The 41,017-nt window shown below is 63.8% G+C and carries 40 protein-coding genes (1 of these 40 running past the window's edge); 15 read left to right on the top strand and 25 right to left on the bottom strand.

What is annotated here, in order from left to right; all coding sequences use genetic code 11:
- Positions 1–161: 161 nt before the first annotated feature.
- The 9 genes from LPA36_RS28500 to LPA36_RS28460 form a co-directional block, all read right to left on the bottom strand.
- On the bottom strand, positions 162–842 hold the full coding sequence (locus tag LPA36_RS28500) for a hypothetical protein (protein WP_228883850.1): 681 nt from the start codon (positions 840–842) through the stop codon (positions 162–164).
- Complete coding sequence (locus LPA36_RS28495; protein ID WP_228883849.1) at positions 839–2,233, bottom strand: selenium-binding family protein; 1,395 nt, start codon at positions 2,231–2,233, stop codon at positions 839–841. Before LPA36_RS28495 ends, LPA36_RS28500 begins: the two co-directional genes overlap by 4 nt.
- A gap of 276 nt (positions 2,234–2,509) precedes the next feature.
- The gene (locus tag LPA36_RS28490; RefSeq protein ID WP_228883848.1) at positions 2,510–2,767 is read right to left on the bottom strand and encodes a GlsB/YeaQ/YmgE family stress response membrane protein; all 258 of its coding nucleotides are present in this window, start codon (positions 2,765–2,767) and stop codon (positions 2,510–2,512) included.
- Between the two features lie 137 nt (positions 2,768–2,904).
- The gene (locus tag LPA36_RS28485) at positions 2,905–3,612 is read right to left on the bottom strand and encodes an MgtC/SapB family protein (RefSeq protein WP_228883859.1); all 708 of its coding nucleotides are present in this window, start codon (positions 3,610–3,612) and stop codon (positions 2,905–2,907) included.
- Positions 3,613–4,050: 438 nt separating this feature from the next.
- Positions 4,051–5,118, bottom strand: a complete 1,068-nt coding sequence (locus LPA36_RS28480) for an AI-2E family transporter (protein ID WP_228883847.1) — start codon at positions 5,116–5,118, stop codon at positions 4,051–4,053.
- Between the two features lie 125 nt (positions 5,119–5,243).
- On the bottom strand, positions 5,244–5,714 hold the full coding sequence (locus LPA36_RS28475) for a TspO/MBR family protein (RefSeq protein ID WP_228883846.1): 471 nt from the start codon (positions 5,712–5,714) through the stop codon (positions 5,244–5,246).
- Positions 5,711–7,924, bottom strand: coding sequence for a glycogen debranching protein GlgX (gene glgX / locus LPA36_RS28470; protein WP_228883845.1), 2,214 nt, complete (start codon positions 7,922–7,924; stop codon positions 5,711–5,713). Before glgX ends, LPA36_RS28475 begins: the two co-directional genes overlap by 4 nt.
- A gap of 223 nt (positions 7,925–8,147) precedes the next feature.
- Positions 8,148–8,318, bottom strand: coding sequence for a hypothetical protein (locus tag LPA36_RS28465; protein ID WP_228883844.1), 171 nt, complete (start codon positions 8,316–8,318; stop codon positions 8,148–8,150).
- 136 nt (positions 8,319–8,454) lie between these two features.
- Entirely contained in the window at positions 8,455–9,621 is a 1,167-nt protein-coding gene (locus tag LPA36_RS28460) for a metallophosphoesterase (RefSeq protein WP_228883843.1), read from the bottom strand.
- A 419-nt stretch (positions 9,622–10,040) separates the two neighbouring features.
- Here LPA36_RS28460 and LPA36_RS28455 point away from each other — a divergent pair, with 419 nt between their 5' ends.
- Positions 10,041–10,388, top strand: coding sequence for a hypothetical protein (locus tag LPA36_RS28455; protein ID WP_407674355.1), 348 nt, complete (start codon positions 10,041–10,043; stop codon positions 10,386–10,388).
- Positions 10,389–10,446: 58 nt separating this feature from the next.
- Here the strand turns inward: LPA36_RS28455 and LPA36_RS28450 are convergent, their stop codons facing one another.
- A complete protein-coding gene (locus tag LPA36_RS28450) occupies positions 10,447–11,031 on the bottom strand; it encodes a malonic semialdehyde reductase (protein ID WP_228883842.1) in 585 nt (194 codons plus the stop codon).
- A 132-nt stretch (positions 11,032–11,163) separates the two neighbouring features.
- On the opposite strand from LPA36_RS28450, the gene LPA36_RS28445 reads away from it, so the two are divergent.
- The 5 genes from LPA36_RS28445 (at position 11,164) to yjfF (ending at position 16,804) form a co-directional block, all read left to right on the top strand.
- The gene (locus LPA36_RS28445) at positions 11,164–11,754 is read left to right on the top strand and encodes an alpha-ketoglutarate-dependent dioxygenase AlkB family protein (protein WP_228883841.1); all 591 of its coding nucleotides are present in this window, start codon (positions 11,164–11,166) and stop codon (positions 11,752–11,754) included.
- A 214-nt stretch (positions 11,755–11,968) separates the two neighbouring features.
- Positions 11,969–12,946 carry an ABC transporter substrate-binding protein gene (locus LPA36_RS28440; protein ID WP_228883840.1) on the top strand — a complete coding sequence of 326 codons (978 nt, stop codon included), beginning with the start codon at positions 11,969–11,971 and terminating at the stop codon, positions 12,944–12,946.
- A gap of 104 nt (positions 12,947–13,050) precedes the next feature.
- Positions 13,051–14,637, top strand: a complete 1,587-nt coding sequence (locus tag LPA36_RS28435) for a sugar ABC transporter ATP-binding protein (RefSeq protein WP_228883839.1) — start codon at positions 13,051–13,053, stop codon at positions 14,635–14,637.
- Positions 14,634–15,674, top strand: a complete 1,041-nt coding sequence (locus LPA36_RS28430; protein WP_228883838.1) for an ABC transporter permease — start codon at positions 14,634–14,636, stop codon at positions 15,672–15,674. Before LPA36_RS28435 ends, LPA36_RS28430 begins: the two co-directional genes overlap by 4 nt.
- On the top strand, positions 15,671–16,804 hold the full coding sequence (gene yjfF / locus LPA36_RS28425) for a galactofuranose ABC transporter, permease protein YjfF (protein WP_228883837.1): 1,134 nt from the start codon (positions 15,671–15,673) through the stop codon (positions 16,802–16,804). Before LPA36_RS28430 ends, yjfF begins: the two co-directional genes overlap by 4 nt.
- Positions 16,805–16,858: 54 nt before the next feature.
- Here the strand turns inward: yjfF and mdcH are convergent, their stop codons facing one another.
- From mdcH to LPA36_RS28385, 8 genes are read right to left on the bottom strand one after another with little or no spacing between them, the layout of a single operon-like run.
- On the bottom strand, positions 16,859–17,797 hold the full coding sequence (mdcH, locus tag LPA36_RS28420; RefSeq protein WP_228883836.1) for a malonate decarboxylase subunit epsilon: 939 nt from the start codon (positions 17,795–17,797) through the stop codon (positions 16,859–16,861).
- Entirely contained in the window at positions 17,797–18,507 is a 711-nt protein-coding gene (locus LPA36_RS28415; protein WP_228883835.1) for a malonate decarboxylase holo-ACP synthase, read from the bottom strand. The genes mdcH and LPA36_RS28415 overlap by 1 nt, the downstream gene beginning before the upstream one ends.
- A complete protein-coding gene (gene mdcE / locus LPA36_RS28410; protein ID WP_228883834.1) occupies positions 18,507–19,319 on the bottom strand; it encodes a biotin-independent malonate decarboxylase subunit gamma in 813 nt (270 codons plus the stop codon). The genes LPA36_RS28415 and mdcE overlap by 1 nt, the downstream gene beginning before the upstream one ends.
- Positions 19,316–20,200 carry a biotin-independent malonate decarboxylase subunit beta gene (locus tag LPA36_RS28405; protein WP_228883833.1) on the bottom strand — a complete coding sequence of 295 codons (885 nt, stop codon included), beginning with the start codon at positions 20,198–20,200 and terminating at the stop codon, positions 19,316–19,318. Before LPA36_RS28405 ends, mdcE begins: the two co-directional genes overlap by 4 nt.
- Complete coding sequence (locus LPA36_RS28400) at positions 20,197–20,502, bottom strand: malonate decarboxylase subunit delta (protein WP_228883832.1); 306 nt, start codon at positions 20,500–20,502, stop codon at positions 20,197–20,199. The genes LPA36_RS28405 and LPA36_RS28400 overlap by 4 nt, the downstream gene beginning before the upstream one ends.
- Positions 20,490–21,446, bottom strand: a complete 957-nt coding sequence (locus LPA36_RS28395) for a triphosphoribosyl-dephospho-CoA synthase (RefSeq protein WP_228883831.1) — start codon at positions 21,444–21,446, stop codon at positions 20,490–20,492. Before LPA36_RS28395 ends, LPA36_RS28400 begins: the two co-directional genes overlap by 13 nt.
- A gap of 4 nt (positions 21,447–21,450) precedes the next feature.
- The gene (gene mdcA / locus LPA36_RS28390; RefSeq protein WP_228883830.1) at positions 21,451–23,139 is read right to left on the bottom strand and encodes a malonate decarboxylase subunit alpha; all 1,689 of its coding nucleotides are present in this window, start codon (positions 23,137–23,139) and stop codon (positions 21,451–21,453) included.
- A gap of 20 nt (positions 23,140–23,159) precedes the next feature.
- Positions 23,160–23,924: a GntR family transcriptional regulator gene (locus LPA36_RS28385; RefSeq protein WP_228883829.1), complete on the bottom strand. Its 765-nt coding sequence runs from the start codon at positions 23,922–23,924 to the stop codon at positions 23,160–23,162.
- A 237-nt stretch (positions 23,925–24,161) separates the two neighbouring features.
- Here LPA36_RS28385 and LPA36_RS28380 point away from each other — a divergent pair, with 237 nt between their 5' ends.
- The 3 genes from LPA36_RS28380 (at position 24,162) to LPA36_RS28370 (ending at position 26,325) form a co-directional block, all read left to right on the top strand.
- Entirely contained in the window at positions 24,162–25,460 is a 1,299-nt protein-coding gene (locus tag LPA36_RS28380) for an MFS transporter (protein ID WP_228883857.1), read from the top strand.
- A 312-nt stretch (positions 25,461–25,772) separates the two neighbouring features.
- Complete coding sequence (locus LPA36_RS28375) at positions 25,773–26,066, top strand: type II toxin-antitoxin system Phd/YefM family antitoxin (protein ID WP_228883856.1); 294 nt, start codon at positions 25,773–25,775, stop codon at positions 26,064–26,066.
- A complete protein-coding gene (locus tag LPA36_RS28370) occupies positions 26,023–26,325 on the top strand; it encodes a Txe/YoeB family addiction module toxin (protein WP_228883828.1) in 303 nt (100 codons plus the stop codon). Before LPA36_RS28375 ends, LPA36_RS28370 begins: the two co-directional genes overlap by 44 nt.
- A 73-nt stretch (positions 26,326–26,398) precedes the next feature.
- Here LPA36_RS28370 and LPA36_RS28365 read toward each other — a convergent pair whose 3' ends face one another.
- On the bottom strand, positions 26,399–27,322 hold the full coding sequence (locus LPA36_RS28365; RefSeq protein ID WP_228883827.1) for a DMT family transporter: 924 nt from the start codon (positions 27,320–27,322) through the stop codon (positions 26,399–26,401).
- Positions 27,323–27,427: 105 nt separating this feature from the next.
- Here LPA36_RS28365 and LPA36_RS28360 point away from each other — a divergent pair, with 105 nt between their 5' ends.
- Positions 27,428–28,300, top strand: a complete 873-nt coding sequence (locus LPA36_RS28360; RefSeq protein ID WP_228883826.1) for a LysR substrate-binding domain-containing protein — start codon at positions 27,428–27,430, stop codon at positions 28,298–28,300.
- Here the strand turns inward: LPA36_RS28360 and LPA36_RS28355 are convergent.
- The 6 genes from LPA36_RS28355 to LPA36_RS28330 form a co-directional block, all read right to left on the bottom strand.
- Positions 28,285–29,376, bottom strand: coding sequence for an ABC transporter ATP-binding protein (locus tag LPA36_RS28355; protein WP_228883825.1), 1,092 nt, complete (start codon positions 29,374–29,376; stop codon positions 28,285–28,287). The two genes, LPA36_RS28360 and LPA36_RS28355, sit on opposite strands and share 16 nt — an antisense overlap.
- Before the next feature lie 81 nt (positions 29,377–29,457).
- Entirely contained in the window at positions 29,458–31,140 is a 1,683-nt protein-coding gene (locus LPA36_RS28350; protein WP_228883824.1) for an ABC transporter permease, read from the bottom strand.
- A 10-nt stretch (positions 31,141–31,150) separates the two neighbouring features.
- Positions 31,151–32,173, bottom strand: a complete 1,023-nt coding sequence (locus tag LPA36_RS28345) for an iron ABC transporter substrate-binding protein (RefSeq protein WP_228883823.1) — start codon at positions 32,171–32,173, stop codon at positions 31,151–31,153.
- 114 nt (positions 32,174–32,287) lie between these two features.
- Positions 32,288–33,586: an iron uptake transporter deferrochelatase/peroxidase subunit gene (gene efeB, locus LPA36_RS28340; protein WP_228883822.1), complete on the bottom strand. Its 1,299-nt coding sequence runs from the start codon at positions 33,584–33,586 to the stop codon at positions 32,288–32,290.
- Positions 33,587–33,591: 5 nt separating this feature from the next.
- Positions 33,592–34,752: an NHL repeat-containing protein gene (locus tag LPA36_RS28335; protein ID WP_228883821.1), complete on the bottom strand. Its 1,161-nt coding sequence runs from the start codon at positions 34,750–34,752 to the stop codon at positions 33,592–33,594.
- Positions 34,753–34,830: 78 nt separating this feature from the next.
- Complete coding sequence (locus LPA36_RS28330) at positions 34,831–36,273, bottom strand: carbohydrate porin (RefSeq protein ID WP_228883820.1); 1,443 nt, start codon at positions 36,271–36,273, stop codon at positions 34,831–34,833.
- A 606-nt stretch (positions 36,274–36,879) separates the two neighbouring features.
- Here LPA36_RS28330 and LPA36_RS28325 point away from each other — a divergent pair.
- From LPA36_RS28325 to LPA36_RS28305, 5 genes are all read left to right on the top strand, one after another.
- On the top strand, positions 36,880–37,554 hold the full coding sequence (locus LPA36_RS28325) for a hypothetical protein (protein WP_228883819.1): 675 nt from the start codon (positions 36,880–36,882) through the stop codon (positions 37,552–37,554).
- A gap of 165 nt (positions 37,555–37,719) precedes the next feature.
- Complete coding sequence (locus tag LPA36_RS28320; RefSeq protein ID WP_228883818.1) at positions 37,720–38,550, top strand: arylamine N-acetyltransferase family protein; 831 nt, start codon at positions 37,720–37,722, stop codon at positions 38,548–38,550.
- 12 nt (positions 38,551–38,562) lie between these two features.
- Entirely contained in the window at positions 38,563–39,240 is a 678-nt protein-coding gene (locus LPA36_RS28315) for a methyltransferase family protein (RefSeq protein WP_228883817.1), read from the top strand.
- Between the two features lie 332 nt (positions 39,241–39,572).
- Positions 39,573–40,433, top strand: coding sequence for a transporter substrate-binding domain-containing protein (locus LPA36_RS28310; RefSeq protein WP_228883816.1), 861 nt, complete (start codon positions 39,573–39,575; stop codon positions 40,431–40,433).
- Between the two features lie 149 nt (positions 40,434–40,582).
- Positions 40,583–41,017 carry the 5' portion of an ABC transporter permease gene (locus LPA36_RS28305; protein WP_228883815.1) on the top strand. Its footprint extends 288 nt past the window's final position, so 435 of the gene's 723 nt are visible here — the first part of the coding sequence; it begins with the start codon at positions 40,583–40,585; the stop codon falls past the right edge of the window.

Raw genomic sequence — 41,017 nt, 5'->3', positions numbered from 1 at the left:
ACCCCAAAAGTGGGGTTTCGGCGTTTACGGCGCGAAAAGCTACCGCTCAGAGACGCCCTTCGGTGTCCCTCCGTCGGGCATGCGATCCGGCAATCCCGGAGGTGAAGCCGGTCCCCGCACCACGCCCCCCAGTGCGCAATCCATTCTTGACGTCAATTGGTTCACATTCCCAGTTGTACGATCCCGCATCCAGCGAGCGAGGCGGTCCACAGCAGGTCCACGTTGACCCATTTCGTCCGCAGAAACGCCAGGCCGAACCTGTCGAACACCAGCAGCGACACGATTCCCGTCGTGAGAAGCATTGCGACCGTATGGATCATTAAAGCCGTAACTGCGACGGTAACAACAGGCCCCACGCCCGTCAGCAATCCACTGGCGCTCGATGGCAGTGTCGACGAGTCGCCCGCAAGACCGTCGCAAACCGGCAGCAGGGCGGGAATCAGCATCAGCCCCGCGCCGTGTACGCTCGACATTACAAACGACCAGGCCGTCAGCCCTGCAAATTTCACCTGCATGCCCACTCGTGAACGCACTCGATGTCCGCGCAGTGCGTGCCACGCGGCCCAACCGATCAGAATCACGCCACATATCCGGTTCAACGCGTGATGATCGATCGACATACTCAATGAAAGACCCGCAGCCAGCACGCACGCGGCTGCCATCGCGTGACCCAGCGCGATCGGAACCAGGGAGAGCAGCACGACGCGCCGGCTTCGCTGGTAAAGGCCGAGCGCGACCGCGAAGAGCCAGCCCATCGCCGGGTTGAGTCCATGAAATGTGCCGAGTCCGGCAACGACGACCCACGTCCAACCCGGCGACGTCGAAAGATCGAGCGGCGTCACGGGTAGCAGTAGGAATCAGACGAGCAGTCGCCGCCCTGCAGCCGGATCTGGTGGGGACGATGTCCGGCTGGCCATTCGAGAAAGAATTTCGGGTCAAACGTGAGGCCGCCGTCGACGCCGGCGTCAAGTTTCACCATCCAGCCATCGATGCCCTCTGGATAAAATTGCGGATCGACGGCGCCGTACAGGGAATTGGTGAAATAGACCCGCTTTCCATCGCGACTGATCTCCACCATTTGCGGGCCGCCATTCAGCGCGTCGTCTGGTGCGGCTGGATGCGCAGCGCGCGAAACAATGCCGCCAATCCGTACCTTGCCCGTCAGCTTTGGCGCAAATGGATCGGATACGTCGTATTGCAGCAGGTCGCCTGTGCCCCAGCACGAAACGTAGAGAAAACGGTCGTCCATCGAAAGATCAATGTCCGTCACGAGAGGCGGGACGGCCCCGAACGACTGCAAAACGGGCGGCAGGACTTCTGCACTGGCTGGTTCCGCGGGAATATCGATAATCTTGCGCACCGCCCACACGTCGCCGTCGCGATACCAGACCCATATCGATGACGACAGATCCTTCAGACTGATCACGCAGTTGACGAAGCCATACGCCTTGGTCGGATCGTGTGCGGGCCGCAGTTCGAAGACGAGTTGATACTCGGGACCAAAGTCGATTTCCTGCAGATGTTTGCGCCGCGTGAGATCCCAGAAATGCAGCTTGCGGCCGTAACGTGCGCCAAGCAGCACTTCAGGAATCAGGCCGTTTTCGAATGTATCAGGCGTTCCCCATTCGCTTGTGACGAGCGTGTCGTAGCCGAGATGCCACCAGCCGTCGTAAGCGAGCTGCTGGGGGCCGCGATCGACTTCCCAGCGCCCAAGCGGCTCGAAACTTTGTTGATCGAGCAGAAAAATTCCGCCGGGTGCGCCGCCGTCGGCATTTCCCAGCGCTGTCACGTAGATGCCGCCTGGACCACAATGCACCGTATGCGGGCGCGAATAGCCGGTGCGGCTCGCGATCGTTTCGGGCTCGATGATCTTGGCGATGACCGGTTTGCGCGGATCGGCCTTTGTATCGATGATGTAAATGCGCGACGAACGCAACCCGGGCACGACGAGGTAGCGTCGCTCGGTGTGCGGATGCGGCGCATTCGGGCACAGACACGACGAGCACGCGTTCCAGCCGAAATGATGCAACTCGTCGCCGGTATTCGGCATCGGCAGGGTGCCGACGATGCTGGCGTAGTTCGGGGAACCGGGATCGACATCGACGATTTCGATGGCGTCCGGCAGGTTGCGATCGGGATCGAACGCCGCGACGTACGCGAGCGTTTCGGGCGGTGCTTGCGCGGCAAGTCGGGGTGACGGATAAAAGCTCGGATCCGGCTTCCAGATGCTCATGGCGTTCCTCCCGGTGACGATTACTCAGCACGATGGATTGGCACACCACAACTGTAGCCGCTGCAGGCACTCCGTAAAGCTCAATGTTGAACAAGCAAATTCATGGCTCGCACGATATCCATAGTTTTCCCGTGAATCCAGCGCAACGGAACGACATACGCTGCGCCGCAGCACATCGCATGAGCCGGCGTGCAGCGCTCGCGGTGCAAGCGCCAGCAGTCAGGCGATCCTGAGGGTCGCCTGACTTCGTCCGGTCAGCGAGATAGCCACGGGTGGCTAGCGGCAAAGCCCTTTGACCAGCCGGATGACGACGAGCAGAACGACTGCCCCGATCACCGCCGTGACGATCGAAGCGATCCATCCACCACCCGTCGCTATGCCGAGCGCACCCACCAGCCAGCCGCCGATAAACGCGCCGACGATACCGACAACCACGTCGGCGAGCAGCCCAAAGCCGCCACCCTTCACGAGCAGGCCGGCAAGCCAGCCCGCGACTGCACCAATGATCAACCAGGCAACGATGCCATGTTCCATACGTTGTACTCCTATGTTTTGAGCGTGAACGGTCACGCCGGCGGAGCTTAGTCGACGGGTCAGGGCGCGTCCATTGTCGAGGGTAAAAATTTACAATCTGCGGGACAGGTACGTCGATCCCGCAAAGACGGCGTACTTCATTCTGGCGTCGGCTCGGCTTCTTTTGCGACCCAGCTCACGCTCGACACACTTTTTTCCATGCTGATACGGCTTGCCATCTGCTCGAGTTTTGGCTGGTCTTTCGGATGGAGCTTGAGCGTTGCTGTCACGCGAATACGTCCGGCCTCGCCGTCGACATCCTCGCTGAGGAGACTCTGGAAGGACAGCGGCGTCGAATACATCGAATTCGACAGCACGGTACGGATGTGGATTTCGTTGTCTTCGCGGCAGACGACCGCCAACGCGTATTCGCGCACGAGATCCGCGTTCGACACGGGCGTCGAGTTGATCATGCGGCTGACTTCGCGCAACAGGGTATTCGTCAGCAGCACGATGGCGGTGCCGGCGAGCGCCGGCCCGTAGTGGCCCGCGCCGCACAAGACGCCCACCGCTGCTGAACACCACAGCGTCGCAGCCGTGTTGATGCCCTGAATCGAGCCTTTGTCGCGCATGATCACACCGCCGCCGAGGAAACCGACGCCCGATACGACATAGGCTGCGATCTGCGTGACACCTGCGGTGCCATTGCCGGTCAGCACACCGAGGAGGACGAAGAGGCACGCGCCGCTCGCGACGAGCGTAATGGTGCGCAGGCCGGCGTTGCGCTGACGCATCTGCCGTTCGAGGCCGATTGCGACGCCGCAGACGAAAGCGGCCACGAGCCGCAGGACAAGATCGAGTGTCATGATTGGGGTACGACTGTTCATGCCCGCCTGCGGGCGATTCATACGATGCGTCGGGGCGATCGGGAACACGCAGGCAAAACTTGCAGGTTGAACGAAACACGTGACAGTTGCGCGAAAATCCGTGCGCGTCATCAGGCGTTGCGATGCTTGCAGGCAGGCGCCTGCGAAACAAAAGGGCGAGCGCGACCGCACCGCAGCGGGATGCGGAACTCAGAAACAGTGCACGGGAGAGAATTTGACGCGCACCGTCTGCCGGAGGGCAAGACGGCGGCAATGAAGCGATGTCGCGGAAGTCTTGCCGTCAGGTGGCCGGCTGGATCGAAGATCGACTACTGTCCACGATGGCTTCCTGTTGAAAAAAGAATGGCGCGATTTTAGGCCCTCACGCAGAGGCGGGTCAACCTGCACGGTGTCGGCGAGGCCAATTCGCGCCGCCTTTCATTTTCCGGTCGAAGCGTCGTGCTTGTCGCGCGTGAAAAGGTCCCAGCAACTCATGAACAGTGCTGCGACGAGCGGCCCGATCACGAAGCCGTTGATGCCCAGCAGCGCCATGCCGCCCAGGGTCGAGATCAGCACGACCCAGTCGGGCATTTTCGTGTCCTTGCCGACGAGTATCGGGCGAAGCACGTTGTCCACGGTGCCGATCACGATCGCGCAGAACGCGATCAGTCCGAGCCCCTTGGCGAGCGCCCCCGTCAGCAGAAAATAGATCGCGACGGGCCCCCAGATCAGCGCTGCGCCGATCGCTGGCAGCAGTGAAAGAAACGCCATCATCACGCCCCAGAGCAGCGCGCCCTGAATGCCGATGACCCAGAACGCGATACCGCCGAGGCCGCCCTGCACGAGCGCCACGGCGACGTTGCCCTTCACGGTCGCGCGTACGACAGTTGCGAACTTGCGCAGGAGATGCTGCTTGTGGTTTTCGTCGAGGGGAATCGCCTCGCGGATCAGGCGCGAGATTTCGCGTCCGTCGCGCACGAGAAAAAACAGCAGATACAGCATGACGCCGAAGCTGATCAGAAACTGCAGCGTGTTCTGCCCGATACTCAACGCCTGGCCCGCGAGAAACTGGCTGATCTGCGCCGCGCCTGCCGTGAGCTTCTGCTGCAGGTCGGAAATGTCGTTGAGTCCGATCTGATCGAGTATGTGCTGCGCGGAGAGTGGCAACGCATGCAGGACGTGATCGAAGTAATTGCCGAAGTTCAGGTCGCCCGACTTCATCTGGTCGTACACGAGCGTGCCCTGTTGCACGAGCGTGCCGGCGACCAGCGTCAAAGGCAGGATCACGATCACGATACACAGCAGCAGCGTGGTGAACGCCGCCAGGTTGCGGCGGCGGCCGAAGCGCACCAGTAGCCGGCGTTGCACGGGCTGAAAGATCAAGGCAAGAATGCTGCCCCAGAAAATCGTGTTGAAAAACGGCGCAAGGATGAAGCACAGCGCAACGGAGACCGCGAGTAGCAGCAGATAAAACGATGTTTGATGCAGCGATTTGTTGCCATCCATAGTGCGGTTCGTGTCCTTTCGATGCAGTGTCAGCCTGCGTTTTACCACGGCGCGGGGCGCGCCGGGTGTCAAGACGCTTGAACAGCATGAACGGGATTCAGCGATGAGGGCGATGCGGCGGCACACTACGAAAGACCGGGTCGTTCGCGATTCAGTTTCCACAGCGAGAAATTGAGCGCGGTTGCGAATGCAACCCACAGCAGATACGGCACCATCAGGATGCCCGCCCACCGGTCGAAGTGGAAGAATTCAGCCGTGGTCGCAACGATGAACACGAGGAGCATGACGATGTCGAGAAGCGCGATGTCCGCGCGATGACGTCCAAAGAACAGCCACGACCACGCGGTGTTCAGCACCAGTTGCACGACCCACAGCACGATCGCGGGCGTAAAGCCCGCTACGCGCCAGACGCGCCACGCTGCGATCGCCATCAGCACGTACAGGATCGTCCACACGGGCGCGAACACGCTGTTCGGCGGGTTGAACGGTGGCTTGCGCAAGCCGCCATACCAGCCATCCGGCCTGAATCGGCTTCCCGCAGCCGCGGCCGCGAACGTCAGTACAAAAAACACAACCAGCGATGCAATGGCATTCATCGTTTCGTCCCGTTCTGGTTACTTCCCGCTGCAGGATCTTCGACCAGGTTTTCCGCAAGACGGTCGAACACGTGTTGCGTGCTGCCGCGCGCGTGCAGCGCGAACAGCACGAGCGAGCGGCCCGTGATCTGGTAGATATCGCCCGAGTCGTATTCCGGCAGTTCGTCGCGCACGGGCATGTTGGTGTCGATGAGGCAGGTCCACTGCTGGCTACCGGCGATTTCCGGCAGCTTCACGTCGACCACGTCGTGGTAAGCATTCATCGCGATCAGCAGCGTCGCGTCGGCGGCTGGGCGGCGGATGCCGGTTGCCTGTGCGCGGCCGTCGATCAGCATGCAGAAGCACCGCATCGACGGATCGTCCCATTGTTCGTTCGACAGTTCATCGCCCGACGGGCTCATCCATTTGACGTCGGTGACATCGAGCGCCTCGTTGTACTGGCCAACCAGAAACCGGCCGCGTCGCAGGACGGGCAGCGCATGTCGCAGCGTGGTCAGCTTGTTGACGAAGTCGGTCAGCGCGTGGCCGTCGGCGTCGATGCCTTCCCAGTCCACCCAGCTCACGTCGTTATCCTGACAATATGCGTTGTTGTTGCCGCGCTGCGTGCGCCCGAATTCGTCGCCTGCCAGCAGCATGGGCGTGCCCTGGGAGAGCAGGAGCGTCGCGAGCAGGTTGCGCTTCTGCCGCTCGCGCAGCGTGCGGATCTCCTCGTCGTCTGTCGGACCTTCCTCGCCGCAATTCCACGAAAGGTTATCGGAGTGGCCGTCCTTGTTGTCTTCGCCGTTTGCCTCGTTGTGCTTGTCGTTGTACGAGACCAGATCGTTCAGCGTATAGCCATCGTGTGCGGTAACGAAGTTGACGCTCGACCACGGTCGCCGGCCACGCCGGTTGAACTTGTCGCCGGAGGCGGTCATGCGTGTAGCGAGCTCGGACGCGATTCCTTCATCGCCTTTCCAGAACGCACGTGTGGTGTCGCGAAAGCGGTCGTTCCATTCGGCCCAGCCCGGCGGAAAGCCGCCCACCTGATAGCCACCCGGGCCGCAGTCCCACGGCTCGGCGATCAGCTTCACGCTGGACAGGATCGGATCCTGCCGGCAACTGTCGAGAAAGCCGCCGCCTTCATCGAAGCCATGATCTTCGCGCCCCAGAATCGTCGCGAGATCGAAGCGGAAGCCATCGACGTTCATCTCGGTCACCCAGTAGCGCAGGCTGTCGGTGACCATCTGCAGTACGCGCGGATGCGACAGGTTCAACGTGTTGCCCGTGCCGGTATCGTTGATGTAGTACCGAGGCTCGTCGGGCATCAGCCGGTAGTACGACGCGTTATCGATGCCGCGAAACGACAGCGTCGCGCCGCGCTCGTTGCCTTCGGCGGTGTGGTTGTACACGACGTCGAGAATCACTTCGAGCCCGGCCTCGTGCAGATGATCGACCAGTTCCTTGAACTCGGCGATCTGCCCGCCACCGCGCGAGAAAAATCGTGGATCGGCGGCGAAGAAGCCAATCGTGTTGTAACCCCAGTAGTTCGTGAGCCCCTTGTCGAGCAGATAACTGTCGTTGACGAACGACTGGATCGGCATGAGTTCCACCGAGGTCACGCCGAGCCGTCTGATGTGGTCGACGACTTCCTTTTGCGTGAGTCCGGCAAACGTGCCCCGCAGTGATTCAGGCACCGCGGGATGTCGCTTCGTGTAGCCGCGTACATGCGTCTCGTAGAAGATTGTGCGTTCCCACGGTACGCGTACGCGCGTCGCGTGCGTCCACGTGAACGACTGGTCGACGACCTGGCATTTCTGCATGAACGGCGCGCTGTCGCGTTCGTCGAACGTCAGATCTTCGCCTTCGGCGTTCAACGTGTAGCCAAACAAGGCCGGATCCCATTTCAACGTGCCGACATGTGCCTTTGCATACGGATCGAGCAGCAGCTTGTTCGGATTGAAGCGATGGCCGGCTTCCGGTTCATACGGTCCGTGGACGCGGTAACCATACACGGCGCCGGGCCCGAGGTCGTGAAGATAGACGTGCCAGACTTCGTCGGTGTATTCGGGCAGTTCGATGCGCTGTAGTTCCTTCTCGCCGCGCTCGTCGAAAAGACACAGTTCGACTTTGGTCGCATTGGCCGAAAAGAGTGCGAAGTTGACACCGCGTCCGTCCCATGTGGCGCCGAGCGGGAACGGCGAACCTTCGGCGATGCGGATATCGTTGGCCATGAAAGAGTCCATGTTGGATGAGCGGGCCTTCTTTGGCCGATGGGGTTCCTTGCCGTGAACACAAAACCGGTCGCACGCGCCCGACGCACGGGCCGTGTTTGAAGCGCGATCGCGCCGTGCGTCAAACAAAGCCGAAGCGCGCCCGCAGCGCTGTCCTGCGGGCGCGGGCAGCGGGCGGAACCGCAGGATTTGCCGCCTGAACTACCGGTTGTGTGTAGTTTTTTCAGCCGACCGGTGTTTCGCCTTCGCCGGACTTTTTGCCGGGACGGTCGTTGGGCGCCTGCTTGCGATCTTCGTCGTGCCGCTCAGGCATTTTGCTCTTCTCGTTGTCGCTATGCGTGGCGGGGTCCGGATGCTCGAGATCCGGAGGCGTGGTGTGCGTTTGGGTTGTCATTGCGGGCTCCATGGGTAATCACCGCAGTGATTCACGCAAAGATCGGGCCCGATGTCACACGGCAGCCAGACCGGAGCCCGGACTGCCCGATGTCGCATGAAATGCCGCCGGCCGTTGCAGCCGGAGCGGCAATACGTCAGATACCTTCGGCCGGCACGAGCCTCACGCGGGTAATTTCCGAGGGCGCGCCCAGACGCTTTGGCGGCCCCCAGTAACCGGTGCCGCGGCTCGTATAGACCCACAGACCGTTCATGCGTGCGAGGCCCGCTGTGAACGGCTGCTGAAGCCGCACGAAGAAATTCCACGGGAAGAACTGGCCACCGTGCGTGTGCCCCGAAAGTTGCAATGTAAAGCCGGCATCGGCGGCGGCTTCCGCGCTGCGCGGCTGGTGCGCGAGCAGCACGCGGATCAGTACATCGCCGGGTGCGCCGAGCAGCGCCGCGACTGGATCGCTGCGGTGTGCGGGATCGAAGTTTCCAGCGGAATAGTCGGTCACGCCCGCGATGATCGCCTGCGCGCCCTTGTGTTCGACCACGACGTGTTCGTTCATCAGCACCGTCAGGCCAAGCCGGCGAAATTCGTCGATCCATGCATGCGCGCCGGAGTAGTACTCGTGGTTGCCCGTTACAAGATACGCCCCGTGCAACGCGGAGAGCCGCGACAGCGGACGTGTGTGCGCCGACAGCTGTTCGACGCTGCCGTCGACGACATCGCCCGTCACCGCGATCAGGTCGGGCTTCAGCTTGTTGACTGCATCGACGATCGCATCGACGTAGCTGCGCTTGATCGTCGGGCCGACGTGGATGTCGCTGATCTGGACGATCGTGAAGCCGTCGAGCGCGGCAGGCAGGTCGTCGATGGGCACATCGATCGTGACCACGCGCGCTCGACGGCGCGCATTGAAAAGACCGATCGCGGTGGAGAGCAGCGCCAGCAACGGAACGGCGGCAGCCGTATTCGTTCGCCAGGCGGCGAGCGGCAGCGTGTGCGGCCAGATGGCGTCGATCGTCAGAAGCGACGCGAGCAGCAGGTCACGCGCGAACGTGAGCACCAGCAGCGATGAAAAGAAGCCCATGCCCATCAGGCCGATCCATGCGAGGCGGTCGGCGAGCGGCTGGCGTTTGATCGTGCGGGCGAGCATCCCGAGCGGAATCACGAGCACCGATAGAACCAGCCACAGCACCGCGAGCACACGCCATGTCGGGCCAACCGGCAGATCCGGAATCAGGCGAAATCCGACGTAAATGTGCAGCAGGATACCGATGAAGATGAAGCGGGCCAGAAACGATAAGGGTCGGCGCATAGGGAAGGTTTGAGACGCGGAAGGAAACACCGGCGCTGGACGACACGCCGCGATACCTGGAGACGAATCGACGTGCAGGTAGATCATTCTACCGACAGTTCGATATGGATGCCCGAGGGTGCCATGATCGTCCCGAGCGACAGTTTTGCCGCTCGCGCACCGGCTGCTCGCAGGTCTCGCAATGCATGCCGGATTTCATGCATTGCAGCATGGCAAGCACGGCCAGATGTTGTCACGTCAATGAACTAAACAGGTTTTGAATTGCGTGTGGAGATCGACTATTCTCAAATTGAACCGTGTGATGGCAGGGCGCGTTACGCGCCTCGTGGCCGGGATTTTTTCCCGCGCCGTGACGGACGATACTGATGACATTCAGGGTTCGGTCTATCGCCAGATTCAGCGAGCGATATGGGAGACGGATGATGAAAACGACACGGACGGTCGCGCATGACGGCCACACGGACGGTCACATCGTGCCCCACGCGCATCACGTGGGGCACGAGGGCAGCCATGTGATGTTGCCGCTGGTGGTGCTCTCGTTGATGGCGCTCGCGCTGTACTTCGGCCTCCGGCAGATCGAGTTTTCCGAACTGGGACGAAGCGCGCTTTTCGATGTTGTGATGGTGTGCGTCGCGCTCGGTATCGCCGGATTTTTTGGGGTCGTGGGTGCGTGGCTGCGCTCGAACGGCGACGAGGCGGAGGAGGGCTTCTGTTTCGTCGGCGCCGTGATCGGCGCGGTTGTCTTCTACGTGGCGCTGCTTACCTGAACGCAGGCACGCCATGTCCATGCGGACATGAGCGCGCCGGCATCCGCTCAACGCAGACTCAAACGATTTTCGCGGCTTCGTCGAACGTGAAGCGCGGATTACGCGCGTACAGTTTCGTCACGTCGCCATAGCCGAGATTGATGAGGAAATTCGACTTCACCGTCGTGCCGGCAAAGAACGCCGCATCGACCGCCTTCTGGTCGAAGCCCGACATCGGGCCGGCATCGAGACCCAGCGCGCGCGCAGCCATGATCAGATAGCCGCCCTGGAGCGTCGCATTGCGAAACGCGGTGTCGGCGATCAGCGTTTCGTTGCCGACGAACCAGCTGCGCGCGTCGACCTGCGGATAGAGCTTCGGCAGGTGCTCGTAAAACGCGGTATCCATCGCCACGATCACGGTAACCGGTGCGGCCATCGTCTTGTCGAGATTGCCGGGTGCAAGCGCGGGGCGCAGCTTTTCCTTGCCCTCGGGCGTCTTCACGAACACAAAGCGGCCAGGGCTCGAGTTCGCGGATGTCGGCCCGAGCAGCGTGAATTCGATGAGCCGGTGCAGCAGTGCGTCGTCGACGGGTTTCGGCAGCCAGCCGTTGTGCGTACGCGCGGTGCGAAATAGTTGATCGAGTGCTTCGTTCGAGAGCGTCATGAAAACCCCATAAAGTGAGAAGAAGGGATGAAAGCGCAAAACGGCGGACGACGCGCGCCGGCTTCGACCATCATAATAACGAGGTCATTCCTTTAATGAACTGAAGGTGACGCGTTCGCCTGAAGCGCACTCATGTCCAGCCTCTTTAACGACCTTCCCACACCTGACGTCGACTGGTATCCCGACTGGCTTGCGCCTGACGTCGCGGCCGCGACGCTTGCGCGCATCGTCGATGAGGTCGCGTGGAAGCAGGACACGATGATGACGCCCGCTGGCCGCGTGCCGCTGCCCCGGCTGACGGCGTGGCAGGGCGAACCGGATGCCGTCTACGTGTATTCGGGGATCCGCAACGTGCCGGCCCCGTGGACACCGGCGGTCGCCGAACTGAAGGCCGCCGCCGAGGCAACCTGCGGCGCGCGCTTCAACAGCGTGCTGCTGAACCGCTACCGCAGCGGCAACGACAGTATGGGCTGGCATGCCGATCGCGAACCCGAACTCGGCGCGCAACCGGTCATCGCGTCAGTGAGTCTGGGCGTCGCGCGGACGTTCGACCTGAAGCACAACCGGACGGGCGTTGTGCAGTCGTACGCGTTGAAGGGTGGAAGCCTGCTCGTGATGCGCGGCGAGACCCAGGCGCAATGGCGGCATCGCGTGCCGAAAGCGCTGCGCGTGCAGGGCGAGCGGATCAATCTGACGTTTCGTCTTGTGACGCCGCGCGGGTAGCGCCCCAGCGCCCCATCCATCAGCGCCGCCGATAGCGCTGCCGCGATCCCGCTTCGTGTGTTGCAGCCGGCATGTCGATACCAAAACTGGTATGGGTTCCGCAAATCAAATGATTGGACGGTAGGGAAGGGAGCCACTACGCTTGGTTTCGTCCCCGGCCGGCGCGGCCAACAGGCCGGGGCGACCTATACAGAACAAAGATCAGGAGACAGTCATGACCATTTCACGACGCACTGCGTTGCGTGTCATCGCGGCCTGCGTGGGCGCGGGCACGCTCACCCTGTCCGCCTTCAGCGTGCAGGCGGAAGACAAGAAAATTACCCTGGGCTTCGCACAGGTGGGTGCCGAAAGCGCCTGGCGTACGGCGAATACCGAATCGGTGAAGTCCGCCGCCGCGGAAGCGAAGATCAACCTCAAATTCTCCGACGCCCAGCAAAAGCAGGAAAACCAGATCAAGGCGATCCGCTCGTATATCGCCCAGAAGGTAGACGTCATCGCGTTCTCGCCGGTGGTGGAGTCCGGCTGGGAGCCGGTGCTGCTGGAAGCGAAAGCCGCGAAGATCCCGGTGATCCTGACTGACCGCAACATCGACGTGAAGGACACGTCGCTCTACGTGACGATGATCGGCTCCGACTTCATGGAAGAAGGCCGGCGCGGCGGCCACTGGATCGCAGATCACTATAAAAACGACAAAGGTCCCGTCAACATCGCCGAACTGCAGGGAACGGTCGGTTCCGCGCCGGCTAACGACCGTCATTCCGGCCTGATCGAAGTGATCAAGAACGATCCGAAGTTCAAGATCATCGCGTCGCAAAGCGGTGACTTCACGCTGGCCGGCGGCAAGCAGGTCATGGAAGCATTTATCAAAACTTACGGAAATAAAATTAATTTAGTTTATGCGCATAACGACGACATGGCGTTGGGTGCCATCCAGGCCATGGAAGAAGCCGGCATGCATCCGGGCAAGGATGTGATCGTGGTTTCGTTCGATGCGACGAAGGGCGGCTTCCAGGCGATGGCGGCAGGCAAGATGAACGTCGATGTCGAGTGCAGTCCGCTGCTCGGACCGCAACTGATGTCGGCGGTGAAGGATGTCGTGGCCGGCAAGCCGTTGCCGAAGCGCATCCTGACCGAAGAAACGGTTTTCCCGATGAGCGTCGCGGCGCAAACGCTGCCCACGCGTAAATACTGATCGCGCTTTCGGACAGGTTGTAGCAGGTTTCTCCAGTGTGGTGCCTCAACGCCGTCCGTTGCTGCGACAACGGACGGCGTCTTTTCAACCGACCACGAAGGTCTATGGCCCATTCGACTTCTGAACCTCCATTTCCCGACGCCCACCCGACGCCCGAAACCCTTCGGGCGTCGGCGGGCGATCCTGTGCCGGTGCTCGAAACCCGCGGCATCAGCAAGACATTTCCCGGCGTCAAGGCGTTGCTGAACGTCGATTTCCGGCTGTATCCCGGCGAGATCCACACGTTGATGGGACAGAACGGCGCTGGCAAATCCACGCTGATCAACGTGCTCACTGGCGTGTATGCGCCCGATGGTGGCGAAATTCATCTGGGCGGTAGCGCCGTGCAGTTCGCGTCGCCGCAGGAAGCGGAAGCGGCCGGCATCCGCACGCTGTATCAGGAGGTGAACCTGTGCCCGAATCTGTCGGTCGCGGAGAACATCTTTGCGGGACGCCAGCCGAAACGGTTCGGACGCATCGACTGGAGCGTGATCCGGCAGCGCGCGGATGCAGCGCTCGCGCGTCTGAACATCGCACTTGACGTGACGAAATCGCTCGACGCCTATCCAATCGCCGTGCAGCAGATGGTGGCGATCGCGCGCGCGATCTCCGTTGACGCGCGCGTGCTGATTCTCGACGAACCGACTTCGAGCCTCGACGACGGCGAGGTCGCTCAACTCTTCGAGATACTTCGGAATCTTAAGCAATCGGGTATCGCGATCCTGTTCGTCACGCACTTTCTCGAACAGACGTACGCGATTTCCGATCGCATCACCGTCATGCGCAACGGCGAGCGCGAAGGCGAATACCTCGCGAGCGAGCTGTCGGCGGACCGGCTGGTCTCGAAGATGGTCGGGCACGAACGCATGAGCACGCGGCTGAAGGAAGCGGCGCGTGAAGGTCCCGCGGACAGGTCGGTCGTGCCGCCTTTTGTCGAACTACGCGGCGTAGGGCGGCGCGGAATGGTCCAGCCGCTCGATATCGACGTGCAGCCTGGCCAGATTCTCGGCCTCGCAGGTCTGCTCGGCTCCGGGCGCACGGAAACGGCGCGGCTTCTGTTTGGCGCGGATCGCGCCGACAGCGGCACGATCACCATCGACGGCCGCGCGGTGCGGCTGCGTTCGCCGCACGACGCGGTGCGTCACGGCATCGGTTATTGCCCGGAAGATCGCAAGAAGGAAGGCATCATCGCCGAGTTGTCGATCCGCGAAAACATCATGCTCGCGTTGCAGGCGAAACGCGGTTGGCTACGCAAGATCAGCCGTCATCGGGCCCGCGAAATCGCCGATACGTGGATCGAGCGTCTCGGCATCAAGGCCGCCGATGCGGAGCAGCCGATCGGGCTGCTTTCGGGCGGCAACCAGCAGAAGGCACTGCTCGCGCGCTGGCTCGCCACCGAGCCGAAAGTGCTGATCCTCGACGAGCCCACGCGCGGCATCGACGTCGCCGCGAAGTTCGACATCATGGACCGCATGCTCGCGCTGTGCGGCAAGGGTCTTGGCATTCTGTTCATCTCATCTGAAGTCAGCGAGGTCGTGCGCGTCAGCCATCGCGTCGCGGTGCTGCGCGACCGTCGCAAGATCGCGGAAGTGGCGGGCAACGTCACGAACGAAGACGACATCTATCGACTCATCGCAGGAAGCGCCGAATGAAGACACCAAACTGGCTTGGGCGCGAAGGCGCCGAACGACAGCTTCTCTGGCCGTGCGTGACGCTCGTGCTGCTGTTTCTGCTCGACCTGTGGGTCAATCCGGGTTTTCTGTCGATCCGCATGCTCGACGGCCATCTGTTTGGTGCGCTGATCGACATCCTGAACCGCGCGGCGCCGCTCGCGCTCGTCGCGACCGGCATGACGCTCGTGATCGCGACGCGTGGCATCGATATTTCAGTTGGCGCGGTGGTCGCGATTGCCGGCGCTGCGGCGGCCACGACGCTTGCCAGCAACGCGATACCCACGCCCGCGCTCGTTGCGCAGGCGCTGTGCGCGGCGCTGGTGGTCGGGGTATTGAGCGGGATGTGGAACGGGCTGCTGGTGTCGTTCGTCGGCATGCAACCGATCATCGCGACGCTGATCCTGATGGTGGCCGGACGCGGTGTCGCTCAGTTGCTCACGGCCGGACAGATCATTCCGATCGGCGCGCCCGGCTATCTGTTCGTCGGCGGCGGCTATCTGCTCGGTATACCGTTCTCGGTCTGGGTCGCGACGGCCGCCGTGCTGGCGACGGTGTTGCTGGTCGAAGGGACGGCGCTCGGGCTCTTTATCCGCGCGATCGGCGTGAATCCCGTCGCGACACGGCTGGTCGGCCTGCGCTCGAAGGCAATCGTGTTCGCGGTGTACGCGTTCTCCGGGCTGACGGCATCGATGGCCGGCATTCTGATCAGCTCGAACGTGCGAAGCGCCGACGGCAACAACGCCGGCCTGCTGCTCGAACTCGACGCGATTCTTGCGGTGACGCTCGGTGGCACGTCGCTGCTGGGCGGCCGCTTCAGTCTTGCCGGGACGGTGCTAGGCGCGCTCATCATCCAGACGCTCACGTACACGACGTATTCGATCGGCGTGCCGCCCGAGGCGACGCTCGTGGTGAAGGCGACGGTCGTGCTCGCCGTCAGCGTGATCCAGTCGCCTTCGGCGCGAGCGATGGCGATGGCGCTTATTACACACCGTATGCAACGCGGGGTGGCACGATGAGCCGCGTGATCGCGATGTTCGCGCGCGTGTTCGATCCGCGCACCCTGCCGCTGGCCGTGACGATTGCGCTCTTCTGCGCGCTCTTTGGTTTCGGTTCGGTGATGTACACGGGGTTCTTCTCGTGGCAGGTGCTGCTCGATCTGCTCGTCGACAACGCGTTCCTGCTGATTGTCGCGATCGGCATGACGTTCGTGATCGTCTCCGGCGGCATCGATCTGTCGGTGGGCTCGGTCGTCGCGCTGACGACGATCGTCGAAGCCGTGCTCGCCGAGCGCATGCATCTGTCGGTGTGGATCATTCTGCCCATCGTGCTCATGATGGGCACGCTGTTCGGGGCGGTGCAGGGCGCGCTGATCCATTTCTTCCGGCTGCAGCCGTTCATCGTGACGCTCGCCGGCATGTTTTTCGCGCGCGGCCTGTGTTTTCTCATCACGACGCAATCGATCACGATTTCCGATCCGACGTTCAAGGCCATTTCCGCGTTTCGCCTGAAGATCGGCACCGGTTCCGTGAGCGCAAACGTGCTGATCGCGCTCGCGACGCTCGTCGCGGCAATTTTTATCGCGCATTTCACGCGCTTCGGACGCAATGTGTACGCGGTTGGCGGCAATGCCCGTTCAGCGTTGCTGATGGGTTTGCCGGTGGCGCGCACGAAGGTCGGTGTCTACGCGCTGAGCGGATTCTGTTCCGCGCTGGGCGGCGCGGTCTTCACGTTCTACGTGCTGTCGGGATACGGGCTGCAGGGCCAGGGCATGGAACTCGACGCGATCGCCGCCACGGTGATCGGCGGAACGCTGTTGACCGGCGGCGTCGGCTACGTGATCGGATCGCTGTTCGGCGTCGGTATTCTCGGCACGATCCAGACGCTGATTACCTTCGACGGCACGCTCAGTTCGTGGTGGACGCGCATTGTGATCGGCGCGCTGCTGTGCGCGTTCTGTCTGCTGCAACGGTTGATCGAGCGCCACGCGCGCGGCGCGCGCCGGCCAGGCGGGACGCCTTCGGTCGCGACCGTGGACCGCAAACGCGTTCATGCGTCACGTGATGAGGCGCCGGAAGATTCCGGCTCACGCCCGGATGCAATGGGCGGTTTGCAGAAGGCGGGAAGCCAGGCAGGCAACATGGCCTGACCGCTGCGCCCTGGCGTAACGAACGCGTAACAGCCGCTGCTGACGGCGAAGGCCTCAGTGCCCGTCTGCGTCGATACGTCGGCGCAACGTGGCGGCGAGCCGCTCGAACGGGATGGTGTTCGCGGCGAGCGCAGCGACGTCCGGAAAGGTATCGCGCGTAATGTCCGTCAGCACCTGTCCCGGTGGCGCTTCCAGCACGACACGCGTGCCCATTTCGATCATGACCGTCAGCGCATCGAACCATCGGACGGTGTAGCGCATGTTCGTCGCGAGATCGTCGCGAATGGCGTCAGCGGTCTGCAGCGGCCGCGCGCCGCGATTGCCGACATACGTACTCGCGGGCGCGCTGAACGGAATCTCTTTTGCGAAGTCGCGCAGTGCGTCGCTGGCCTCGGCGAGCAGCTCACAGTGAGACGGCACGCTGACCGCGAGCCGGGTCGCCTTGCGCGCACCCGCGTGAAGCGCGCGTTCGAGGAACATGTCGAGTGCCGCGTTGGCGCCCGCCATCACGATCTGGCGCGGCGCATTGACGTTGCCGATATAGACCTGCGTTCCGCTTTCGCGTGCGTGAGCGGCGGCGAGCTTCTCCACTTCGTGTTCCGTGAGACCGCTGATCGCGGCCAGACCGTGACCCGACGGATACGCGGTTTCCATCAGTTCCGCGCGCCGCTGCACCATACGAAGCGCGTCGCCGAACGCGAGCGCGCCGCAGCTCACCGCAGCCGCATACGCGCCGACAGAAAGGCCGGCGCTCACGTCGGGCATCAGATGGTCTGCGGCGAGTGCACGCACGGTCGCGACGCCGGCGACCACCATCCCGATCTGGACGGCGACGGTCGAACGGAGTGCATCGGCCGTATCGAGCGACAGGACATCGCGATTCAGCACATGGGACGCTTCATCGAGCGTCGCTTTTGCCGGCGCGTGTGCGGCGAGGCGGTGCAGGTAACCTTCCTGCTGCGCGCCCTGGCCGGGGAAGACAAACGCGAGCATTACGCAAATCCTGTCGTGGCTGACCACGCGTCGGTCACGAGGCGCGGGCCGTGCGCGTGGCGCGCCATGACGCGCTCCTTGCCGGCGGCCAGCTCGGCGAGCGCGATGCCGCCTGCCGGTGTTTCGAGTTGCGCATCGATACGGACGCCGTCGCGCGCCGCGTGCCGGCTCAACTCCTTCAACAACGCGAGCGCGTTTTCGCGTGACATCCGCTCCGGCGCACGTATCAGCAGATCGAGATCGCTCGATGAGGTCACGGTGCCTGCATGGGTCGCAAGCTCGAAGCCTGTGCTGCCGGCCGGTCCCCAGATGAACGCATTGAGGATCGCAGCGTCACGCCGCAAAGCTTCGAGCGCGGCGAAGGCGGGCAGTGCGCGGCGCTCCGGCAGGGGCGTAACGTCAACGAGATCTTCGGGAGCAAATACGGCTTCGATATCGGCATCGCGCGCCCACGCGCCGTAGCGCTCGGCCCGCGTGCTGCCGCGAATGCCGATCGCGATAAAACCCGCCGCGACCTGCGCGCGACGCACGACACCAAACGGCGCCCGCTGGAAGGCTTCGCGCACCCACACCGGCTCGGTGTCGAAATGACTCAGGCGGCACAGCTTCAGCAGATCGTGTGTGCGCCAGTGCCTGCTGCCCGAACACACGGCCTGTTCGGGTTCATCGACGTGAAGATCCGAAACCGGCGGCACGGGGCGCACACGCATCACGCGTCCCATTGTTCGGCGAGGCGGCGGCGCACTTCAATCGAAGCCGCGCGTGTCGTTTTCGCGTTGTCAGACTGAAGCCGGTGCGACAGGTCGCGTGCGCCTTCGCGTGCCGAGCGGGTCGAATTGACCAGCACCTGACGCACGTGTTCGATCTGCGCTTCGCTGGGTGCGTCGGCATCGATACCTTCGATCAGCTGGTCGAGCAGACCCAGCTTCGCGAACGACGCCATCGAATACGACATCGGCACAATCTTTTCGCCGAGCGCATCGAGTGCTTCGACGGTGCGTCGCGTGACGCGCGCAGCGGCGTCCTTGCCCATCGCATGCACCATCGTTCCAGGCGCGTCGAGTGCGACGATGCGGTTTGCCTGATACCCGTGCGCCAGAAACGCGCCGGACATTGCCGGCCCGACGATCAGCGCAACCACCGGATGACCGGCATCGCGTGCGCACGCATAGGCGTCGACGGCGGCCGCGCACGCGAGGTGGATGCCGAGCATCTCTTCGCGATAGCCGTATGCCTGGCTCTTCACGTCGACGATCGCAATGATTGGCCGGCGGCGCGTGGCGCGGGCGTCGGCGGCGATTGTCTCGCGCACCACGCGGGCGAGCTGCCATCCCTGTTCGAGACCGACGACGTTATCCTTCGCACGCGGAAAGCGGTTCTGCGGGTCGGGCACCACCGCGATGAAGCGCGCGGTTTCGTCGCCCAGTGCGGCGTCGGCGCTCCACACGGGCGCCGCCGTCAGCGTTTCGCCGGCCAGCGCCCGAAACCAGCGCGCGCCGGGCGTCAATGTCGTGTCGTTCATGCGTCCTCCTTGCTGACCGCCTCGGAGCGGGATGCAGCGCGAAACACGGCGCGCATCGATTCGGGCGAGACCGTGGCCGGGTCGATGTCGCCGAGCCGCGCGAGATACCCCGCGACGTCTTCGGTGCGGTGCGTGGCCGGCACGCCGCGCGCAAATGCCTCGCGCACCGCGTCGTGTATCGACGACGTGTCGTCCTGGACCAGCATGTCGGCGAGACCGGTCGCCGCGCGCTGTTCGCCACCGATCAGTTGCCAGATGCGGCGCCGGTCGCTGGCGTCAAGCTCTTCGATGCCGGCTTCCTGCTCGATGACCTCGGGGCCGTTCATGCCAAGCCGGCCCGGTTTCGTGACGACGAGATACGAGCAGAGCGCCGCCGCCAGCGACATCCCGCCAAAACAGCCGACCATGCCCGCAATGACGCCGACCACGGGCACATGCCGTCGCAATGCGACGATCGCGGCCTGGATTTCGGCGATCACGGCGAGCCCGAGATTCGCTTCCTGCAACCGCACGCCGCCGGTTTCGAACAGCACGACGGGCCGCACGATTTTGCCGCGCTCGCAGTCGCGCAGCGCCAGCTCGAGCGCGCCGGCGATCTTGCTGCCCGACACCTCGCCGATGCTGCCGCCCTGGAACGCCGATTCGATCGCGGCCACCACCGCGGGCTCGCCGTTGATCGTGCCGCGCGCAATGACCGCGCCGTCGTCGGCCTGGCAGACGATGCCCTGCATCGGCAGCCACGGCGACTCGATGCGATCGAACGGCCCGAGCAGCTCGCGGAACGTGCCGGCGTCGAGCAGGGCGCGCGCACGTTCGCGTGCGGACAGTTCGATGAAGCTGTCGTGCAGCAGCGCCGGAACAGCCGTATTGGTCGTACTCATGCTGTGCCTCCCGATTCGGCTTCCTCGACGGCTTCGGCGAGGCGCAGCGCGACCACGCCCGGCGTCGCGCCGAAGTCGTTGATCTCGATCGTGGCCGCGCCGTCGTAGCGCGAGAAGAAGCGGTCCAGCACGTGTTTCCAGATATGGCTGTAGCCGTCGACGCTCGTGCGCACGATCACGTGCGCCGCCATCGCATCGGCTGGCGCGAGCAGTACTTCGAGATCGCCCGAGCCGACGACGCCCACATGCGCACGTGTCGTGACGGCGCGTTGCGCCGGATAGTCGAAAGTCAGATGTTCCATGGTGCAGCACTCCCGCTGGGGTTTCCGCTGGCGTTACGTTGAATGAGCGTATCGATGAAGAGGGTGGCGGCGAGCAGATCGGCGGAGCCGCCAGGCGAAGCGTTAAGTGCCATCAATTCGCGTTCGAGCGTCTCGAGCGCAGCGCGCCCTTGCGTCGTCGCGCTGCCGCCGCAGGCGAGCACGCGAAGCGCGCCCTGCCTGCCCGCGTCGAGTCCGGCGAGGCCAGCGCGATGCAGCAGACAGGTGTCGTCAAGCGACGCCATGATCGCGAGCAGCGTGTCGAGGCGCGCGGCGTCTTCCGGCAGGCCGGCAGCGCGCGCGCGCCTGAGCGCGGGCAGGCCGACGTCGACGACATGGGGAAAACCATCCTGCGCTTCGCGCCGCGCACCCCCAACCCGATAGCGCTGGCGGACGCGTTCGCCGTTGCTCTCGCTGACTGGCGCGGCAAAGCGGTCGGGAAAGCAGGCGATCTGCGCGGCGGTCCTGCAGATCGAAGCGTGCGTCGCACCCATCGCCGCTGCGGCCACCAGCAGTCCCAGAATCCAGATCGCGCCGCGATGCGCGTTACTGCCGCCGGTGGCCTGCATCATCGCGATTTCGCCGGCGCGGCCGATCTGCGCCAGTTCCGCGCGCAGCGTCGCGGACGGCGCACGTCCGCGCGCAACGCGTGCGAGGGCGGCGAACGTCGGTTCGAGCGCGTGGGCCGAGCGCATCATCTTTGCCAGATCGAGGTCGCGGTGCGCGCCGCTTCCGCGCCGGTCGACGAGCGCGGGCTTCGGCGTGAGTTGCGCTTCGTCGATCAGCGCGGCGACCGCGAGCGCGGCGAGTTGCGCGTCGGAAAGCGGCTGCGCGTTGGCGGCGAATGCGTCATGGCTTGCGCCTTCGGGCGAAGTCCGCCGCAACGCGCGCGCGGGGATGGGGGCGGCATAACTTTGAGCGCCCATCGCGTCACCAGCTTCTGAAACGTGCGGGCGGCGCGTACAGGCCGCCCGACCACGCAACGAGATCGTCGATGCTGCGCGCGGCGAGCAGCGAGCGCTTCGCTTCGCCGCGCCGGATGCCGAGGTCTTCCGGATACGCGACGATGCCACGCCGGCGCAGTTCCGCGGTTTTCTCCGGTTTCGCGCGCAGACCGATGGGCGTCACGCCGGCCACGGCGGCAAGCGCCGCGCGCCGTTCGTCGATGCCTTCGGCCTTGTGCAGATGCGCGATGCCTTCCTCGGTGACGACATGACTCACGTCGTCGCCGTAAATCATCACGGGCGCGACCGCCATGCCGCTTTTCTTGCCGACCGCAATGGCATCGAGTTCATCGACGAAAGTCGGTTCGCCGCCTTTCTTGTACGTCTCGGCAAGCTGCACGACAAGCTTGCGGCCGCGCGAAACCGGCCCTTCGTCTTTCAGCAGCTTGAGCCACGCTTCGCTCGAATGACGCCGGCCGCGCGGATCGTGGCCCATGTTCGGCGCACCGCCGAAGCCGGCAAGCCGGCCACGTGTGACCGTCGACGAATTCGCGTCGGCGTCGATCTGCAGCGTCGAGCCGACAAAGAGGTCGACGCCATATTGTCCGGCCAGCTGGCACAGCACGCGGTTCGAGCGCAGGCTGCCGTCGCTGCCCGTGAAAAACACGTCGGGCCGCGCCTCGATATACCGTTCCATGCCGACTTCGCTGCCGAAGCAATGCACGCTTTCGACCCAGCCCGACTCGATCGCGGGAATCAGCGTGGGATGCGGATTGAGCGTCCAGTTGCGGCAGATCTTGCCCTTCAGGCCGAGCGACTCGCCGTACGTGGGCAGCAGCAGCTCGATCGCGGCGGTGTCGAACCCGATGCCGTGATTGAGCGCCGCGATGCCGTACGGCTCGTAGATGCCGCGAATCACCATCATCGCGGTCAGCACCTGCAGGTCGCCGATATGACGTGGATCGCGTGTGAAGAGCGGCTCGACGGCGAATGGCCGGTCGGCCTCGACGACGACATCCACCCACGAGCCCGGAATATCGACGCGCGGCAGTTCGTCGACGATCTCGTTCACCTGCACGATCACGATGCCGTGGCGGAACGCGGCAGCTTCGGCGATGGTTGGGGTGTCTTCGGTATTCGGACCGGTGTACAGATTGCCGTGACGGTCGGCCTTTTCCGCGCACAGCAATGCAACGTGCGGCGTCAGGTCGACGAACATGCGCGCATACAGTTCGACGTACGTATAGATCGCGCCGATCTCCAGCTGCCCGTCTTCCAGCAGTTGCGCGACGCGCAGGCTCTGCGGGCCGGCGAACGAGAAATCGACCTTGTGGGCGATGCCCTTTTCGAACAGCGTCAGATGCTCGGGACGGCTGATCGTCGAGATCAGCAGATGCACGTCGTGCACTTTCTCTGAATCGACCTTGGCGAGCGAGCGCGACAGGAAATCGGCCTGCTTCTGGTTATCGCCTTCGAGCGCGACGCGGTCGCCCGGACAGATCAGCGTTTCCAGCGCTTCGACGATGCGTTCGCCGGGCAGGATGCCGTCTTTCAGCAACGGCGCGACGGCGGCGAGACGCCGGTTTTTTTCGTCGCGACGCGTGGTCCACGAGCGGGCGGCGGACGCGGGAGATGACGAGGATGAAGCGGTTGGCGTGGGGGCTTGCGGATTCATCGACGGATTCAACTCCCGGTTCAGGTCGGCTTGCGGGACGTACGCGGCCGGCGGGTTTTCGGTTGCGCGGCATCGGCCTCGACGCGCGCGGTGATGAAGCGATAAAGCAGATCGCCCGTGCCAAGCAGATGGCTCACGACAAGCGACTGCGCCTGTGCGATGTCATGCCGGCGCACGGCGTCGAGCAGGGCGATGTGTTCCTGGTCGGATTCGCCCTTGTAGTTCGGCAAACCCAGTTTGAGCCGCAGATACCGCTCGCCGCGCCGGTGCAGCGTGGCCATCAGCTCTTCCAGTTGCGGGCGCCCGGCGGGTGTGTAGAGGCTCATATGGAACGCGCGGTTGCGGGCCGCGTAAAGCGTCGAATCGGGTTCCTGCTCGGCCATTTTGCAGAGTCTCTCGCATTCGCGCAGGCTCGCCGCCGTGTGAAGCGGAATGGCGAGCCCGATTGCAAGACTTTCAAGCGCCGAGCGGATTTCGTAAATTTCTCGCGCCTCGGCCGCCGAGAGTGGCGCGACCGTCGCGCCCTTGTGCATCTCGACCCGGGCCCAGCCCTCGCTTTCCAGCTGACGAAGCGCCTCGCGCACAGGAATTGCGCTCACCGAGAAATGCCGGGCGATCGCGTCCTGCCGCAGCGGCGCACCTGGCGCCAGCGTGCCTTCCACAATCGCCGCGCGCAGCGCGTCCGCAATGACGTGGGACGTGCTGGCCCGCGGCACTGCGGCCTCTGGAAGAAGAGAGGCCTGCTTGCCGTCGTGTAAGGGAAAACCACTCGTTGCTTCGCTCATAGGATCACATATTATATATGAAATGATGCAATCTCCAGCAGGAGAAACCCGGGTCTGGGCCGCTTCACCGGCATCCCGCTGCACCGGCCACGCGCCGTGCGACGGTATCGCAGGTGAGTGAAGGGTAGCCGGACATCCGCGCATCATGGCGGCAGGATCGCCCGGCTTCCCGTCGGACGGACAGGCTGCACGGTCGTTCAGAAGCACGTATTCCAACCGTATCACCGGAGGAGCATGATGAATTCACTGACGGACCGCGCGACTGCCGCGCGGCATCGCACGCCACTTAACCGCTCGCAGATCGCAGGTTTCTGGGGCGCGTGGGCTGGCTGGACACTCGACGGGATGGACTCGTTCATCTACGCGCTTGTCCTCACGCCCGCGCTCACCGAACTGCTGCCGAACTCCGGGTATGCCGCGACGCCCGCTAACGTCGGCCTCGCGGGCTCGATCCTGTTTGCGCTGTTTCTCGTCGGCTGGGGGCTGTCGTTCATCTGGGGGCCGCTCGCGGACCGCTTCGGCCGCACGAAGGTGCTGGCCGGCACGATCTTCACGTTCGCAATTTTCACGGGGCTTTCGGCGACCGCGCACAACGTGTGGGAACTCGGCATCTATCGCTTCATTGCCGGCGTCGGGATTGGCGGTGAATGGGCACTGGCCGGGACCTACGTTGCCGAAGCGTGGCCGGAAGACCGTCGCAAGATGGGCGCGGGATATCTGCAGACCGGTTACTACGCGGGCTTCTTTCTTGCCGCCGCGCTGAATTACACGATCGGCGTGCATTACGGCTGGCGCGCGATGTTCCTGACGGGCGCGGTGCCGGTGGTGTGCGCGATCCTGATCCTGCTGCAGGTGAAGGAACCGGAGAAGTGGAAGAAGGCCGAAGCGCGCACCGTGCACAGCAAACCGCTGCGGGAGATTCTCGGGCCGGCTTACCGTCGCCGCACGTGGGTCATGTGCGCGCTGCTGACCATCGCGATCATCGGGCTGTGGGCGGGTGCTGTGTACGAGCCGTCAGCGGTCATCCAGCTCGCGACGAAGGCCGGCATGGCAAAACCCGAGGCGATCAAGATGGCGTCGATCGCAACCGGGCTGCTTTCGATCGCGACGATCATCGGCTGTCTCTGCCTGCCGCCGCTCGCTGAGCGCATCGGCCGCAAGAAGACGCTCGCGGTCTACTTCGCCGGCATGGCGGTGTCGATCGTGGGCGCATTCGGCTGGGCGTTCTATCTGCCGAACGGCCTCGCGCCGTTCATTGCGTGGCTCGTGGTGCTCGGTTTCTTCGGCGGCAATTTCGCGCTGTTCAGCCTGTGGCTGCCGGAGCAGTTCGAAACCCGTGTTCGGGCGACGGCGTTCGCGTTCTGCACGTCGTTCGGACGGTTCGTGGGCGCCGGCGTGAACTTCCTGCTCGGCGCCGCGGTGCTGAACATGCACACGCTCGGCGTGCCGGTTGCGATCACGGCGGTTGCTTTTGTGATCGGCCTGTTCATCATTCCGTTCGCACCGGAAACCCGGGGAGACGTGCTGCCGCAATGACCGGATGACGGCGCGGACATGATGCGCCGGGCCGCACGTTCACACAGACATGGCCATCTGGCCGACTGTCGGCCTGCCGCCGCCAGATGTCATGATCTGCCTCAAGGTTGCAGGCAGACGTGGCACTGGCGGCGGATTGTTTTGTTGTACCGCTATCTGTACAATGGTTCAGCCGATGGATAGCTGTCCTGTCCTCGACGTTTTCTCATGTTTTCCCTGGATTTTGCATGAGGGAGGCCCGTGAAAGCAGCGCTGCCAACCCAATCTGACAGGAGCGACCGGAGCGAAACCACTCAGGTCGGGAATCTGAAAATGAACGTACTAACTTATAGCGAGGCGCGAGCCGGCTTCAAGCAGGCGATGGATGACGTGTGCCGCGACCACACGCCGATGATGATCACGCGGCAAAGCGGCGAGCATGTTGTGATGGTGTCGCTCGATGATTTCAATTCGATGCAGGAAACGCTGTATCTGTTGAGCTCTCCGAAAAACGCCGAACGGCTTGCGCGTTCCATTGCCCAGGTGAAGGCCGGCAAGGCGGTTCGACGCAACCTGCTGACACATGATCAATCAGAAGAGCCGAAACAAAGAGGCCGCAAGGGCTGATGCCGCGTTCGCCTTCACCGACGAAGCGTGGGAAGACTATTTGCACTGGCAGCAGACGGACCCGAAAGTCCTGCGTAATATCAACGCGCTGCTGGAGGAATGTCGGCGCGATCCGTTCAGGGGCACCGGCAAGCCCGAGCCGCTGGTGGGCAATCTTTCGGGCTTCTGGTCAAGGCGTATCACGCGGGCCGACCGTCTTGTGTATCTGCCGGAAGATGGCTTGATTTACGTGATCGCGTGCGGTTTTCACTACGAGTAAAAAGCGTCGCGGGCGCCTGAATAGCGTCCGCGCCTTTTTACATCCGTCTTCGCTTACCTATGCCGGCGTGACGTCAGGCGCGCCTGCGCACGCCGGGCAGCACGACCGAAAGCAGCGGCCAGCCGAGGTTCACGCCAAGGCTCGCAGCGACGATCAGCGCCATGCCGGCGAGCTGCAGCGACGAGAGCGCGCGGCCGTAGACAAGTGCGTCGACGGCGATTGCCGTGAGCGGATAGACGAACAGCAGTACGGCGATGACGGGCGTCGTGAGCTTCGGCAGTGCGCCGTAGATCAGCACGTACGAGAGGCCGGTGTGCAGCACGCCCATGCCGACCACCCAGAACCATTGCTGCGGTGAAAGATGCACCGACGCAAACGGCGCGACAAACGGTGCAATGACAGGCAGACACACGACGCCAACGAAACATTGCGCGAGCGTCAACAGATGCGGACGCATGTCGCCGAGGCTCTTCGCGATCAGCGTGACGCTTGCATAGAGCACCGAGCCGGCGAGCGCCTCGCCGATGCCGATCAGATAGCTCGCATGTCCCTGCACGTTTCCGCTTGCGATCACGCCCGAAGCGAGGACAAGCCCGACGAACGCCGTGGCGATCCAGCCAAGGCGGTCGATGCCGAGCCGCTCGTTAAAGAGCGCGGCGCCGATCAGCACGACCCAGAATGGCTGCACATGAAAGACGACAGTAGCCACGGCGATGCTCGTGCGATGAATCGCATCGAAGAAACCGACCCACTGCGTGACCATCAGCACGCCCGAAATGACCGCGAGCGTCACCGTGCGGCGCGTGAAAAACCGGCGCGCGAAGAAGCCTTTCCAGGCGCAGTACGCAAAGAGCGCGAGAAAGCCGAAGAGGCAGCGGAAAAACACCAGCGTGAGCGCGCCGAGCCGCGCCTCTTCGACAAAAATTCCGATGGTGCCCATCAGCAGTCCGCCTGCGGCCAGCGTGACAGCGCCTTGCTGACGTTCGGTGATGTTCATGAAAACGGGCTCCCTGACAAGCATTCACGTATCGAGTATCGATGACTTGCCGATCGCTTACAAACGAATAAAATTGAGAAATTCCATAAAATAAATTGATGAATCATGCACCCTGAATTCGATGTCGATCTGTTGCGCACGTTCGTCGCGGTGGTGGAGGCGGGCAGTTTCACGAAGGCGTCGGTGACGGTGCACCGGTCGCAGGCGGCCGTCAGCATGCAGATCAAGCGGCTGGAGCGCATGCTCGGCACGACGCTCTTCACGCGCGACACGCGCAACCTGGCGCTGACACGGCCGGGCAACACGCTGCTCGAATACGCGCGGCGAATGCTCGATCTGCATGAGGAGGCGTGGTCGGCGATCGCGCGGCCCGATGTGAGCGGGCGCGTCGTGCTCGGCGCACCGGACGATTACGTGTCGTCGCTGCTTTCGCCGGTGTTGCGGCGCTTTTCGAACCTGTATCCGCGCGTCGAGATCGAAATCGTCTGCGCGCAGAGCACGGCGCTCGCGCCGATGCTGGCCGACAACAAGATCGACCTCGCGTTCGTCACGCGCGACCGCAAATTGCGCGGCGACCTGGTGCGCCGGGAGGACATGGTGTGGGTCGGCGCGCCCGACGACACCTCGGTGCTCGCAACTTCACCGCTACCCGTCGGGTTGTACGAGCATGGCTGCGTGGCACGGGCGCATACACTCGCGGCGCTCAACGGCGCGGGCATCAGGTATCGCGCCGCGTATAGCAGTGCGAGTCTGCTGGGGCTTGTGGCAACCGTCGATGCGGGACTTGCCGTCGTCGCGCTCGCGCGCTGCAGTGTGCCGTCGAGGCTTGCCATTTATGGCGAGGCGCAGGGCCTGCCGGACATCGAGCCGCTGGAGATCGTCGTTGCCCGCAGCGCGAAGTCGGACCGCCCGACCTGCGACTATCTCGCGGCGCAGATGATGCAGGATCTGTCGGTGCGCGGTCAGGCGCGCGCGTAGCCGGTCACTTCGCCGTCGACCGCGAGTCGTACGCGCTCGCCTGGACGCGGGCTTCGATGACCGGGAACGCGGGCGCGAATTGTCATGCCATTCAGTGGCGCCGCGCCGTTCGCGCGTGCTGCGTCATCGTCCTGCAGGTGCAGCACGACGCTTGCGTCCTGGCCGTTGAACGTCACTTCGCGCACGACCGCACCGAACGTCGGCGCGCCGTCGCGCGGCAGCTCGTGGGCGTGCAGCACGTGAATCTGTTCGGGTCGCACCATGACATCGATTGGACCGTCGGCGAGGGGCGCCGACAGCTTCAGTTCGCCGAGCGCGCACCGGGCGATATCGCGCGACGCGATGCCCGGCAGCAGCACCGCCTCGCCGATAAACGAAGCGAGTTCGCGCGAGACCGGTCGCCGGTAGAGCGTCTCGGGCGTCGCGGTCTGGATCAGTTTGCCGTTCCACAGCACGGCGACTTCGCGCCCGAGCGAAAGCGCTTCCGACTGGTCGTGCGTGACGAGTACTGCTGTCGCGCCCGCGGCGGCGAGCGCATCCGCCACTGCCTGGCGCGTTTCGAGCCGCAGCGCGGCATCGAGCGACGAGAACGGTTCGTCGAGCATCACGAGCGTCGGCGAAGGCGCGAGCGCGCGGGCCAGTGCGACACGCTGCTGCTGTCCACCGGAAAGCTGCTGCGGCGCGCGGCTCGCGTAATCGGGCGCGAGGCCCACGAGTTCCAGCAGCTCGGCGACGCGATGCTGCGCGCGACGCTGTCCGCGCGGCAGGCCGAACACGATGTTGTCGGCCACCGAAAGATGCGGAAACAGCGCGCCTTCCTGTGGCACATAGCCGATGCGTCGCTGCTCGGACGGCAGATGCAGGTTGTCGCCCGCCACCTGGCGGCCGTCGATTTCGACCGTGCCGCTATCCGCCCGCTCGAAACCGCACAGCACGCGCAGCAGCGTGGTCTTGCCGCTGCCGGACGGGCCCAGCAGCGCCAGCAGCGTGCCGCGCTCGACGGAAAGGTCGATGCCGTGCAGCACGGTGTGATTACCGAAGGACTTGTGCAGCCCGCTGATACGAAGATTGCTCATGTGAACCGGATAGAAAATGCGGGGCGTCGGAGCGTCGTGATGTGCAGGTGTGCGCGCAATTATGCGGCGATTTTGTGCGCGTCAGCGATTTGCGGTAGGGTTTTGCCGCGAGGCGGCCTGCGGGTTGGGTTCCGAAACAGGCTGCAAGGCCGACCCCAACGCGGGGTTGTGATCGCGCCCGAGCAGCGCCGAGCGGCCGAGCAGCGCGAACAGCAGGCCGGAGGCGCACAGCGAAATGGCCGCCAGAAGCGCCGCGTAAGGCGCGGCGGCGGCGAACGCAAGCGTCGACGTATCGGCCCACACCTGCGTGGCGAGCGTGCGTGTGCCGATCGGCGAAAGCAGCAGTGTCGCGTTGAGTTCGGTGACGACCGAAATGAAAACCATCGAAGCCGCCGCACCGAGTCCCGGGCCCGCAAGCGGCAGCAGCACGCGCAGGAACGTCTGCGTCCAGTTCAGGCCCAGCGCGCGGGCGGTTTCCTCGAGACGCGGCTGCGCCTGCGCGAGGGCAGCGCGCACGCTGACGAGCGCAAGCGGCATGAAGAGGATCGCATAGGCAACCACGAGCAGCGTGGCGCTCTGATACAGCGGTTGCAGCGCATGCACCGCGAGCGAAACGATGGCGAGCGCGATCACGAGGCCAGGCACGCCCTGCGCGAGAAAGACGGTGCGCTCGAAGAGGGTCGCGAGCCGTCCGGGAAAACGCACGAGTAGAAACGCGAGCGGAATGACGAGCAGCGTCGTGACGACGGCGGCGGAAAGCCCGAAACCGACCGAGGACATCGTCGCGTTGAACAGCAGTTCAGGTGACACTTCGGCGGGCGTGACAGCCGCGGCGCCTTCCTGCGTGAGCCAGAAGCCGATCATGCCGAGCGGCACGCCGAGCGTCACGATGGCGAGCGTGGCGAAGCCGCCTGTTACGATCCAGCGCCATGTGCCGAGGTCGTAACGCAATGCCGCGCGGCGCGCGCCGCGATCGACGCGCTCATACCGCGCACCGCCACGCACCCGAAATTCGAGCGCGAGACATACGAGACACAGCGCGATCAGGAGACACGCCATCACCGAAGCGCCGCTGCTGTCGAAGCTCGTGCGGAACTGGGCGTAGATCTGCGTCGTGAACGTGCGAAAGCGCAGCAGCTGGAACGCGCCGAACTCGGACAGCACGCCGAGCGCCACGAGCAGCATGCCGCCAAGGAGAGCGGGGCGCAGTTGCGGCAGCACGACTCGCATGAACACGGCGTAGCGTCCGCAGCCGAGCGCGCGTGCGCTTTCTTCGAGCGCCGGATCCATGCCGCGCAGCGAGGCGGCAACCGGCAAATACACCAGCGGAAAATACGCGGACGTGATCACCAGCAACGCGCCCGCAAAGTCCTGCAGATCGAGGCTGATCGACATCCACGCGTAACTCGTGATGAACGGCGGCATCGCGAGCGGCGCGGCGGCGAGCACGGCCCACACGCGACGTCCCGGCACATGCGTGCGTTCGACGAACCACGCGGTGGCCGTGCCGAGTACAGTGCACGCAAGCGTCGCGCTGACGGTGATCATCAGCGTGTTGACGAACAGCTCGCCGACGAGCGGTCTGAACACGAGTTCGATCGTGTCGTCGAGGCCGAACGTCGTCGCGCGGTAGAACGTGAACGCCAGCGGCAGCAGCACCAGCAATGCGCTGAGTGCCGCTGCGGCCAGCAGGCCGCCCGGCGCGCGCCGTGTGGCACGTGCCGGTGCGGGAGCCGCGGTGGCGGCAATGACGATTTCGCTCATCGGCGGCGCGTTACAACAGGCCCGCCTGACGCAGCAGCTTGCCCGCCTGGCTGTCGTCGCCGAGCTGTTCAAGCGTGAGCGCGGGCGGCGTCAGTTCAGCGAACGGCTTGAGAATCGGGTCAGCCTGGATGCCCGCGTGCAGCGGGTATTCATAGCTCACGTGGCTCTTCGCCATCAGCGTCTGCGCGCGTTCGCCGACGAGATACTTCAGGAACTGCTGCGCGCCGTCCGCGTTTTTCGCAGTCTTCAGCACTGCTGCGCCCGACACGTTCACGAGTCCGCCCGCGTCGCCATTGGTGTAGTGATAGATCGCGCTGCGCGTGGCCTTGTCGCCGAGTTCGGTGTGCAGGCGCGCCCAGTAGTAGTTGTTGATGATGCCGGCAGCGACGCCGCCACGGTTGACGGCAGCGACCACGCCTTCGTCGTCGTCGAAAATCTGCGCGTTCTTTTTCAGGCCCTTGAGCCATTGCAGCGTCTGGTCCTGGCCCTTCAGCGCGAGCACGGCGCTCACGAGCGGCAGGAAGTCGCCGTCGCTCGGTGCAATGCCGATGCGGCCTTTCCATTCCGGCTTCGTCAGATCGAAGAGCGACGGCGGCAGTTGCGCCGGCTGCAGCTTCGTCGTGTTGTAAGCGAGCACGCTTTCACGCGCCGTCACGCCGACCCACTGGCCCGTCGGCGAGTTGAAGCGCGCCGGAATCGTCGCGAGCGTCGTGGGGTCGACCTTCGTCAGCATGCCCTTTTCCTCGAGCAGCATCAGTTCGGGCGAGTTTTCCGTGAAGTACACATCGGCCGGCGTGGCCGATCCTTCCGCGACGAGCTGTGCGGCGAGCGCCGGACCTTCGCCGCTGCGGATCTTCACTGAAATGCCCGATTCCTTTTCGAAGTCCCTGGCGAGCATGTCGACGACCTGTTCGTGCTGCGCGCTGTACAGCACGATCGAAGCAGCGTGCGCAGCGGGCGCCGCGACCGTCAGCGACAGTGCAGCGGCAATGCAGGACGCGCCAAGGCGCGCGCGAAACCAGGATTGAGCCATGATTCTTGTATCCCCTTGATGTATTGATTCGATGCGTACTGAGTGCAATCTGTTGTGTGCGGTGCGGGCCTGAGCCGCCATGAGCGTGACATGCAACCTCAGGCCCGCACGGCGTTACGTTTCGAAGAGTCCTGCGCCGATATACGAACCTTGCCGCGCGCCCGGCGGACACGCGAACACCGCGCTGCCGACGTGCGTCGTGAACTGGTTCATCAGGTCGAACTTCGCGAGCTTTTCGTTGATCGGAATGAAGCCGGTACGCGGATCGCTCTGGTGCGCGATGAAGATCAGCCCGGCGTCGTATTCCGTTTCCTGGCGCCATGGCGGCCAGCGCTCGATGTAGAAATTCGTGCCGTCGTTATACGAATACGAACGGCGCAGAATCTGCGCGCCGTTATTGGACGCCTCGTTCGACAGCCGCACGTGCGCGTTCTGCGCGATGACCGGATTGCCGTCCTTGTCCTCGGCTTTCAGGTCGAGTGCGTCGAACTCGGTTTTCAGGCCGAGCGGCGCGCCGCTATATTTGTGCCGGCCGAACACTTCTTCCTGGAAGCCGAGTTCCATCTGGTCCCAGTGCTCGAGCGTGATACGGATGCGACGCACGACCGTGTACGTGCCGCCCTGCATCCACGGCGCATCGGGGGCATTGGCCCAGACGAACTGGTTCATCAGCGGCGGTTTCGCCGTCGAAGGATTGTTCGTTCCGTCCTTGAAGCCCATCAGGTTGCGCGGCGTCTGTCCGCGCGGGCCGGACAGGAAGCCCGCCTGACCCCAGCGCATGGCAATCGCGCCATAACCCATGCGCGCGAGTTGCCGCACTGCATGGAACGCGACCTGCGCGTCGTTCGCGCATGCCTGGATGTACAGGTCGCCGCCCGTTTTCTGCGCGATCAGCTGGTCGCCGTTAAAGCGCGGCAGGTCGACGAGCGCGGCGGGGCGCCGGTTCGCGATGCCGTATCGATCGCGGCCTTCCTGCGTGAAAAGGCCCGGGCCGAAGCCGAACGTGATCGTGAGACCCTGCGGACCGAGGCCGAGAATATCGCCGGAATCGGGCGCGGGTTTGTCTTCGGGCGTGTCGAGCGGGCCAGCGGTCGCGCCCTGGGTCATGCGCGCGGCGGCGTCGGTCCATGCACGCAGCAGGCCGATCACGTCATCGCGTTTTTCGGTCGTGAGATCGAACGCCGCGACGTACGTGTGGCTCTGCTGCGGCGTGACGATGCCGCCCTGATGCGTGCCGAAAAACGGCTCGACGGCGCGCTGCGGATCGTCCGCATGGGTTTTGCCGGGCGCGGCCTGGGCCGCCTGCGCGACGCCCGTCGCGCCGAGGGTGGCGCCCGCCGCTACCGCGGCGCCGCCTGCCTTGAGAAACCCGCGTCGCGACGGACGCGATGGGGGCATGTTGTCGTTTGCCATGATGCTTACTTCGCGAGCACTAGCGTGTTCACGTCGTCCTGTACGTAGTAGAAACCATCGCCTTCCGGCGTCATTGCAATGCCAAACAGGTCGCCATTGCCTGGCGGCGATTGCGCCTTGTCCGTGTCGATCCAGCGTGCGTAAATCTGCTTGCCTTCGACCGGATCGATTTCGACGACCTGGCCATTCAGCGCGTTCGTCACGAGCAGGTGGCCGTTGGGCGCCGTCACCATCGCGAGCGGCCGGTGCAGCAGGCCGTCCGCGGTGACCTGGCGGCCGACGCCCGCGCTCGAATCGCGCGTCATCGGTTCGTCGATTTCCGTCACCCGGTTGCCGATCGCGTCGGACACATACAGCAGCGACTGGTCTTTCGACAGCGCGAGTCCCGTCGGTCCGACGAGGAACACGCCCTTGTCGGCCTGCGCGCCAAAGCCGCTGCCAACGACCGTCTCTTTCTTCACGACGGGCGGCTTGCCTTGCGCAATGTCGAGGTCGAGCCGCAGCACGGTGGCCTGCTTGAACACGGGCGGCGTGCCGTCCGCGCCACCGACGCCAAAGCCCGCGTTGCTCAGGAAAAGCGTCGCGCTCGTGCCGTTGTCGACGACCGCCATGTTGCCCCACGGATCGTTGATGTTCGGGCTCACGATCGTCGAGGCCACCTTGCCCTGCGAATCGAGCACGATCAGACAGCCGGCGCCTTTCGTGCCGGTGGTGCCGTCATTGCTCGGCGTGCTGCCGACGATCACCCAGCCCGACTTCAGCATCGTCATCGCAGTCGACAGACCGATGCCGCCCGGACATGCCTTCAGGTCGCGCGGCACGATCGCGAACGTCGTCATCTGCTTCGTGTCGGGGTGATAGTTGATGATCGTGCTGCCCGTGCCCTGCAGGTTCGTCGCGTTGTTGAAGTTGCCGACCAGCACGTCCCCCTGTTTGATGGTTCCGGCCGAGACGGGCGCGACGACAACCGCGTACGGGTTCTGGTCACCGTTGTCGGGCACCGTGTTGATGAGCGTCTCGTGATGCTTCAACGTCTCGAGAAAACCCTTCGGTTCGGCGTGTGCCGCGCCTGCGGCAAACAGCGCGCCGAACGTCAGAAGAGCGGTGAGCGTGGCGCGAGCAGTGCCCGTTGTGCGGCGTGCTGCCTGGCGCGTGGGGTAGGTCATGTATATCTCCGTGCCGCTCGCGCAAAACGTGGATTCCGTCATGATCGAATGCGTAGGTTCGGTTAAGTAAGGTCAGCGTCAGAACGTGATGTTGGTTCGCACGCCGATCACAAACGTATTGCGCAGCGCCTGGGTCGGGTCGTTCGGGTTCTGACCGGCGCCGGCGTTGAACGTGTACTGCGCGTCGGCCTGCAGTTGCCACCACGGCGTGACCTGATACTGATAGGTCGCTTCCAGCACGGTTTCGCTGTTGCGGATCGGGTACGGGCCGCCGGTAAATGCGAGGCTGTCGCGGTCGAAGCCGCGGGCGTGACTGCCGACCTGAATCCAGGTCAACGCGATGCCGGCGGAGTCGTCGTCGCGACCGGCGAATGGCGCCTTCAGCACGAGGCCGAGATTGGCACTGCCGCTGATCAGGTTGCGGTCGCCCGGCGCGCCCATCACGCGCATGAACACACCGAGGCTGCGCGGTTCGTCCGGGTCGGGACGCCAGATCATCTGGTCCGCGACCGCGTAAAAGCTGTAGTCGCCGCGATGCGACTGCGGGACGCCCGTCGAGAGCGTCGTGTTCGCGAGCGGCACACCGGTATTGTCGTAGCGCTGGTCGTCGAAGCTGCCGCTGTTGTACCAGAAGCCGATCTTGTAGGTGCCGGGCAAACCACTCTGGCTCATGCCGACCATTTCGCCGTCGGCCGGCTGGTTGATCGCGTACTGCAACTCGCCGATAAAGAGCGCGCCGTTGTGCAGGTTGAAGTTTGTGCCGCTCAGGTTGTCCGGATTGTTGCCGAGCGGGTCGCCCGAAAATACACCGGCCAGTGCCGTCAACGAAGGCGTGATCTGTCCGCGCACGCGCACGCCGAGACCCGCCAGCGGATACGCCGGGCCACCCGACGGCATGTCATACGAAGGCACGCCCGGCCAGCCGAACATCGTGTTCACGAAGAGCGCGGAATACTGGCTCGTCATGAATTCCTGGTCGATACTTTGCTGACCGATCTTGATGTCGAGTTTCTTGTTGAGCAGCGACTGCTGATACCACAACTCCCACAGACGGGTGGTGGCCTGCGCCTCGATACCGCTCGCCGTATTCAACGTGCCAAGCTTGTTTTCGCTCAGATTCTGGCCGTGAATCTGCAACGCGCTCACGTTGAACAAACCGCCTGGCAGACCGAACGCTTTTTGCGTATCGACCTGCACGGTGGCGGTCGTCAAACCGTCGTAATCGCCGCCGCGCGCGAGACCGCCGCGCAGGTTCGCGAGATATTCGCTGGTTTCGGTGAGGCCGAATGTCACACCGTATTTACCAAGCCACGGACGCAGGCCGCCAATATCGCCAAGCAGGGTTTCGCGTGTCCATACCCCGGTCCACTGACCCGCGGGTTGCGCCTGAATATTCAGGTCGGCTTCGGGCGCTTCGGGTGTGGCATCGGGACTGGCCGCGGCATAGGCCGCGCTGCCCGTCATGCCTGCCAATGCGAACGCTGTATAGAAGGCCGCCCTGCGAAGGGGCGGGACACGCATCGCGCAAACACGCGACGGGGCTTCTGCACGCGCACGTGCCGCACGAGCGAGCCGGATGGACCGGGCGAGCTTCATCGAAATCCTTTTCGTTGGTATTTGCGTGACGATCTTTAAAGGCGGGAAACGCGAATGCCGGCAATCAGATCGCAGCAGCGGTCGACGAAATGACGCACTGCGGATGTCTTGAATCGTACGCACGCCGGATTTAACAGTCAACACAAATGAGAATGATTCGCATAAAGATTACTTATATTGATACAAAAGATTTACGGAGTGCGATAGAAACCATTTAGGCGTTATTGTTAAGAAATAACAACGTAATGAAATAGAAAGAAGTTGGTGTTTAAAAGATAATGGCTGCCCGATATTGGAGCGTTAATTTGCCGATATTCGTCAGACGGAATGAGATGAATCTGAGGAACTGCAATCAAGGTTTATGTCAGACGAAAATATTGGCACGGGCAGCGTGGTGGCGCTGAAACTCCTTTGTGTCTTCTTTGCTTTGCATCAGCCGGATGGCCAGGCGACCGAACGCCGCCATCTAACTGATGTCGAAGCGCACGATGGCCGTGAAAGGCCATGCAAGGCCACTGTCAGGAGATAGACATGAAAAAACGCATCCTCTCGCTGTCGTTTTCGTTGATCGCAGGTGCCGGATTCCTCGCCGGCGAAGCGGCCCATGCGCAGCTCAACCTTCAGCAGTTCGGTATTGGCGGGGGCGGCAATGCGGCGACCGCCGCGGCGCCTTCTTCGGGTGGCGTGACGCAGTTGCTGCAAAGTTATGTCGGTGCGAACCAGCAGGTGTTGAGCGGGCAGTCGAGTCTCGCTTCGGCGATGGGTATGAGCAGTGCGGCGGGGCAGGCGCAACAGGCCGCGGGTCTCCTTGGCGGCGGCGTGCCCTCGGCGAGCACGCTTTCGCAGGTGGGCAGCACGCAGCAGTCGCTGTCGCAGTCGCTAACCCAGGCGTTCAGCGGCGGCGCGTCGTCCAGCACGCCTGTCAACAAGCAGGCCTTCACGGATGGACTCTCGTCGCTTGGCAAGGGCGTGAGCCAGTATTCGGGCCTGCAGTCGCAGCTCGGCAGCGTGGGCCAGTTGAACCCGACTTCGCTGCTGCAGTCGGGGCTCAATCCACAGACAGCACAGGCGGCCGAGTATGTCGCGCAATCCGCGCCTGGGCAGCTGCAATCGCTGATGTCGACGTTGAGCGCAGCGGTCCAGTTCGCATCGAGTCACGGCATCTCGGTGCCCTCGATCGCGACGAGTGCGATGAAGGGCATGTAGTCCTGTGAGGGCAATGCGGCGCGCGGCGCGTGCTGCAAACCCTGCTGCACAGGGCGTAGCGCAGCAGCGTTAAGATCGCTGCTGCGCGGCACGTTCATCTGCGTTTGCATCTACACGCCTTGCAGTGCTCATTCTGATTCCAGTGCGACCGGGCAGGAGACCCCGATGGCCCCTTCATTCGATCTCGACCGCTATTTCGCGCGCATTGGCTATACCGGCCCGCGCGCGCCGACGCTCGATGTCCTGCGCGATGTGCAGCGTCTGCACGCGCATGCGATTCCCTTCGAAAACCTCGATCCGCTGACGGGCCGCCGCGTCTCGCTCGATCTGGATGATGTGGTCGACAAGCTGGTGGTACGCCATCGCGGCGGCTATTGCTTCGAGCAGAACCGGCTGTTCGCGCATGCGCTGATGCAACTCGGTTTCGCCGTGACACCGCTGATCGCGCGCGTGCTGTGGGGCCGCGAACCCGGCACGCTGTCGCCGCGCACGCACATGCTGATGCGCGTCGACCTCGACGGCGAGTCGTGGATGGCCGACGTCGGCTTCGGCACGGCAACCCTGACGTCGCCGCTGCGCCTGATCGCGGGCGAAACGCAACCGACCACACTCGAACCGTTCCGCCTGTCGGATGCCTCGCACGGCGCGTTCGACCTCGAAGTGCAAAGGGACGACGCCTGGGCGAAGGTGTATCGCTTCGATCTGAACCGCGTCGAATGGATCGATTACGAAGTGAGCAACTGGTACACGTCGACGTATCCCGCGTCGTTCTTCACGACCGATCTCGTCGTGACGCGCGTGGTACCGGAGGGTCGCGCCAATCTCTTCGATGACCGCCTCACCCTGCGCACGAAAGATGGACGCGTGACCGAACGGCAGATCGGCGATGCAAGCGAACTCGCCGACACGCTACGCGGCCTCTTTGGCATCGATACCGCCGATATCGACATTCCGGCCGTGTTCGGGCGCGTGAAAGGGCGCGCGACGCGCACGTAGGCTTTAGCGGCGATGATCACGCGGCTCCTCGTTCAGACCGTGCTGTGGCTCGCGGGCATGGCGGTGCTGATGTTCGTCGCGGCGGGTACGTGGGCGTGGCCGGCAGGGTGGTGCTATCTCGTCGAGATGGGCGCGCTCGGGCTGTGGATCGGTCTGCGGCTCGCCCGGGAGGATCCGGGCCTGCTCGAAGAGCGCCTCAAGCCGCCCGTGCAGCGCGACCAGAGTAGCTGGGACAAGCTCTTCATGGCCGTGGTGGCGCTGGTCTGGTGCGCGTGGCTGGTCCTGATGGCCCTCGATGCACGACGCTGGCAATCGTCGTTCGTGCCGCTGTGGCTGCACGTAGCCGGCGCGGTCGCGATGTTCCTGTGCGTCTGGATGACCGGTCACGTGTTCCGGGCGAACAGTTTCGCCGCACCGGTCGTCAAGGTGCAGACCGGTCGCGGACATCAGGTCTGCGACAGAGGCCCCTATGCGTGGGTGCGCCACCCGATGTACGCGGCGGCGATCCTGTTCTTCGTCGGCTCGCCACTGTTGCTCGGCTCGTGGTGGGGACTCGCGTGTGTGCCCGTGCTCGTGGCCGGCATCGGATGGCGCGCGGTGATGGAAGAGCGCACGCTCGCCGAGCAACTGCCAGGCTATGCGGACTACGCGACGCGCGTCAGATACCGCCTGATACCGGGCATATGGTGAGCGTGCTCCTGGCGCGTTGAAGTCTCCCCCCCGACCTTGCGACGCATGCCCCGGTGCGCCAGTTTGAGGCATCCGCGGGTGTATCTGCACCAACCTGTCTAGACAAAACGCCCCATCGCGGCACGAATATCCCCACTGCTGGAAGGCAGATTTCCTTCAGGAAGCGCTCCTTAAAGCCTTTATACATAGGGCTTACCCGAGGATTTAGCGATTTTTGGGCAAATTTTCTTGCGAGTGCTTTTTGACTGGTGCAGACTTGTCTATACAAATTCACCGGGCGATTAAATGTCTGTCTGGTGAGCCGGTGGTTCCTCAATCCATGGAGATTCGACGTGAAGGTCAAGCGCACTACGTTGGCAAAGGCATTGATTGGCGCAGTTCTTGGCACCGCGGCCGTCCTCGCGGCCCCCGTGCAGGCGAAGGAATGGAAGTCTGTCACGATCGCGCTCGAAGGCGGTTACGCGCCGTGGAACCTGACGCTGCCGGGCGGCAAGCTCGGCGGCTTCGAGCCGGAACTGGTCGCGAACCTGTGTGACCGCATCAAGATCCAGTGCAACCTCGTCGCCCAGGACTGGGACGGCATGATCCCGGGTCTGCAGGCCGGCAAGTTCGACGTGCTGATGGACGCGATCTCGATCACGCCTGAGCGCGAAAAGATCATCGCGTTTTCGAAGCCGTACGCCGCGACGCCCGCTACGTTCGCTGTGACCGATCCGAAGGTGCTGCCGAAGGCATCGCCCAGCGCCGCGCCCGTCAAGCTGACCGGCGACCCGAAGACCGACCAGCCGACTGTCGACGCCCTGCGCAAGCAGCTGAAAGGCCGCACGATCGGTATCCAGTCGGGCACCGTCTACACGAAGTTCATCAACGACGGCTTCAAGGACATCGCCACGATCCGCGTCTACAAGACTTCGCCGGAGCGCGATCTGGATCTGGTCGCGGGCCGCATCGACGCATCGTTTGACGACGTGACGTACTACGCCGCGAACAACGACAAGAAGGAAAACGCTTCGATCGTGCTGGCGGGTCCGAAGATCGGCGGCCCGATCTGGGGTCCGGGTGAAGGCCTCGCGTTCCGCAAGCAGGACGCCGATCTGAGAGCGAAGTTCGACACGGCGATTAGCGCAGCGCTCGCGGACGGCACGGTCAAGAAGCTCGCCGACAAGTGGTTCAAGACCGACGTCACGCCCTGATCGTCAGACGCAGATAACTGCGCTGCGTCGCGCCGGTTACATCGGGCGGCGCGCGCATGCAGGATCGCTGTAACGGTTCGCGTGGCACGTGCTGCAACTGTGTCGTGCGAACCACCGGTTCATCGATGGTACTGGTTGAGGAGTAGCGAATGGCTCTGATCGGGGTGCTCGGCTTCGGGCCGGAGGGCTGGGGCGGCGTGTTGCTGCTCGCGGCGTTGATGACGGTCGCGCTGACGCTTGCCGCGCTCGCCGTGGGCGCCGTGTTCGGCGGGTTTGTCGCCGCGGCCAAACTGTCGCGCCATCGTATGTTGCGCGTGATTGGCGATTTCTACACGACGGTGTTTCGCGGCGTGCCCGAACTTCTCGTCATCTATCTGTTCTACTTCGGCGGCTCGACGCTCGTCACCACGGTCGGCCAGTGGTTTGGCGCGGAAGGCTTCGTCGGCGTACCGCCGTTTGTCATTGGCGCGCTCGCGGTCGGCATGATCTCTGGCGCGTATCAGGCGGAGGTCTACCGCTCGGCGGTGCTGGCGGTATCGAAGGGCGAGCTCGAAGCGGCCCGCGCCACCGGCATGCCGACCCTG

The sequence above is a fragment of the Paraburkholderia saeva genome (assembly GCF_907164555.1).
Taxonomy (GTDB): Bacteria; Pseudomonadota; Gammaproteobacteria; order Burkholderiales; family Burkholderiaceae; genus Paraburkholderia; species Paraburkholderia saeva.
Note: the sequence above shows the minus strand (reverse complement) of the source record. Positions and strands in the feature narration are given on the sequence as shown.

Excerpts from the sequence above, each read along its gene's own strand:
- LPA36_RS28495 (WP_228883849.1), bottom strand. The coding sequence starts at position 2,233 with ATGAGCATCTGGAAGCCGGATCCGAGCTTTTATCCGTCACCCCGACTT.
- LPA36_RS28490 (WP_228883848.1), bottom strand. The coding sequence starts at position 2,767 with ATGGAACATGGCATCGTTGCCTGGTTGATCATTGGTGCAGTCGCGGGC.
- LPA36_RS28485 (WP_228883859.1), bottom strand. The coding sequence starts at position 3,612 with ATGACACTCGATCTTGTCCTGCGGCTCGTGGCCGCTTTCGTCTGCGGC.
- LPA36_RS28480 (WP_228883847.1), bottom strand. The coding sequence starts at position 5,118 with ATGGATGGCAACAAATCGCTGCATCAAACATCGTTTTATCTGCTGCTA.
- LPA36_RS28475 (WP_228883846.1), bottom strand. The coding sequence starts at position 5,714 with ATGAATGCCATTGCATCGCTGGTTGTGTTTTTTGTACTGACGTTCGCG.
- glgX (WP_228883845.1), bottom strand. The coding sequence starts at position 7,924 with ATGGCCAACGATATCCGCATCGCCGAAGGTTCGCCGTTCCCGCTCGGC.
- LPA36_RS28465 (WP_228883844.1), bottom strand. The coding sequence starts at position 8,318 with ATGACAACCCAAACGCACACCACGCCTCCGGATCTCGAGCATCCGGAC.
- LPA36_RS28460 (WP_228883843.1), bottom strand. The coding sequence starts at position 9,621 with ATGCGCCGACCCTTATCGTTTCTGGCCCGCTTCATCTTCATCGGTATC.
- LPA36_RS28455 (WP_407674355.1), top strand. The coding sequence starts at position 10,041 with ATGATGAAAACGACACGGACGGTCGCGCATGACGGCCACACGGACGGT.
- LPA36_RS28450 (WP_228883842.1), bottom strand. The coding sequence starts at position 11,031 with ATGACGCTCTCGAACGAAGCACTCGATCAACTATTTCGCACCGCGCGT.
- LPA36_RS28445 (WP_228883841.1), top strand. The coding sequence starts at position 11,164 with ATGTCCAGCCTCTTTAACGACCTTCCCACACCTGACGTCGACTGGTAT.
- LPA36_RS28440 (WP_228883840.1), top strand. The coding sequence starts at position 11,969 with ATGACCATTTCACGACGCACTGCGTTGCGTGTCATCGCGGCCTGCGTG.
- LPA36_RS28435 (WP_228883839.1), top strand. The coding sequence starts at position 13,051 with ATGGCCCATTCGACTTCTGAACCTCCATTTCCCGACGCCCACCCGACG.
- LPA36_RS28430 (WP_228883838.1), top strand. The coding sequence starts at position 14,634 with ATGAAGACACCAAACTGGCTTGGGCGCGAAGGCGCCGAACGACAGCTT.
- yjfF (WP_228883837.1), top strand. The coding sequence starts at position 15,671 with ATGAGCCGCGTGATCGCGATGTTCGCGCGCGTGTTCGATCCGCGCACC.
- mdcH (WP_228883836.1), bottom strand. The coding sequence starts at position 17,797 with ATGCTCGCGTTTGTCTTCCCCGGCCAGGGCGCGCAGCAGGAAGGTTAC.
- LPA36_RS28415 (WP_228883835.1), bottom strand. The coding sequence starts at position 18,507 with ATGCGTGTGCGCCCCGTGCCGCCGGTTTCGGATCTTCACGTCGATGAA.
- mdcE (WP_228883834.1), bottom strand. The coding sequence starts at position 19,319 with ATGAACGACACGACATTGACGCCCGGCGCGCGCTGGTTTCGGGCGCTG.
- LPA36_RS28405 (WP_228883833.1), bottom strand. The coding sequence starts at position 20,200 with ATGAGTACGACCAATACGGCTGTTCCGGCGCTGCTGCACGACAGCTTC.
- LPA36_RS28400 (WP_228883832.1), bottom strand. The coding sequence starts at position 20,502 with ATGGAACATCTGACTTTCGACTATCCGGCGCAACGCGCCGTCACGACA.
- LPA36_RS28395 (WP_228883831.1), bottom strand. The coding sequence starts at position 21,446 with ATGGGCGCTCAAAGTTATGCCGCCCCCATCCCCGCGCGCGCGTTGCGG.
- mdcA (WP_228883830.1), bottom strand. The coding sequence starts at position 23,139 with ATGAATCCGCAAGCCCCCACGCCAACCGCTTCATCCTCGTCATCTCCC.
- LPA36_RS28385 (WP_228883829.1), bottom strand. The coding sequence starts at position 23,924 with ATGAGCGAAGCAACGAGTGGTTTTCCCTTACACGACGGCAAGCAGGCC.
- LPA36_RS28380 (WP_228883857.1), top strand. The coding sequence starts at position 24,162 with ATGAATTCACTGACGGACCGCGCGACTGCCGCGCGGCATCGCACGCCA.
- LPA36_RS28375 (WP_228883856.1), top strand. The coding sequence starts at position 25,773 with ATGAACGTACTAACTTATAGCGAGGCGCGAGCCGGCTTCAAGCAGGCG.
- LPA36_RS28370 (WP_228883828.1), top strand. The coding sequence starts at position 26,023 with ATGATCAATCAGAAGAGCCGAAACAAAGAGGCCGCAAGGGCTGATGCC.
- LPA36_RS28365 (WP_228883827.1), bottom strand. The coding sequence starts at position 27,322 with ATGAACATCACCGAACGTCAGCAAGGCGCTGTCACGCTGGCCGCAGGC.
- LPA36_RS28360 (WP_228883826.1), top strand. The coding sequence starts at position 27,428 with ATGCACCCTGAATTCGATGTCGATCTGTTGCGCACGTTCGTCGCGGTG.
- LPA36_RS28355 (WP_228883825.1), bottom strand. The coding sequence starts at position 29,376 with ATGAGCAATCTTCGTATCAGCGGGCTGCACAAGTCCTTCGGTAATCAC.
- LPA36_RS28350 (WP_228883824.1), bottom strand. The coding sequence starts at position 31,140 with ATGAGCGAAATCGTCATTGCCGCCACCGCGGCTCCCGCACCGGCACGT.
- LPA36_RS28345 (WP_228883823.1), bottom strand. The coding sequence starts at position 32,173 with ATGGCTCAATCCTGGTTTCGCGCGCGCCTTGGCGCGTCCTGCATTGCC.
- efeB (WP_228883822.1), bottom strand. The coding sequence starts at position 33,586 with ATGGCAAACGACAACATGCCCCCATCGCGTCCGTCGCGACGCGGGTTT.
- LPA36_RS28335 (WP_228883821.1), bottom strand. The coding sequence starts at position 34,752 with ATGACCTACCCCACGCGCCAGGCAGCACGCCGCACAACGGGCACTGCT.
- LPA36_RS28330 (WP_228883820.1), bottom strand. The coding sequence starts at position 36,273 with ATGCGTGTCCCGCCCCTTCGCAGGGCGGCCTTCTATACAGCGTTCGCA.
- LPA36_RS28325 (WP_228883819.1), top strand. The coding sequence starts at position 36,880 with ATGAAAAAACGCATCCTCTCGCTGTCGTTTTCGTTGATCGCAGGTGCC.
- LPA36_RS28320 (WP_228883818.1), top strand. The coding sequence starts at position 37,720 with ATGGCCCCTTCATTCGATCTCGACCGCTATTTCGCGCGCATTGGCTAT.
- LPA36_RS28315 (WP_228883817.1), top strand. The coding sequence starts at position 38,563 with ATGATCACGCGGCTCCTCGTTCAGACCGTGCTGTGGCTCGCGGGCATG.